Source organism: Peribacillus sp. SIMBA_075, assembly GCF_046534585.1.
Genome location: NZ_JAWRYN010000012.1, coordinates 1 through 57671 on the forward strand (window position 1 = coordinate 1; position 57671 = coordinate 57671).

The following is a 57671-nucleotide window of genomic DNA, read 5'->3' on the forward strand; positions in this document are numbered from 1 at the left end:
AGCATAAGGGGAAAACAACCATCACCAAGAGGGGACGGAAAAAGCTGCGAGCCCTGTTATTCAGGGTTTGTATGATTCTGGTCGCCAAAAATTCAGCATTTAAGGCATTACATGCCTACTATACTCAACGTCCAGATAATCCATTAAAGAAGATGCAGTCCCTTATTGCTTTATGTAATAAACTGATCCGTATTTTCTTTAGCATGGGTAAAAAGCAATTTGAATTTAATGAAGAAAAGATGTTAAAGGATATTCCTCATATGCGAGTATCAAAGAAGGTGGAACTAGCAGCTTGATTCAGTTTTAGATTAGATAAAATAGTAGAGGCGAGTTTTCTTGGTTATGTATATTTGGGTATCATTTGAAGCACGGATTAGTCGGCAAAGCAACTAAATTACGGGCAAGGACCCTGTGGGGCAGCATGGCTGACATCCACCTCAAGGAAAGGTTGGACGAAGGAATTTGAGAGCGAAGACTCTGGGAGGCATGGGAGGGTTGACCTCCTTGAGAAATGTGGACATCCACCAGTGTGATCATAATTTAACTCATTCACCAATTTTGTAAGTTGTTGGTTAGTGGGCTATAATTCTTTTTTTAAAAGGTCTAATTTTATCCATTCAAGTGATTTTCACCCAACATTAAGTAGTTACCGGCAGGTAAACTACTATGAAAATCTAAGAAAAACGGAGATATCGAGAGGTTTTGCTTTCTTTATTGAGGGAGTTTAGTTGAATAGTTAAAAGAGGACAAGATGATACCTGAAGGCGTCAAAATCAGTCAAATACGGTATATTAACATATAGTTGAACTTTGAACTAGATCATCGTTTCATTAAGAAGCGTGTGCGTTAATGTTAGGATTCAAGTCGTATGGAACACCCACTTCTATATTGAGTGGTATTAAAGCGATGCATACGATGAAAAAAGGACAACTTCACCAGCATGTGAAATCTGTCAAAAAAGATGTAAAATTCATACATAAGATGTTTGAAATTGCTTCATAATCAGTTTTTGCACCAGAATCCTTAATCGGATAGACGCTGTAGTGATGAAAATAAGCTTGGTTTAGAGATAATTAATCAGAAAAAATCTATCATAAGGGAGTACCTGTATGGTTAAATTGTTAATTGCTGATCGCGATCAAAATGAACGAACAGGGATTGGCTGGCTAGTTTCTTCGTTTTCGATTCCATTTGATCACATTCTATTAGCAGGCTCAGTATCTGAGGTATTTCATCTAATAGAGACCGAAGTACCAGATGTTGTTTGCATTGAACTCGATATGATTCCAAAGGATACGTGGGACAGCTTTAAGGAGCTGACAAAACGGTACATACAAAAAGTCATCGTCATGACGGCTGAAGCCACATTTGAACGTGCGCTTCAAGGCATCGAGCTTCATGCCTATGACCTATGGGTAAAACCTCAGTCGCCTGACCATATCAAACGAGTATTAACCCAGTGCTGCAAGGCCGTTTCAAAAACTGAGGAGAAACAAGAGCCATCGGCTCAAATTGAGGTTCCTTCCGTATCTTACAGTTCTCTATTCGTGCATCAAGAAACGTTAGGCGCCAATTTCCGATTAATGCTGATGCAGTTGGAAAATTCGAAGAAACAACCTATACTGCTATCTTTTTTACAAGAATATCCATTTAAAAATCGACCGGTTGTATTGCCGCTAAGCGACATGATCGTTTCTGTTTTTTCATTCGATAACCAGCAGCCGCAGCCACTCAAACAATTAAAGCACATAGGCAATCGGATTCTAACCGAATGGGAAGAGCAGTTTTCGGAGCCCATGTCACTAGTTTTATATGATACTAATGACCCGTTGCTTTCGTTAAATGAAAAATATCTTCATGCGAAGCAAGCGCTAGAAATTCGTTTTTTCAAAGGATATCGGCAGCTTTCGGTCATTGAGGATAAGGTGAACTGGGTTATGATCGATCCGTTTTTAACCCCGTCTGAACAGCGCGAATGGATTGACATGCTGAACGAAGGTGACAGGGACAAAATTAAGCAGTGGATGTATAAAGAATTTTTGAATAAGGCAGATCCCTATCCCGAGCCAGGTTTATTGCGAACCCGGTTAACAAGCTTATTAGCCCAAGTCCGACGCTTCATGAAGTCATTTTATCTTGACGAAGGGATGCTTGAGAGACGTTATCATCAAGTATTTGAATCCATCCTATACAATCCGATTCTATATCGGATCGTCCAGGAGTTATTGCTGTTCTTATATGAAGTTCTTGATCGGGCAAATAACAATCAAGAAAACGCTCGTACAAATGTGATTGAGCAGGCCATCCGGTACATTGAGGAGAATTTTACTAACCCTACGCTAAGGCTTGAGGACGTTGCGAACCAAGTAAACAGAAGCCCAGCGTATTTTAGCTCGCTCTTAACAAAAAAACAAGGAAGCTCGTTCCGACAGCTATTAACAAAGACACGGATAAACGAAGCGCAGCGTCTATTGATAGATACAAAACTCTCGATTCAAGATGTAGCAGATAAAACAGGATTTATAAATGCAAATTACTTTAGCAAAATTTTCAAGGAAAAAACCGGTACAACCCCTCGTTCATTTAGAAATCGTAAAAAAGTATAGAAATCTAAAATAATTATAGTTTTCAAATGTAAGCGTTTTACATTACACTTTAAATTCGAAAAAAATTAGAAAAATTCAAAAAATAGACGTCTGTTTTCAATCGCTTTCCTTCTCTAAACTAGAGAAGTAGGAAGTGTCCCAAAAATCAAATATTGAAAAGGGGAAAGACGCTTATGACCGAACAAAAATTTAAGATGGATGACGCTCCACTTAACAAGTTCCATATGAAAATTACAGCGCTTACTTTTGGCTCTAATTTCTCTGATGGGTATGCTCTTGGGATTATTGGAGTGGCTCTTACTCTCCTTAGCCCCCAAATGGAACTCAATTCGATGTGGGTAGGACTAATTGGAAGTTCTGCTTTGGTCGGGCTCTTTTTCGGTAGTCTAGTACTTGGAGGGTTATCTGACCGCATAGGCAGACAGAAAATATACCTGCTTAACTTCTTATTGGTCACTATAGCTTCGTTGCTGCAACTATTTGTGGATGGGCCCGTAGAGTTGTTAATTTTGCGTTTACTGATAGGTTTTGCTCTCGGAGGCGATTATGCAGTCGGATCGACTTTACTTGCCGAGTTCGCGCCTAGAAAGTATAGGGGATTCTTACTGGCTTCTCTAAATGTGCTCTGGACGGTAGGTTACGTCTCTGCAACCATTGTCGGATATTATTTAGGTCAAGCTGGTCCGGAATCATGGCGTTGGATGCTTGCTAGTGCTGCAATCCCTGCATTCATTGTGCTGATACTGCGAATAGGAACACCTGAATCCCCACAATGGCTCATCAGCATGGGACGTATTGATGAAGCACGCCATATCGTAAAGAAGTATATCGGGCCTAATGCGGAAATCGACGAAACTGTTATTGAGACTCAAAATAAAAATGGCTTTCGTGCTCTTTTTAACAAAAAATTCCGGAAGCGAACAGCTTTTGGAAGTCTATTTTATGTCTGTATTGTCATTCCGTACTTTGCCATCTACACATTCCTACCGTCTATCTTAAATAGTATGGGTTTAGCAGAAAACTTCACTGTAGACTTGTGGTTAAACATATTCCTAATCTTGGGTTCGATTGCTGGTCTTTGGCTTATGGAGAAATTTTCTCGCAGAGGTTTCACGATTAGTACGTTTGCAATCCTGACAGTCTGCTTGCTTATGCTTAGCATTTTTCACGAACCTAAACTTTTAGTAATCCCGATTTTTCTGGCTTTTACTTTTATATTATCAGCAAATTCAAACCTTACGCTAACATATCCGGCCGAACTTTTCCCAACCGAAATTCGCGCATCTGGGGTTGGTTTTGTGACAGCGTTCAGCCGAATTGGTTCTGCTATCGGGACATTCCTCCTGCCCCTTAGTATGAACACTATAGGGTTGGATGCCTCGATGATTGGAATGACGGCTATTCTGTTAATTGGTACTATCATTTCGATTGCCTGGGCACCGGAGACAAAGTCACTCTCTTTAAGCGAGGCAAGTAATCCTTTTAATGAAGCAAGTAATTCAAACTTAAACCCCTTGAACCATAAGAAGATTAATTGACATGAAAAAAGGAATACCTCTCCAATTCTCGAAAGAGAGGTCTCGTTGCGAAATTTTACTAATCCAAAGGCTTAAACATTATAAAAGCTAATGTTTTGTCAAGCTGCACAATATAGGAGATGAGCTTATTATGAAAACACAAGAAAAAGTAATGATAACTGAAGATGATTTTAGTATCGGGGATTTGATTTCAGTAGCAAGGCATCATGCACCTTTGGAGCTGTCTATGAGTGTAAAGAAAAGGATTAGCCAAGGAAGGGATATAGTCGAGCGTTTTGTCGAGGAAGAGCGAGTCATATACGGAATTACGACCGGAGTAGGAGAGAATTCAAAAATAAAAATTTCAGCCTCTGATTCGAGAGAATTGCAAAAAAATATAATTATGAGTCATGCTTGCGGTATGGGGGATCCGTTGGAGAAGGAAATAGTAAGGGCAATTATGGTGATGATGATCAAAAATTTATCCCTTGGTTATTCTGGAATAAGACTTGAAACGGTAGAGAGATTAGCAGAGATGGTGAATAAAGATGTCATACCATTCGTCCCTCGAGAAGGTTCCTTAGGATACTTAAATCATCAAGCACAAATCAGTTTGGTACTTTTGGGGATGGGTGAGGCCTATTATCAGGGCGTACTAACAGATGGCGAGACAGCTTTGAAGAAGGCAGGAATCACCCCAATCGAACTGCACGAAAAGGAAGGGCTTTCTTTGATTAATGGCACGGTAGATATGACTGCAATTGGCGCTCTGGCCGTTTATGATGCCATTAATGTTCTTAAGGCTGCAGACATTGTTTCGATAATCAGTTTTGAGGCGCTGAAAGGAACATACTATGCCTTTGATCCCAAAATTAGTAAAGTAAAACGTCATCCTGGACAAAAAAAGACAACTGATAATATTCATAAGCTGATAAAAAACAGTGAGATCACGGAAAAATTTAAAGATTACCGCACACAAGATGCTCTTAGTATTAGGTCCATTCCACAAGTGCATGGAGCTTGTAAAGACGCTGTTGATTACGTTCGGACGATTGTGGAGAGAGAAATGAATTCAGCCTCAGATAATCCGTTGGTGTTTGATGATCCAGAGGGTGCAAGAGCGATATCCTCTTCCAATTGTCATGGAGAAGCGATAGCCTTAGCCATGGACTTTCTGGCAATCTCTCTATCTGAATTGGCCAATATTTCTGAACGAAGGATTTTTAGACTCGTGTCGCCTCAGTATAGCGAGCTGCCCCCGTATTTGATCGAGCAAAGTGGGCTTAACTCTGGCTATATGATTCCGCAATATGTCGCGGCGTCATTGGTTTCTAACAATAAGGTTTATTCACATCCGTCGTCTGTGGATTCCATTCCGACAACAGGGGGACAGGAAGATCATGTAAGCATGGGGACATCTGCAGCTTTAAAGGCACTGAAAGTAATCGCCAATACTGAAAAAGTGATTGGGATCGAATGGATGTGCAGCTGCCAGGGGATCGAATTCCTTCAGCCGTTACAGCCTGGAACAGGAACGACTGCAGCCTGCGATTTGTTTAGAAAATATGTGCCTCGCCTTGAGCAGGACAGAATTTTATACAAAGACATGCGTACAGCTGCGGAACTGGTTCATACGGCAGAAATTGTAAAGCATGTAGAAGCAAAAATCGGTCCTTTGCAATTTTAAAGATATGATTCATAGCTAAAGTTGCAGTTTGAATCAATAAAAGAATATGAAGGACAGATATTCGTTTGGAAATAAAAAAATTTAACAATATATGATGACCACGAGACTCGTAAAGTAAAAAAAATATGGCCACTCGGTTTAGCTTGATCAAACGGCAATCCTAGAAAGAGAAACAGTAAAAATAAATAAGGAATTCAATTTAGAAAATAAAACATACTAGATTAAAAGGGTAGAGTTTTCACCATTAGAAACAAGAATTGTTGTTACTGGATCTGACACGAAACTCCTAACAAATGAGAGTGGGATGAAATACAAAGTATTAAGCAAACTGGAACATAAACTCCTTAATGCAAGGAAACATGATAAAGAGCATGGTTATAGTGTTGAGTATGAAAAATCTGGTGTATTTTTAAAATCAGCTGGTGAAAAAGTTGAACCCATTTTTAGTAAGGCTGAAGGAGCAGGTGAAGATGACGAATATGTAATGATTTTTGCTCTGGTTAAAGACCGTCAAGACTGCTTGCTTGAAGTTGGTAATGATATAAAGATTAATTTAACAAAGTAAGTTATATTTACTTAATACTTATATATATATATTAATCTTTAGTAATAGGGCGCGATTCTTTAATAAGAATCGCTTTTCGAACTAACGGGGCTTTACTTCAATTAGAAAGGTTGCTGAGGCAGCCTTTTTCTTATGGCACTAACGGGGCAGGATAGTTGAATAAGGAAATACAAAATGAAATATAATGAATGATTAATTAATGTTGAAAATTGTAAATTAAGATTCTGAAGAAAAATTCTTTCTTATAAAATGTAGTAATGAATATAGCCGTATATTGTTATTTGTATTGAAATAATTAAAGGATTTTTTATACAACGGAAGTTAGGGAGACAATTAGCGCCAGGCGAACAATATTTTTTGAGGAGAATTTAGATTGAAAAAATACAGTATAGCAATTCTTTATCTAGCAGGAAGAGACTATTTTTAGCAATTGGTTATATCTTTCTGATTGTTGGCATTATTCATTTCTTAATTAACAGCTTTAAAAGGAAATAGCTAGTTAACTTTCTGATATTACAAGCACATAATTAATCGAAAAGGGTGCATTACTTCTATTTGGGGCTGGAAACAGCTCCTTTTCTTATAGAACTAAAGGGGAAGGTTCGTTCAACAAGATTAGTGTATTCGTATTGTGCGATAATGGTCTGGAGATGACTCAGCAGTCTTTTTCACATGAAAACTGACTGTTTTATATGCCCATTTATATGGTTTAGTGCCATACTAAGTACAAAAGGGGAACTTTTAACAAATGGTTGGAGTTAAGGAATTGTTTTACAATTCTTATAGTTTTGATTAATATTCAAGTATACAATAAAACACTTGAATAGATAGATGGTGATTTTACATGTTTGATGATCGATATTTAAAAGATTTATTGTATCAAGAGTTCGCAAGAATAGGTAAAAGTCTTTCTAGTCCAAAACGGTTGGAAATTCTTGATATTTTATCTCATGGTCCAAAGTCGGTGGAGGCATTATCTAAAGCTACTAATATGTCTGTGGCGAATGTAGCTCAACATTTACAAACACTTGCTAATTCTAGATTGGTTAAGTTTCAGAAGAAAGGGAACTACGTCATTTACGAACTAGCAGATGCAGCCATATCGGATTTTTTAACTTCCTTGCATACATTAGGAGAAAAATAGTTTGTACAGGTTCAACAAATTAAGCAAGAGTTCTTAAATGTCAATCCTGGCACGGATGGGGTTTCACTTTCAGAACTTAAAGATCGGATGGATAAAGGTGAAGCTATTTTGTTGGATGTAAGACCTTTGGAGGAGTATGAAGAAGCTCATATTCCTGGTGCAGTTTCTATGCCAAATGAAGAGTTAAGCGAGAAACTCTCAACTTTACCAACCAATTGTGATGTGATTGCTTATTGCCGTGGTTGTTACTGTTTAATGTCAGTGGAAGCTGTTGAACTTTTAAGATCCAAATGTTTTAATGCATTTCGTCTAGAGGAAGGTGTACATGATTGGAAATTACAGAATGATAAATGAGGTATTAACAAATGTCTAATAAAGCATATCAATTGAACCAGAGTTATGTAGATTCTCAAGAAAAACAAAAAATGTTATACAAACGCACATTAATTATTATAAGTATTTCACAAATTTTTGGTGGTGCTGGGTTAGCAGCTGGAATTACGGTGGGGGCACTTCTTGCACAACAAATGCTTGGCACTGATGCATTTGCTGGACTTCCTTCGGGTTTATTTACTCTAGGGTCTGCAGGGGCTGCTTTAATCGTAGGGAGACTTTCTCAACGTTACGGTCGTCGTACAGGTCTAACAGCAGGTTTTATGATAGGTGGACTTGGAGCAATAGGAGTCATAACTGCAGCTATAATAAATAGTATTTTCCTTTTATTTGCTTCCCTGCTTATTTATGGTGCAGGAACAGCGACAAATTTACAAGCTCGTTACGCTGGTACGGACTTAGCGAGCAATAAACAACGAGCTACTGCTATTAGTATTACAATGGTGTTTACAACATTTGGTGCAGTTGCAGGTCCGAATTTAGTGAATGTAATGGGGGATTTTGCTACATCTATTGGCATTCCATCACTTGCTGGTCCTTTCATTTTATCAGCAGCAGCATTTATCCTGGCAGGTCTTGTACTTTTCGTCATGCTTCGCCCAGACCCATTAGTTATCGCAAGAACGATAGAAGCTTCCAACCAAGATAGTGATCGAATAGAACATTCGGCTGATACTGAACAAAGAGCAAACAAAAGAGGTATTATTGTTGGTGCGACAATTATGGTTCTTACTCAAATCGTAATGGTGGCTATTATGACAATGACACCAGTTCATATGAGACATCATGGACATAACTTGGGTGAAATAGGTCTTGTTATTGGTTTTCATATAGGGGCAATGTATCTCCCTTCACTGGTTACAGGTGTCCTTGTTGATAAGTTTGGTCGTACTGCTATGGCTATTGCCTCTGGAGCTACGTTGCTTCTGGCAGGTTTAATATCAGCGATTGCACCAGGTGATTCTATGATTCTCCTAGTAATTGCTCTTTCTTTACTTGGATTAGGATGGAATTTTGGTTTAATAAGTGGGACTGCTCTTATTGTTGATTCAACTGAAACTTCAACTCGGGCTAAAACTCAAGGTACAGTGGATGTTTTAATTGCATTATCAGGAGCTTCTGGTGGAGCCTTATCTGGAATGATTGTGGCGGGTTCAAGTTATACAACATTATCATTTATTGGAGGGTTATTATCTATATTATTGATTCCAGTGGTTATCTGGTCTCGAGGAAGTAAAAAATAAAAAAAACCAATTTCACTACGAAATCAGTTTTTTTTCTTGAAACTAACAGGTGCGCTAGCTTAAAATCGGAGCTGTCTTTATGGCAGCTTTTTGTGCGACAGGCAGTCGTATGGGGGTGCTGACACAGTCAGTGTCCCTCATTTAATTTATTCGACAGAGACGTCATTTCGATGAAACGACTGGCAAAAGAATGAAGCAATTGAATCCCAGATGGTGAAATTCCATTCCCAAGGTTAAGCTGCTTTCTTTTGTTTTTGGTCTAAGCGATAACTTAGGAAAGTGAGAAGACTTGCACAGATAGCAATTAGCCCACCGACCAATGACACACTCATCAAATTTCCCTGATGGTAAACAATTCCGCCTAATGCGGAACCAAAGGCGATACCGACATTGCTTGCTACCGGCATCAGTGAAGCAGCTAGTCCTGTAGCTTTTGGTTGATAAATACCGGCAAGGTCTATCAAATAAAGCTGGGTAGATGTTGTTAAAAGGATGGCCATTAATGACATCAAGCCAATGTTAAACAATCCAAAGATAAAATTATTTGTCGTCCAATATAAACTGATCAGAACAATTGCTTGCACGAGGAAAACAAACCGGAGGCGCCCGATAGCATTGTAGCTGGCAATTTTACCAGCGAGTATGTTGCTGAAAATGGAAATGAATCCATAGCAAAACAAAATCAAACTGATTGAACTACTTGGTGCTTCCATTACTTTCAGGATCGGAACAAGATACGTATAAACGGCATACGTAGCCCCAAATCCAAGAGATGGAATGAAAAAAGCCATTAAGATTCGTGGGTGTGTTAACAAAGAAAATTGCTCGCGCATCGAACTGCGAAATGGGCTGTGCATAGTAGGCAAAATGAAGAAAGATGCCAAAAATGCAATTCCACCGAGAAAAGTCGTTAACAGGAAGGTTGCATTCCAGTCGTACATTTCGGCGATGACCGTGCCTATTGGTACTCCAATCACGTTTGCAAGAGTAAAACCACCGAAAACGAATGATATAGCAAGTCCACGTTTTGCGATCGGCATGGCTTCACTTGCAACAATCATGGCAAGAGAAATTAAAACTCCTGTTACAATCGCAGTCATCATCCGAAGTGCAAGGAGCATGATGTAGCTTGTCGAAATCACGCACAAAGCATTCAGGATGATGAACGAACCTATCAAAAACAACATCCATTTACGCTTTGGAAAATGGCTTGTTGCCGACATTACGAGTGGTGTGGCAATGGCAAACGTAATCGCAAACGCAGAAACGAGTGTGCCTGCTTTTGCATTTGTAATATGGAGACTCGAGGAAATATCGGTTAAGATCCCGATGATAACAAATTCGCTTGTCCCGAGAACAAATGTTAATAAAGTAAGTGTTAAGATGAGTAACCAATGTCGCTTGGATAATTTTGTAGCGTGCATAAATACCTCTTTTCTTAGATGAATGTAAATGTGTCACAGGGTAGATAAACAATCTAATTATCATACCATAAAACATTTTCACGAGGAAAACCCTTGCTTAGTTATCGTTGATTACTTCTATAAAAATTAAATAACGTTATGAGATAAATTACGGAGAGCCGTACCAAAAGTAAATGAGGTTTTGGATATTTTAGGGATTCAGTTTATAAGTACGCATATGTACAGTATAATACAGGGGGAATTGGGGTTTTTAGGAAGGTTAGGTTTTTGAAAGAACGGAAAGCCTTTATCTTAAGTGGTGTATCTGAACGGTCATTGTGTGGAGAATTAAGAAGCATTTTACAATAGAAATAAGTAAAAAAACTAGTTTTCTGCCTATCATGTTAAAGATATTCAGGCTTCTTGGGAGCACCTTTTTCTATCTGAGGGAGTTCAACAAGGATATCGATGCTTAGACGTATAATAAGAAGGAAGAGTTATTTTTGGATTTTAAAACGAATGGAGTTAAAAAAGCATCGGAATTATGTGATGCCTTTTCGAAGAGATTCTTTCATTATTAGTTTGCGTGATAAGTAAAAAAAATTGGATATGTAAATTTATATTACTTAATACCCTAATCAATGGAGTTGATGATCATCACCTTCGAGTGTCACAAGCAAGAAATTGCCTTAAAAATTTCGTAAATATTAGTACTCATTGGGTAAAATATCGCGTAAGTAAATTTTAACTTGGAGAGAATACAATGAAAAAAGGTTATTTAGTTTTCTTTATACCGCTATTAGTAATTTTGTTAGGTATTTATTGGTATAACTCCACTGGATCTATTTCTGGGAAATCGGATAACGATATGTGGAAAGTGAGTTATAAAGAAAATAGAGATCCAAGTGAACCAACTGGCTGGGATGCCTCGATTAAACAACTTAATGATGACAAAGTTGTTGTCAAAGAAATCGCGCTATTAGAGAATGATAAAACTCTAACAACTCTTACAAGTTTTAAAGAAGGAAGAGCGGAAGATGGAACAGAAACTAAATTACATCCTTTTTATTATGAGTCATTTTATTTAGGGGATGCACCAAAAAAAGAAAATACCTATAAAGCTTCTGTTACTTGGGAAAAAGATAAAAAAGTACACACAGATAGATTTGTTATAGAATAATAGCTTAAGAAGAGAGCAAGAAGAATTTGAGCTTGCTCTATTTCTTATTAATATAATTGGTAGAGTTTCATCTTCTTTATTAACCGTGTTCCTAAATCGCTTCCCTTATTTCGCTAACAGGTGCATTACAACAGGGGGGGCAGCGCCAGTCTTTTTCTAATTGAACTATCAGCTAATTCAATGAATCGAAAATTAAGTTCATTTGAAAACCTTATCTAAACAATGGCTACAAGGCAATTGACGATGCGTTAGGGAATGCGAATTAGTAAATGTAAGTCATCACAACAAGATAACTAAAGGAGCGATTTTTATTTTCTTTATTGATCAAGCCATAACATGAGAACCACTTAATAAGGTTTCCCGATGGATACTTAATGTTCAAAGGTAGCGGTCTTTGGAAGTAATGCCTCATGCTCCATTCTCAAAAGTCTAATTTGTTACAACCTAGGAAGGACTTTTCTCGCGCCTAGGAAAAGCCAGGTACTAAGAACGAAAGGCATTGTCAGGGCTGGGAGTCCATAGGGTAAAAGCCAGGTAGCAACACTTGCCGATAAGGGTACTGTCACACAAGCTGCGATAATCCCTGATATAGGCGCAAATCGATTATGGTTCTCTTTAAAAACTATAGATACGGCAATGCTGGTTAAAATCGCATTGTAGCCATAAAGACCCATGATAATTAACGAGTGTTCCCCTCCAAGTACGAATGATATGAGTAATGCAAAAGCATTACCTAAAATGGAAAAAAGGCCATATTTCCATCCGGCCCAAAATACGCCAATAAATAACAGAATGCCAGCTAAGGTACTATCTAGAAAAAAAATTTGCCCTATCCCATTAAAACTCCCTTCCAGCCAATTAACCTTTCCAGAGATGTTTAAGGTCCAGTGTGATAGGTCTTGAGGAACTAGTCCCGGACTTAACTGGAAAGCCTTTAACTTGTAAGATACAAGCAACATAAACCAGGTCAGAATGATAAAAGGGAATGTAAGGATGGGAATCCCTGTGTTTCTCATGAAATGCATCATTGCTGCGGAAAGGATTGCGGCTAAAGCAGCTCCAACTAAAGCGATAAACCACTGAGACGGTCCAGTTAAAAACAATGTTAGTGCAATGCCTGTTAACACGGAGTTATATCCGTATAAACCTGAATTCACACTGTTTTCATTAGCACCTCCCAGTTTTCCGATTAGCGTTCCTATGATAGCGGAAGATAGAGTAATAATCCCTAAATGATAAGAGTAAATCGTGATCGCCATTAGAATTATGAAACCAGTAACAGCATTCTCAATCAATATGACTTGAGAGATTCCTTTCAGTGATGACTTCATTAAAGAAAGAAACATTCCATCGGTCAATGAAGTACGTTTGTCTTTTTGCATAATACTAACCCCTCAATTAAGATATTAAAAAAATAGGTTCAGATACAATCATTTCATTTTCTACAGTTTTAAAAAATATCCTCTGACACATAACTTGTTAATCATGCATCAAGAGTTTAAGTTCAGCAGAAGTGCAATGTAATAACCTAAACGAAAAATGTAAGATAATCATTTTTTCGAGTTTACTTTTTTTATTGGGGATTTTTGCAAGTCCTTTTGTTCCTGAAAGAGTTCTCCCTCCTTTGAATATAATCCTTTAGTATTTCTTGAATTCCTCCTTACAAAGTCCATTCACTTAACTATTAAATACATAAAATCATATATAATTTGATATATATGTATATTATGATATATTAATATTTCAGGGGAATCAATCCTTCATTTTATTGTAAAACCTGAATTTTTTTGTCAATAAAATAAAAAATAAGGTTAATTCCAACATCGTTATGGGGGTTAATGGTATTTCTCATCATTTGATTTCAGATAATTCAGGTAACGCGATTGATGAATATTTGATTCTCCATTAGTAAAAAAGCAGGCCATATAAACAGGGATTTTCCGTTTATCTCAGATAACAGGGTGTAATGTCTACGTTATATCTTTGAGGAGCCAGGCGAGATTTGGAGGGGGATAAACAGTTCATACGTCCCAATTGGTTCAACTAATCCCCCAATGGGTTTGGGAGAAAGGTCTCGGGAATTGATGGAATCTTCGCTATACTTAGTCATTTTAAAAATGGGGAGGCTTTAAGATGCAATTATTACCGCGTGAAATAGATAAGCTCATGATTGTAGTGGCAGCTGATCTTGCTAAGCGACGAAAAGAAAGAGGATTAAAATTAAATCATCCAGAAGCCGTAGCACTTATCACTTATGAAGTGTTAGAAGGGGCAAGGGATGGAAGAACAGTTGCACAATTGATGGAATATGGTGCAATGATTTTATCGCGCGAAGATGTTATGGAGGGTATTCCAGAGATGATCCACGATATTCAAGTAGAAGCTACTTTTCCTGATGGAACGAAACTAGTAACGGTTCATAATCCAATCAGATAAGAATCGACAAGGAGGCATGCTAAATGATACCAGGGCAACTATTTTTAAAGGAAGAAGAAATTATTTGTAATGCCGGGAAAATAGTCACAAAGCTGTCTGTAATTAATACAGGAGATCGGCCTGTTCAAGTTGGCTCTCATTTCCACTTCTATGAAATCAATGAAGCTCTTCAATTCAATCGCGAAGAAGCGTTTGGGAAACGGTTAAACGTTCCTGCGGGTGCTGCCGTTCGTTTTGAGCCTGGAGATGAAAAAGAAATAGAATTGATTGATTTTGGTGGAGAACGTCGTGTGTATGGATTTAATAATAAAACAGATGGATCCGTGGAAAGAGGGGGAAATCAATGAGTTACAAAATGTCAAGAAAGCAATATGCCGGGATGTATGGTCCAACGACAGGAGATTCCATTCGTTTAGCGGATACAGATTTAGTGATCCAAATTGAGAAAGATTATACTACATATGGTGAAGAAGTCGTTTTTGGCGGCGGAAAAGTAATCCGTGACGGGATGGGGCAACATCCTCTTGCAACTCGCGAAGATGGAGTTCCGGATGTAGTCATTACAAATGCTGTTATTCTAGACTATACCGGAATTTATAAAGCGGATATTGCAATCCGTGACGGAAAAATTGCTGGAATCGGAAAAGCCGGAAATCCTTTAGTAATGGATAATGTGGATATTGTAATTGGGGCTTCTACAGAAATTATTGCTGGGGAAGGGATGATCGTCACAGCTGGTGGAATCGACTCCCATGTACATTTTATTAATCCTGCACAGGTTGAGACTGCATTAGCTTCCGGTCTTACAACTTTAATTGGAGGAGGCACGGGTCCTGCTGCAGGATCAAAAGCCACAACTGTTACGCCAGGTGAATGGAATATTCATAGAATGCTGCAAGCAGCGGAAGGATTTCCAATTAACGTAGGCTTCACTGGAAAAGGACAAGCTGCGAACGATGAGGCGTTAGCTGAGCAAGTCCGTGCAGGCGCAATTGGATTAAAAGTGCATGAAGACTGGGGAGCTACAGCCTCTGCTATCGACCACGCTCTCCGAGTAGCGGACCAATATGACGTACAAGTTGCCCTTCATGCAGACACGTTGAATGAAGGCGGATTTTTGGAAAACACGCTAGCGGCGATTAAAGACCGAGTTATTCATATGTACCATACGGAAGGGGCAGGGGGCGGACATGCTCCTGATTTAATTAAATCAGCGAGCTTTATGAATGTTCTTCCATCATCTACAAACCCGACATTGCCATATACAATTAATACGATTGACGAGCATTTGGATATGTTAATGGTGTGTCACCATTTAAACCCATCTATTCCTGAAGATCTTGCCTTTGCTGATTCAAGGATTAGACGCGAAACGATTGCGGCTGAAGATATTCTTCAAGACATGGGTGTATTCAGTATGGTTAGCTCAGATGCACAAGCAATGGGACGAATTGGCGAGGTTATTTTACGTACATGGCAAACAGCAGATAAAATGAAAAAACAGCGAGGAGCGTTGGAAGGTGACAGCGAGCTTTCTGATAATAATCGCGCAAAGCGTTATGTAGCTAAATATACGATTAACCCTGCTATCACTCATGGTATTTCTGAATATGTCGGTTCGATTGAAGTGGGAAAAATGGCGGACCTTGTCATTTGGTCACCGGCATTTTTCGGCGTGAAGCCTGAAATGATTCTTAAAAATGGCTTTATCGTAGAAAGCTTAATGGGTGATGCCAATGCGTCCATTCCGACACCACAGCCAGTTATTTATCGGCCAATGTATGGATCTTATGGAAAAGCCTTGTCTAAGAGCTCAATTACCTTTGTTTCTCAAGTCGCTTTTGATGATAAAGTGCATGAAAAATTAGGCTTGGAAAAAACGGTTCTTCCAGTTCATGGTATTCGAAACTTAACGAAAAAGGATATGAAGCTTAATTCCGAAACGCCTGAGATTACGGTTGATCCACAAACGTATGAGGTAAAAGTAAACGGGGAACTCATTACTTGTGAACCTGTGGATATAGTACCGATGGGACAACGCTATTTCTTATTTTAAGTCTTATTTTGAGGTGAAAATATTGATCATTGAAAAAATTGTTACAAATATCGACGCAATGGACAGAGAAGAAATTGCGAAACGCCATATGGAAAAGGTGTACCTGGAAAGTGCTAATTTAGTGAAACGGATTCAAAGAGTGACCACCGACCACGGCCACGAAATTGGCATTCGCTTAAAAGAACTGCGTGACCTTAAGGCGGGCGATGTTTTATATATGGATGATAAAAATATGATTGTCGTAGATGTCCTTTCCGATGATCTATTAGTCATTAGCCCGCGAAGTTTAAATGAAATGGGAACGATTGCCCACCAATTGGGGAATCGTCACCTTCCAGCTCAATTTGAAGAGAATAATATGCTCGTTCAGTATGATTATCTTGTTGAAGAATTGCTTCAAGAGCTTCAAATTCCTTTTACACGTGAAGATCGGAAAGTAAAACAGGCTTTTCGCCATATTGGACATAGCCATGAATCCTAATATTCTTTCTTTATTCCAACTATGTGATTCGAATTTTCCAACTGGTGCTTTTAGTCATTCATATGGTCTAGAGACGTATATTCAAGAAGATCAAGTGTATGATCAAGCATCGTTTTCCAAGTGGCTTCACGTATATTTAAATGAACAGCTTGTCTATTCAGATGGGCTGGCAACCCGTCTTGTCTATGATGCCTTGGAAAATGAGGATGTACAAACGGTGTGGAAGGTCGATCGAATGCTGACGGTTCAAAATTTGCCGCGTGAAACGAGAGAAGGCACCAAAAGAATGGGAGAACGCATGGTAAACCTTGTGGGATCTTTATATGAGTTTCCTGTTCACTCGCAATATCAAAAACGGATTAAGGAGAAGCACTCCTTTGGACATCCAGCTATTGCTTTTACGATGATAGGGCACCATCTTGGTGTTCCGAAATCAACTACCACCCTCTATTATTTGTATTCTACTATTTCAAGTCTTGTTCAAAATGCCGTTCGTGCGATTCCGTTAGGACAAACCGCGGGACAGAAGACGATTCATGAGTTTCAAAGTGCTTTAATAGAGGCGACAGAAAAAATTCAAACTTTGGATAAAGAGGATTTTGGAATCATTTCACCAGGTTTAGAGTTATCTCAAATGAAACATGAGCGTGTGAACATTCGTATTTTCATGTCTTAATATAGAAGGAGTGTTTTTATATGGAACCGATTAAAATTGGAGTAGGCGGACCTGTTGGAGCCGGAAAAACGATGTTGGTTGAAAGGCTAACCCGTCATTTAGAAGGTGAAATCAGCATGGCCGTTGTGACGAATGATATTTATACAAAAGAAGATGCCAAATTTTTAATGCAAAATGGAGTCCTACCGGCAGACCGTATTATTGGGGTTGAAACAGGCGGATGTCCACATACAGCTATTCGTGAAGACGCCTCCATGAATTTTGCGGCTATAGATGAATTAAAAGAGAAGCATCCGGACGTAGAGCTCATTTTTGTGGAAAGTGGAGGCGATAATCTTGCGGCGACATTCAGCCCAGAACTTGTGGATTTCTCCATCTATATTATTGATGTAGCTCAAGGCGAAAAAATTCCGCGTAAAGGTGGCCAAGGGATGATTAAATCAGATTTATTCATCATTAATAAAACGGATTTAGCTCCTTTCGTTGGCGCAAGCCTCGAAGTGATGGAGTCTGATACGAAGGTTTTTCGCGGAAATAAACCGTTTGTTTTCACCAATTTAAAAGATAACACGGGGCTTGATCAGGTCATTAACTGGCTTATGAAGAATGCATTATTAAAAGGATTGGAATAATGGAAGACTGGACTGGAGTTTTGTGTCTAGATGTCGAAGATAGGAATGGAAAGACTGTAGCGAAAAATGTATATTTTCAGGGCGCATTGAAAGTGATGCGTCCGGTTTATCATGACGACTCTGGACAGGCTTGTTATTATATATTGAACCCCGGTGGAGGCTATTTAGACGGAGATCGCTATAAAATACAAATTACGCTCGAGAAGCAAGCGAGACTAACCTTAACGACACAATCCGCAACAAAGGTTTATAAGACACCTAACACTCATGCCTACCAGGAAACAGAGATCATTCTACAGTCTGGATGTTATCTCGAATATATTCCGGATCCGCTTATTATGTATCAGGACGCGCGCTATAAACAAAAAAATGTCATTCGGATGGAGAAAGGGGCGACTTTCCTTTATTCCGACATTTTAACCCCAGGGTGGTCTCCGGATGGAGATCGTTTCAGTTATAATCGGCTTCAATTCATCAATGAAATTTATATGGACGATGAGCTTGTGGCCTATGATCATATTCAATTGAATCCTGCTGCCCAAAATATAGAGAAGATTGGATTCATGGAAGGGTTTTCGCATTTAGGTTCCATGATTGTGGTTGGCGAACAAACAAGCCCTGACCTCCTTGATCGGCTATATCAGGCTATTAATGGGAATACAGATCGATATAAAGTTGGACTATCTTTATTATCTGTACCAGGATTTACGGTTCGTGTATTAGCTAACTCGACACAAGAAATAGAGAAAATCTTTACTGAGTGTCACCGAATTATTAGTCAAGAGTGGTTTAATGCAAAACCGTGTTTTCTAAGAAAGTATTAATACTTAGAACCCGGCAATCAAAAGGTTGCCGGGCTTTTATCCGGGTTAATCAGGCTGTAAAAAACCGCCACTTATGGAAGTTTCACTTTATAAGGGACAAAAAGTTTGAAGGAGAAATATTTATGGATGTTACATTGTTTTCAGTTTTAACGATAGGTTTTGTTTTGGGGATCAGGCATGCAATTGAGCCTGATCATGTGATTGCAGTATCAACAATTGCAAGTCAAAGTAAAAAGTTATGGCACGCTTCTCTAGCAGGGGTATTTTGGGGGATAGGTCATACGATAACATTATTTATAGTTGGTATTATTCTAATTCTTATGAAGGGTGAAATACCAGGGAAATGGTCTATGTCCCTAGAATTTTTAGTAGGAATCATGCTTGTTTATCTTGGTGTTACAACGATTCTTTCTTTCAAAAGTATCCATGTACATACGCATGGACATGATGGAGATGAACATAAACATGTCCATACCCATGAACATGGTGGTAAACATGAGCATAAACACAAACATAAACATGTTTCATATTTGAAATCGATGTCTATTGGTCTAGTCCATGGTCTTGCAGGAAGTGGCACTATGGTTATATTGACGATGAGTACAGTAAAGAGTGTTTGGGAAGCGGCTATTTATATCCTTTTATTTGGAGTAGGAACGGTCATTGGTATGCTTTTTTTCACTACGATTATTGGTATCCCTTTTGTGTTAAGTATGAAACGTGTTAAAATTAGTAGAACACTTGTATTCACAATGGGCACAATTAGCATGATTTTTGGAATATATTATATGTATAATTTAGGGGTTAATGAAGGATTATTTAACCTTTGGTTTTAAGTCAGTAAGGAATGTTGAATCGAAGCATGCTAACATACACACTATTATTGAATGCTATATATGGATGAAGGGGGATTAGATGAATACTCTTGGATATGCGATACTTAGTTCGCTTGGTAGAAATCCATGTTCCGGCTATCAATTAGTTGGATATTTAGAGGTATTATGGCCTGCGAAGCATAGTCAAATATATCCTCTGTTAACTAAAATGGAGAAGAATGGGCTTTTGGAATTTGAACATATTGAACAAACGGGTAAACCTGATAAGAAAATATATTCACTCACAGAAAAGGGAAGAGAAACTCTGGAAAAATGGGTCACTGAATCGCCTTCTGATCCGATCATTCGAGATGAATTTCTTATTAAGATGTATTCGATTTGGTTATCGAATGAAGAAAATGCAAAAAAATTAATTCAGGACCGAATTGCTAAATTAGAACAAACCGTGGCTTTGCGAGATGAAAATATAGCCAGAATTGAACAAACACATGGGAAGAATGGGTTAGAAATGACATCTAAACATTTTGGTGGTTATATTCTTTTTAATAGAAGGAGTATGTTAGATGAAGAAGAAATTTCATGGTGTAAGTGGGTTCTGAATTTGATTGAGAAAGCTAGATTAAACAATTTAATGTTAGGAATCATTGTAGGAAAACTTAATATAATCATTCAAGACAAGATATTGATTTAATGACTATAATCAAAAATTCCAGCTTTGTTTCGGTGCCTGTGCATCCCAATCATCCCAAAAGCTTAATTATTGAATCTGATACCAAAAAAAGGAGGGCTGTTTAAAAGCACAGCCCTCCTTTTGATGTTGTTGGGGAATTTTCCTACAATCAAAGCGAAAGGTTCCCTCTAATGAATATTTAAGAGGAGAGTTATTCGTTGAAGATATTAAGTATATATTTGAAGATGCACCTCAAAATTTGGAGTCTTTAATCACCGCTGACAAAACAGCCTCTTTTAATCGTAGGCAGGTAAATCGGAAATCTAGTAAAGCTTCAATTGGGCAAACATCAGAAAAAAGAAACCTATGCAGTCAAAACTTGCATAGGTTTCTTCCCTATTTACTGGGCACCATAACTAATCAGGTTCGTCATGATTCGATAACCGCCTGGAACCTGACCTTGAATTTGCCTGTATAGGACAAGGTTCGTGTAAAGGTAGGTGCCTTTACCATATTTCGCCATAAGGATTCCGCCATCAAATGGTGCTTCATTCGGATCAGCCATGGAAATGAACGTTTCAAATCGATCATCCCATTTCATTGGGAAGTACAATCCTCTTTCTTGAACCCAATTATTCCAGTCGTCCGATGTTATTTTATTTGGATAGTTAAAAAGCGCTGATTCTGGTTTCAACACGTTTACCGCGGCATTTTCATCTGTTACCCTCCAGCGAATGGAAGGATTCCCGAGGGTAAGTGAATATGGGGCAGTCTTCAGGGCATCCCATCCATCACCGGGTTTATGGTATTGAACGACGAGATGACCGCCATTTTCCACATATTCAAGTAAACGAGCGTTATTTGCCTTCAAATCTTCCCTGGATAGATAGGCACGTATGCCTGTAACGATCGTGTCGTATTGGCTCAAATCACCTTCTGCTAAATCAGCTGCTGTTAACTTTGTAATGTTAAGGCCTGCATTGCTTAAGTAATCTGCTACTTTATCAAATCCACTTTCAATGTAACCCACTTTTAATGAAGGCGGCATTAAAAGCTCAAATGCAACGGTGTTGATGGCTGCTGGGTATTGGTAATAGAATGTTCCGATATGGTCATAGGAAATTTCCTGGATGGTTGAATCAAAGGTTTTTCCATTGACAGTGGCAACTGCCTTAACCTGATATTCCCCATTTTGAATTGCCTTCGGTGGTGTGAGGGTGAACTTCACTTGTTTTTCTTCTGATTTTTCATTAAATGATACGGTGGCTTTTTCAGGGCTAATTCCCCAATTTTCAGGGATTTTCAAAGCGACCTTTGCTGATATCTTTCCCTCTGTATAATTTTTCAAGGTTACGGTCACTGGTATTTCTTCTTTTACATCTACTGTATTTACCACGATATCTTCAGGAGATAGGGTAAGGCCAACGTCAGGAAGGACAGCTATCGTTCCATCTAATTCTTCCTTTATGGCAGTTTTGGTGCTGCCGTATTTATAAGAAATATTGGTTGTAATTGTTGATTCATCATAAGCATGGTAATAAGCTGCATCTTCTGGGACTTTAACCTGGTAGGTTATTTTTGCTGATTCATTTGGTTTTAGATTGATTTCATTGGATTTTGTTTTAGCCGTCCATCCTTTAGGCACGTTCAATACAGCCGCGACTTTTTTCAATGCTTGTTTCCCGTTATTCTTCAAGGTTACGGTTACGTTCGTATTTTGGCCTTTCGTAAGAATCCTTGAAGCAGCTTTAGCTTGAACATCCAGTCCTGAGGAGACATAACTGACGTTTTGCAATTGCTCATCTTTTAATGAGAGCTTATGAATCAAGTCGTTCTTCGTGGCAGGGCTTAGCTTAGCCTTTTTGATTTGCGCAATAATTGAACGAACATTGGAGAGCGCTGTTTGGGATGTTGAAAAAACACGTTTATCATTTGGATAAGCCGTAATAACGGCATCCAAATTTCGTTGTAAGTATTTAAATTCACCCTTTAATTTTGAAGCTGAATGTGGGAGTTTTTCAGCCCATTCTGTAAAATTATAAGGTACACCTGCAAAAAGGTCCGACTGTTTTTTTGTATCAACGGCACTTTGTTTCAAATCCAGATGGATCTGTCGAGGTGCTGCAGGAATATCAGAACCCATGCCTTGGCTTTTATGAAGATAGCGGGATTGTTCCCCAAGCTGCGGGTAAGTCATACCATATATTGGATCATATTTTCCGATTTCAATCGAAGTGGTTGCTTGATCTGTGGAGGAAACAGGTAAATATAACTTTTTCACTTGCCATACAGATAGACCCTGTTTCAATTGTTGTGGAAAAACAGTTGGATCAGCGGCATCCTTAAAGGCACGTTCACTTAAGATTGTCATTGTTCGATGATGTCCATGCTGGGTATCATCATTTTGGAAGGAAGGCATCAATATATCAGGCTGATATGTTCGAATAAAGCGGATAAGCCGTTCATACGTGAGTTCCTCACCCCACTTTTCTAATGTTTCTCCTGGTGTTTTAGAGAAGCCGAAATCATAAATGGGATCAGAGGTTGTTTCACTTAGATGATACGCCTTCACCCCAGTGATTTTTGCAGCTTCTATCATTTCTCTTGAACGGATGATTCCAAGAGCATTGTCCAGTTCATCCCCAATTTCATTTTGTCCCCCTTCACCCCGATTTGCAATCAGGCTGGATGTCTTCACACCTAATCCTCTCGATAGATAAGCGAGAAAGTCACTTCGCTCATCATCTGGATGGGCTCCGCTGTTTAAGAATGTCACGGTCGTCTCGAGTGGCTTGACTGCATTCCATAACTCAACGTTGGCTTTCTCCGTTTTTGCAGCGCTGCCCCCGAGCGGCAATGATGCAAGAACGAACCAAAGAGAAAGCAAAGATACCAGAGCTTTTTTCATTTTTCTTTTAACCTCCTTCAACTAAAATACCTAAACTTTTGTGAAGAAATTAATGTAGGTTAGTAATATTTTCTAACCAACCAGGCGGAAAAAACATATCTAATAAATATCATTGTTGGTTATAAATGTAAATAATGCGAAGTAACTATTAAAATAAGAATATTTAAAAAAAACAAAAAATAACTTGTGTGCTAAATTCCTTTGAGTTATATTTTTACTTAATTAGGAAGAATTACTAACTAAATGATGTAAGGCCGTGATGTGATGAGTTTTAAAAAAACACCCAGTCATCAAAAATATGCAAATAAAAAAAGGATCATTCAATGCATACAACAATGTTCACCCATTTCAAGAGCGGAAATCGCCGTTAAGCTTCAGTTGAGTAAACCGACTGTTTCTCTGGCTGTGGATGAACTTATACAGGAGAAATGGGTATTTGAGAAAGGGATTGGAGAGTCCTCTTCTCAAGGTGGGAGAAGGCCTATCCAGCTCTTTTTCAATGAGAAGGCTGCCTATATCATTGGGACTGATATTGGCGGGACGAAAGTGAAAATCGTTTTATGTGATTTAAGTGGAAAAATCCTTGCTGAAACTAGTTTTTCAACAAAAAATTATTTGCAATCAGGTCTTCTTAAACAAATGGCGATTGAAACGGAACGGTTAATTGCAAAGAATCAGATTGTGAAAAACAGGATATTAGGGATGGGGGTTGGGATTCCTGGTATAACGCAAACGGCAAGCGGATTAGTCATAGAGGCACCGAGTTTAGGATGGATTCAATATCCGTTTATAGCGGAAGCGAAACGGTATTTTGATTTCCCTATTTTTCTCGACAATGATGTAAACGCGGCGGCACTCGGTGAACAGTGGCTGGGTAATGCACAAAATAAGCGGAATTTGTTGTTCATTGCGGTTGGAACCGGTATAGGAAGCGGCATTATCTTGAATAACCAGTTATACAGAGGGGCTTCCAGTGCAGCTGGGGAGATGGGTTATATGGTGACGGACAAAGAGGATATGAAGCGTGAATTCAAGCCGATTTTCCATAGGTACGGTTATTTGGAAAGTGTCGCAGGAGGAAAATCGATTGGCGGTCATTTTACCAGAGCTGTTCTCAAAGATCCTCAGCATTCTTTATTTGAACGGGCCAAGTCTTCCGAACTGACAGGGGAAGATGCCTTTTTGTCCGCGAAAAAAGGGGACACGACAGCCATGGCCGTCATTAATGAAGCAATCGAACATTTAGCCTGCGGAATTGTCAATGCGGCTAGTTTGCTAAATCCAGATGTGATCATATTAGGAGGTGGTGTATTAAATTCATCTGAATACATTTTACCTAGAATTCGTGAGATCGTTGATCGATATCTTCCAAGTTTAGTAGAAATGAAAATTTCACAACTGGGAGAAAACGCAGGAGTATTAGGAGCGGTTTCCCTATTCTTAAGGGAACATGATAGCATTTTGAATTTTCATGATGAGGGGGATTAATAATGAAAAAGAGGAAAAAGTCGCTTGTTTCAGTACTGACTTTATCGGCAGCAATATTGATTTCAGGATGTAACGGTACTGATACGAAAACGAATTCGGATGCTGGCGGTGCCAAGGGAGAAAAAGGTGAGTTGGAAGATAAAATCGTCGTTTATTCACCGCATGGCAAAGATATTTTATCAACATTCGAAAAGCAGTTCGAAGGTAAATATGGCATTGATGTTGAGTGGCTTGACATGGGGTCTCAGGAAGTCCTTGACCGTGTTCGCTCAGAAAAAAATAATCCGCAGGCAGACGTTTGGTGGGGAGCACCTTCCACTAACTTCAATCAAGCAAAAGATGAGGGGCTGCTAGCTGCTTATAAGCCTACCTATTCCGATAGTCTTGATGCAGGATTCCGCGATCCGGAATGGTATTGGACGGGAACGAGCCAGACACCGGAAGTCATCATGTACAACAGCAAAGAACTATCCAAAGCCGAAGTGCCGAAAGATTGGGATGAGCTGCTTGATCCGAAGTGGAAAGATGAAATCATCCTCCGCTATCCGCTAGCCTCCGGGACGATGAGGACAATTTTTTCTGCGATGATCTATCGTACGTATAAGAAAACAAATGATCCACAAGAAGGATATGACTGGTTAAAGAAGCTCGACCAAAATACAAAGGAATATTCAGCCAACCCGGAAATGATGTATAACAAGGTGGCAAAAGGAGAGGGCTCGCTTTCCGTTTGGGCAATGCCGGATGTTGTCATGCTGAAAGAAAATAAAAATTATCCGTTTGAGTTCGTCATTCCTGAAAGCGGAACGCCAGTATTGACAGAAGGAATTGCCATCGTTGAAGGTGCCAAACATCCCAAAGCGGCTGAAGCGTTTTATGAGTTTGTGAATTCACCAGAAGCCGCGAAGATTTTGGCGGAAGACTTTTACAGGATTCCGACCAGAAGTGATGTGAAGGATTTACCTGAATGGATCACGGATACAGAAATTAAAGCGATGGATATTGATTGGAATGCATTCCAAGAAAAAGGTGACGAGTGGATGAAATATTGGGACGAAAATATAAAAAGTGGGGATAAAGAAATTAAAGAATAAGGAAGTGTCGTTGGATGGCGTCAATAAAAATAGAGAATGTCCAAAAAGCCTTCGGGAAAACGATAGCTGTTGATCATTTAAATCTGGAAATCAAAGAAGGCGAGTTTTTTACCTTTCTTGGCCCAAGTGGCTGCGGTAAAACGACAACGCTTCGGATGATTGCCGGTTTTTATTATCCTACAAAAGGCGTCGTCCGATTCGGCAACAAAGATATGACGCGTGTGCCTCCGGAGAAAAGGAATACAGGCATGGTATTTCAAAACTATGCCCTCTTTCCCCACATGACTGTATTTGAAAATGTTGCATTTGGTTTGCGCGTGAGAAAAGTTTCTTCAAGCGATTTAAAGGGGAAAGTGCTGGATGCACTTCGCAAAGTCAGACTGGAGAGCTACTCGAGTCGTCAAGTGAGCCAGTTAAGCGGAGGACAGCAGCAGCGTGTTGCCCTTGCCAGGGCCCTGGTTATTGAACCAGAAATATTGCTGCTGGATGAACCATTAAGTAATCTGGATGCCAAGCTTCGTGATGAAATGAGGGTAGAAATCTTAAGGCTGCAGCGTGATTATAAGATTACCACCATTTATGTCACACATGATCAAGCTGAGGCATTGTCCATGAGTGATCGGATTGCTGTGTTCAATTTTGGTGTATGCCACCAGGTCGGGACGCCGGCAGAAATTTATAATCGGCCGGCCAATGATTTCGTGGCGAGTTTCATAGGTGAGATTAATCTATTGCCCGTTCAAGTCGAAAAAGTTCAACAAGATAATATAGTGGTAACCCTAAAAAACAGTGAACAACCGATTAAATTCAATGTACAAAATCAAGTTAGTGAAGGAATTTCTATTCTGCAGACTGATTATGACCTTGCTGTTTCGATTCGTCCTGAAGCAATCAGGATTCTGGATGTGGCCGAAGAGGGAATGAATATCTTTAAAGGCAAAATCAATTCCGTCCAATTCTTTGGATCTGTAGTAAATGTCATGGTGGATGTTCAAAACGTGTTATTAAGGGTGGATGTATTTAATACTCATGAATTTGGATACTTTTATCAAGGGAAGGAAGTATATGTCCAACTTCCTGGGAAACAGCTCCGCCTTATCCCTGTCATAAGCGGTGAAGTTCCATGATTAAAAATCGTGATACTAGACTAACGATTTGGCTCCTAATACCAGTTGTATTAGTGCTCGTGGCTTATGTTCTCTACCCATCGTCGAGAACATTTATAGAAAGTTTGCAAAAAGACGGATCGATATCCCTGGGGAATTATCAGGACTTCTTCGTACAGGAATCAAAAACGAACCTAGAGGCTCTATGGAATTCCGTTTATATATCCATATTGAGTGTATTGGTCAGTGCCTTGATTGGCATTCCACTCGCATTCATTTTTAACCGTTACGATTTTCCAGGCAGAAGCTTCTTTTCATCAGCAGCGATTTTGCCGATTGTTCTTCCATCATTGGTGGGGGTTATGGCCTTTATGTTTTTATATGGAGAATCGGGATTAATTCCAAATGCTATCAAGGATATGTTCGGTCTCGATAAAGTTCCATTTAAAATTGGCGGGGTATCAGGAATCCTGATCGTTCATGCCTATACGATGTATGTCTATTTTTATATGACCGTATCCGCTGCAATCAATAAAATTGATCCCTCCCTGGAAGAAGCTGCATATAACTTAGGCGCAAATAAATTCAAGGTTTTTTGGAAGGTGACATTTCCATTATTGACACCTGCCATCGTTGCCGCTTCTTTACTTGTTTTCATGATATCAATGGCTTCTTTCAGTGCCCCGTTTCTATTGGCTGGCGGGTACAGGGTGTTGAGCCTGCAAATTTATTTTTCGAAAATCAATGGTGATATGGAAATTGCTGCCACTCAATCAGTCATTCTATCCATTGTTTCAATTTCATTTCTATTATTCATGCGTTGGTATCAGAATAGGAAAGATTACCGCATGGCTTCGAAAGGGATTGGGGCACACAGGAGTGAAGTGAAAAATCCATTTATGAAGTGGGTGATGGTCGTAACGGGTATCATCGGCGTACTTATTCTGCTTTTACCGCACTTTACGATTCTATTGCTTTCGCTTGTGCCGGATGGAACCTGGACGTTTCAAACGTACCCGACAGTATTTAATGCGGAAAATTACCGACTTTTGTTTGAAGACCCCAATATCTTTAAACCGTTACGAAATAGTTTACTGATGGCTGTTATTGCCACACTGGCAAATTTGGTGTTTGGGGTCATCGCGTCCTATGTTCTTGTTAAACGGAAATTCGTCGGGAAAAGCTTTATTGATATCCTAGTCATGATTCCGTGGGCCTTGCCTGCAACGGTTATTGGGATGAACTTGATATTCGCATTTAATGAACCTAGCGTTTTTTCTTTCGGTCAAATATTAGTAGGAACATTTTGGATTTTGCCCCTTGCCTATTTCATCAGACATATTCCCCTTGTAGTTCGCTCAACTAACGCCGTTCTGGAACAGCTTGATGACTCAATTGAGGAAGCGGCAAGAAACTTGGGGGCAAAGTGGTTTTATACCTTCAGAAAGGTCATTTTACCGATTATTTTGCCTGGTGTTTTATCAGGGACATTATTAGCCTTTATAGAGTCTGTAGGAGAATTCCCAACCTCAGTCCTGTTGTACACGATTTCAAACAGACCCATATCCATTGAAATCATGAATCAGCTTCGGATGTTCAATATGGGGCAGGCAGCTGCCTATGGGATGATTCAAATCACGCTGATAGTTATCGTTCTTTTTATTTCGAACAAGTTTTTTGGAATAAAAGCGGAAAAAGCTTTATAAATCGGAGGTTCAAAGATGAGTAAGCTTGAAGAATTTATCAAAAATGAAGGCAGTGTTTTTCCCGGAAAAACATATGCGGAAGAGCTTCTAATGCCTGTTTTTAATGATCAAAGAGATTACTTATTTCATGTTATGTTCGATATTCATCGGGCACATGTCATCATGCTTTCGGAACAAAAGATCATTAAAGAAGAAGAAGCGAAAACCATGCTGGAGGGGATTCGGAAAGTGGCTCAAACAGATCTCACTCTCCTGACCTATCAACCTCAATTCGAAGACTTATTTTTCATGATGGAGGCAAAGATTGGCGAGGAAATCGGTCACGAGCTCGCAGGAAAGATTCATATCGGCCGTAGCCGTAATGATATGGGAGTTGCGATGTATCGGCTTGTTATAAGAGGTCATCTTCTGCAATTGATCGGCTATGCAAACCAATTGAGCGAGGCATTCTTGGTGCAGGCAGAAAAACATATAGAAACCTATATTACTGGTTACACGCATACCCAACCGGCTCAGCCGACTACATTAGGCCATTACTTTTTAGCCATTTATGACGTTCTTCAAAGGGATATTGGACGGTTATGGGCAGCCTATGAAACGGTGAACCAATCCCCGCTGGGCGCGGCTGCGTTAACAACTACTGGTTTTCCAATCAGCCGTAACCGTACCGCTGAATTGCTTGGGTTTGAGGCGGTTGTTGAAAATTCCTATGACTCGATAGGCGGGGCTGATTATTTATTGGAAACCGCAACTGCCATTATGACGTGCATGGTTAATACTGGGAGGTGGATTCAAGATTTCTTGCAGCATGTGACAAGGGAGTTTGGTACATTTCATGTGGCAGATCCTTATGTTCAAGTTAGCAGCATCATGCCGCAAAAAAGAAACCCAGTATCAATTGAACATTCCCGTTCGATTGCAAGCAGTTCGTATGGTGATGCACTTGCTGCAATGAATATGATCCACAACACACCATTTGGTGATATCGTCGATACGGAAGATGATTTACAGCCGCATTTATATCGGGCTTTTTCGAATGCAGGCCGTGTCATGAAACTAATGTATGCAGTCATATCAACATTGAAAGTAAATGAAGAACATACAAAAAAAATGGCCGCAAAATCCAGTATAACGGTTACTGAATTAGCTGATACCCTATCAAGAGATTACGAGTTATCATTTAGAAAAGCCCATTCCATAGCAAGTACAATTGCAAAACGGTCGATAAGTGAAGGGAAAGAGCTATATGATTGGGACACACAAGAAATCAACAAGATCATCAATGAATTCGTTGCAGTGAATTTAACTGAAGACGAATGGAAAAAAATCATCTCTCCAGAATACTTTGTGGAAATTAGAAGCATTCAAGGCGGGCCCAGCCCGAAAGAGGTTTCGAGGATGATTGTAAATAGAAAACAAAAACTGGAACAAGCGTTGCAGGAGTATAAGGAAATGGTTAAAACATTGAATGATCGAAGGAAGGCTTTAGTGGATTACTAAGAAATGAGTTTTAACGGGCATGAAATTCACGAGTATTTGCTCTAAACTCACGAGTAAAAGCGTGGAATTCACGAGTATTTGCTCCAAACTCACGAGTAAAAGCGTGGAATTCACGAGTATTTGCACCAAACTCACGAGTAAAAGCGTGGAATTCACGAGTATTTGCTCCAAACTCACGAGTAAAAGCATGAAACTCACGAGTATTTGCACCAAAATCACGAGTAAAAGCGTGAAATTCACGAGTATTTGCTCCAATCGCGAGTAAAAGCAATGCGGGATGTATTTTAAAGTTCATATTTCATAATATATAGTCATTCTTTATTAGGGTGGCTATTTATTTTGATTTTTATTGCAACTGAGATTTCCCTAATGATAGTAAATGAAGATTATTTCCAAAACGATGCTATTATTTGTAAAATACATAATATAAGGCGGAACGTTAATGTCAAATAGATCTCAGTTCGGTTTATCCTGATTTTAATAGCTTTTGTATATCGATTACTTTTTGCTTTAATCCGGAAGCCTTATTAAAAGGTGGATATGATTTAGCTATGGATGGTCTGGTAGTAGCCAGAACCTTGATGAATTTATTAGTTAAAATAGGGGATTTGATGATAAACAAAAAAGATTGGTAGTTTATTATGAGACATTGTTTTTTGACGGCTATTTAACTTTCTATAATCACTCTTAAGAAAAAGGACATTATTACTGTATTATTCGAAGGAAGGCTCAGTCTTTTGACTGAGCCTTCCGATGTTCATTCACAGGATTTCCAAAATAATCAGCATCAATGAGTGCTTCAAATATCGTTAACGGATTTTGGTTCCAACTGAACCGCATGATTCCTGAGGGCAAGACTTACCGTTATCATCACAATGAAATTGAATGCCAAGGCGATGATTCCCACATTCAAATCTTTCGCTGCTTGTGGCAAGGATGGAAACAGGGTCCCTATTGTTGAATGACTGAGTGTAATGCAGATCACGATGGCCAATCCGGTGATGATGCCGGCGATTGCGCCATATTTATTGATTGGATTCTTTTTCTTCTTCAGACTAAATAGAAGGGACGGGAATAGCTGTGTGATGAGACTGTATCCCATGAGAATTAATGCTGACATCGTTTCGCCGCCGTTTAAGGTGAAGTAGACGGCTATAAGGGCAATGATTGGCACAAGGATCTTTGCCAATCTTACAACGTGGCGATCTGATACTGTAGGTGCAAATTCCTTATAAACGTTTTTAGCGAGCAGTGTAGCGACGCTCAACAAAAGCATGGATCCCGGCACCAATGCGGTCAGCAACCCAGCCCCGCCGATTATACCTATAAACCATGGGTCAAAGGTCTGGATCGAAAGGCGCAGCAATGAGAGGTCTGCATCTGCCCCTACGAGTCCAGGCACTTTCAATATAGCTGTAAACCCTACAAAAAATACGAATAACAGCATGAGCGTATATAAAGGGCTGATGATGGCATTTTTTCGAAATACCTTCCCGCTGCGAGCTGAATAAACCGCGCTGAAAACTTGGGGCCACATATAGAAACCAAATACGAGCAATATTACCGTGGAGATGAACCATGATATGCTAAGTCCCTGCTCGGGGAACTTTAGAAAACCAGGCTTGGCCGCATCAATTGCTTCGAACATCGGCTGAAATCCACCAAAGTAATGAATGGGCAGATAAATTCCTAAGAATCCTATAATGGCGATCATCATGATATCTTTAATGACTGCTGTCCAGACTGAGCCGTGTATACCGGAAATCATTACATAAATGGTAAGGCCGATTGCCCCCATCCATACCGCCGCAGACATTGAGATTGCACCATAAGATGCCTCTGAGACAATGATCCCCAATCCTTTCAGCTGCACGACGATCACTGGAATCATCGACACCACACCGACAAGCGCAGCCAAAATTCCTAAACTGGGACTCTTATATTTGCTTACAAAAAAATCGGATTGGGACATCAGCTTATTTTCTTTGGCATATTTCCATATTTCAGGAAGGAGCCAATAGGATAATACGTAAGACAAAGTAATGTAAATAAGAACATATAGAGCGGGTGCGCCCTTGCCATAGGCCCAGCCGCTGCCGCCAAGGAAGGAGAAGGTCGTATAGATTTCCCCAGCCATCAGCAGGAAGACGAATATTGCACCAAAACCGCGTCCGCCCACCGTCCATTGTTCCAAGTTCATATCTTTTCCTTTTGAAGAACGAATGCCTAAAAATATCGATAGTAGTAAAAAAGCTAAAATGATTATGAGGGCAATATTCATTCCTGGTCACCTTCCCGATTCCGGGGATCCAGCTTATACATGATGCCCAAGATGGCAGAGGTAAGGACCACCCACATAGCCATCCAGAACATATTGAAAGGCATCCCTAATACATAAGGTTCTATTCTATTAACAAAAGGCAGAAATCCTAGTATGCCTATAAAAGGAACTAGAGTAAGGATATATAGAATCTTCATTAAACAAACCCCTCCGTTTTAAATAAAGTGAAACGTCCAACAATGGGGGTTTTACTTCAGTGCCACTGATGGATGGGTGAACCAAACTGGATGGAAAATTCATACATGACGGATATTCCTTCTTTGATAAGGAACCGATGATAAATATAAGCTTACACTATTTTGATATGAAATTTAATGCAGTTGCTTGATATATTTTTAGCAACAGAGCCGCTGATAAAAGATAAAGCCTTGAATTCTTATAGAGTTCAAGGCTTTATCCTTTTACTATCTTTTTTTCTGATAGTTATATAGTATCACCAAGACCATGAACCAGATTGGCGTCATGAGCAGTGATAGCCGTGTGGCTTCAGCGAAAAGCATAACAATAAGGATGAACAGGAATAATCCTAAAATGGCGTAATTGATAAAGGGTGTAAAAGGAGCCCTGAAAGTTGATTCGGCTCTTAGGTCCGGCCGTGTTTTCGAATATTTGATATGTGAGATCAAGATGATGCTCCATACCCATATGAAACAGATGGCACTGATGGTTGTCACAACGGTAAATGCCTGTTCCGGTATCAGTTTGCTTAACAATGCTCCTAGTGATACAACGATTGTTGATGTTAATAAGGCATTGCTAGGAACAGCCTGTTGATTTAATTTTTCCAGTTTAGCAGGGGCTTCTCCATTCCTGCTTAACGTATAGAGTATTCGGCTTGTTGAAAATAAACCGCTATTGCATGCAGAAGCAGCTGATGTCAAAACGACGAAATTGATGATCCCCGCAGCGACAGGAATGCCGATTAGCGCAAAGACTTCTACAAATGGGCTGCTCGTGGCATTCAGTTGTGTCCAAGGGTTGACACAGAGAATGACGAATATGGCACCTACATAGAAAAGTAAAATCCGGACTGGGATTTTATTGATGGCAGACGGAATGTTCTTTCTCGGGTTCGCCGTTTCTGCTGCTGAAACCCCGACCAATTCGACACCTACAAAGGAGAAGACGACCAGCTGTAAAGATAACAGGAATCCGGAAATTCCATTTGGGAACATGCCTCCATGAGTCCATAGGTTCGTTAGGGAAACCGTTCCCGTATTGGTATTGAAGCCGATGGCCAAGAGAATGATTCCTACGAATATCAAGGTGATGATCGTGATTACTTTTATGATGGCAAACCAGAATTCCAATTCGCCAAATAACTTAACGGTCAATAGGTTCAATCCTAACAGAATGACAAGGCATATTAGAGCTGGTATCCATTGAGGGATATCGAACCAGTATTGTATATAGACACCGACAGCTATGATATCGGCCATTGCGGTCATGATCCAACAGAACCAATATGTCCAACCGGTCACGAAGCCAGCCCATGGGCCGACATATTCGGTTGCGAATTCAGTGAATGACGTATATCCTGCATTGGATAAGAGCAATTCGCCTAGGGCTCTCATCACAAAAAACAAGGCAATTCCAATTATTAGATAGGAGAAGATGATGGATGGACCTGCCATTTGTATGGCTTTTCCGGATCCCAAAAATAAACCGGTACCAATGGTTCCTCCTATTGCAATAAGTTGTACATGACGATTTTTTAAATCTCTTTTTAATTCCTGTTTAGCCAATTCGTACGCCCCCGTCTTTTATAGTCTTGGTAGTGAATGATTTCAAACCTGCATGGTCTTGGAGAAGGACGTGATTTTTTCACCCAGCTTGCCAATGGTTTTCACGATTGTTGTTTTAAGTCCAATCACAAAGTGGACAATAAAAAAAGAGATTGGATATACCAATCTCTTAAAGGGTTCAGAATAACAATTTATCATTCGTTACTCTTCTGTCCTTTTGCCTGAGATTGTGAATCCTTCGGCGCTGCATCTTGTACAGTCTCTCCAGAAGCTGCTCCTGCTATAGTGTCATCCATAGCATTCATCGCTTGCTTGTATGCGGTTGTGTAAAAATGTCTGTCTGCGGTGATCTTCCACTGCTGAAGCATTCATTATACTTATAAAATAATATTGGAATTCTATCATCTATTTTTCTGAAGGTCAACAATTTTTTTTGGGAGTTAGCCAGTCTTATAAGAGGTTTATAACACATTGAAATGGTTTTAATTTTTTTAAACGTTCACTTGAAAAGACTTTGAATGGTTCAAAGCAGAAGTGATTGTTTTCTACTCTTTTTTTTGTGTAATCACTATTATAAAATACTGATTCACTTTTTAAAAAAAAGTATTTTAAGATAGGAAAAATCGCCAAGATATATTTGACAACTGTTTTTTTGAAAAATACATTTGTGTTTTTACAGAGTATTTACTATTATAAGATAAGAAAACAAAATTAAAGTGTTATTTATATGATTACGATAAGGCATTTCTAACCACAATAATAAATAGAGTCGATTGGCGGTAAGGATGGAAGAGCATTGCTGCTAATTTTGCATCTGGGGGAGTTAATCATGTCAAACAAGGAATTAAAGAGAGGGCTGGAGGCACGTCACATTCAAATGATAGCTTTGGGCGGAACCATTGGGGTCGGGTTATTCATGGGATCGGCGAGCACGATCAAATGGACAGGGCCTTCTGTAATGCTTGCATATGCCATCGCAGGTATATTTATATTTTTCATCATGCGTTCTATGGGGGAGATGCTATATTTAGAACCGACTACGGGTTCTTTTGCATCCTTTGCAAGCAGCTATATACATCCTTTGGCAGGTTATATGACTGCTTGGAGCAATTGGTTTCAATGGGTAATCGTAGGAATGTCCGAAATCATCGCCGTTGGAATGTATATGCAGTATTGGTTCCCGGAGTTACCAGCTTGGATACCAGGTGTGGTCGCCATGATCATCTTGGGGGCAGCCAACCTCATTTCCGTAAAATCTTTCGGGGAATTTGAATTTTGGTTTGCGCTTATAAAAATAATAACGATTGTATTGATGATCGTTGCCGGCCTTGGCCTTATTTTCTTTGGAATAGGGAATGGCGGAGATGCAATTGGATTATCGAATCTTTGGGCAAATGGCGGCTTCTTTACGGGAGGCTGGACAGGATTCTTCTTTGCGCTTTCCCTTGTTGTGGCTTCCTATCAAGGCGTTGAGCTCATCGGCATCGCGGCCGGAGAAGCGAAGAATCCAACGAAGACCGTAACAAAAGCGATCCAATCAATCATATGGCGCATTTTAATTTTCTATATTGGCGCTATATTCGTCATCGTGACGGTTTATCCATGGGATAAACTAGATGACATCGGAAGTCCATTCGTTTCAACCTTTGCTAAAATCGGTATCACAGCAGCTGCAGGAATCATTAACTTTGTCGTAATCACTGCGGCAATGTCCGGATGCAACAGTGGGATCTTCAGTGCAGGGCGTATGCTTTACACGCTGGCATTGAATGGCCAAGCTCCTAAAATCTTTGCAAAAGTATCTAAAAGTGGAGTGCCGGCATATTGTACGATCGCTGTACTATTAGGATTGGGTATCGGGGTTGTCCTGAATTACCTTGCACCGCCGGAATTATTCCTTTATGTGTACAGTGCGAGTGTTTTACCCGGAATGATTCCATGGTTTGTCATACTTATCAGTGAGCTTAAATTCAGAAAGGTAAATGCTGCTGAAATGGAGAAACATCCGTTCAAAATGCCGTTTGCCCCTTACAGTAATTATGCGACAATTGCCTTTTTACTGATGGTGCTGGTGGGTATGTGGATCAATCCCAGTACAAGGATTTCCTTGGTTGTCGGGATCGTTTTCCTAGCATTGGTCGTAGTAAGTTATTACATGCTGAAAATGGATAAACGAATACCATTGGATGCTAAATCCGATGATGAGATTTCCAGTTAAGAAGTCTCGTGCCATTTCGATAAAAAGATGAGTGATACGAGTTTTTCTATAATAAGGATTTTGGGAGATCATCTTGGTTAATCTACGTTCATGACTCGAGCTTTGCCGAGTGTGTTTCCCCTTAGTATAAATATAATAGACACTAATTAAAGTTGTGCATAAATTGTGGACAAAACAAAGAGAGATAAAGAGAAATCTTCATCCCTCAGGCTTTTTCCCAACTTGTGCATGACTTTTTTTGAGGAAAGAACAGTTATTGTAGAAAAAATTCTCAATAAAGCTATGGAGTATTCAAGTATTTTCTTTGGCAGAAAATGAGATTTTCCTAACTAGGCATGAATTCTATGTAAATGGTTTTGGGATATAATTTGTAAAAAATGAACGGTTCATTTTTGCACATATAGGCTATTTAAGGTTTTTAAGTATAATGTTTAAGGGAAATGATTATAGGTTTTAACATATGTTCTAAAAATCGAATGTTTGTTTTTTGAGCCTTCATTCGCCTAATTTTTTCAAATTCAAAAGAATATTGATAGGTAATTCCGAAAAATCAATGGTAATATTTAAAAAATATAAATATTTTTTTAGTGTTGTGGAATTTAAAATAATCTTATATACTTAAAAAAACTATTTTCCTATATGTAACTGGCGCAACATGGAGTACCATGGGGGAGCATATAGAGTATAAGCCGCGCGCCTGGGCAAACACTTGATTTATAGATCAAGTGTTTTTTAATTTCCTAGGAAGAGGTGTAGGTAGAGATGAGTAATATGCATAGAAAGATGGGGACCTTTGCTTTAACTATGACAGGTATTGGTTCTATTATCGGCTCAGGTTGGTTGTTCGGAGCGTGGAAGGCTGCCCAGATTGCTGGACCAGCAGCTATTTTTTCTTGGATTATCGGTATGGTGGTAATTTTATTTATTGCATTATCTTACGCAGAGCTTGGGGCAATGTTTCCTGAAGCTGGAGGCATGGTTAAGTATCCTCAATATTCGCATGGCTCTTTTATTGGATTTTTAGCTGCGTGGGCGAACTGGATATCTATCGCTTCGACTATTACCGTTGAGGCCATTGCTTCGGTACAATATATGAGTACGTGGCCTTGGGAATGGGCCAGATGGTCTCATTCTTTAGTTGATAACAATATCTTAACGACCAAAGGATTATTCATAGCTTCTTTACTACTATTGTTCTATTTCTTCGTCAACTATTGGACAGTCAACCTTTTTGCTAAGGCAAATTCATTTATTACCATTTTTAAATTAATTGTTCCAGGTGTAATGGCAGGATCGTTATTTTTTGCTGGATTTCATGGTGAAAACTTTACAAGTTCTCAGGGTATCGCACCATATGGTTGGGCAAGCGTTTTAACAGCAGTAGCTACTTCTGGTATAGTATTTGCGTTTAACGGATTTCAAAGTCCCGTTAATATGGCAGGTGAAGCGAAGTCACCGAATAAGTCTATACCTATTGCTGTTATTGGCTCTATTCTAATTGCAGGTTTTATATACGTTATGTTACAAGTTGTGTTTATCGGTGTAGTCGATCCGTCAATGATCGTGAACGGATGGAGTCATCTGAATTTTAATTCACCTTTTGCAGATTTGGCAATTGCTCTAAGCCTTAACTGGTTAGCGATTGTATTGTTTGTAGATGCGTTTGTTTCACCGTCTGGTTCAGGTGCCACTTATACAGCTACAACTTCGCGAATGCTTTATGGAATGCAGAAAAATGGGTACTTACCGAGGATCTTTGGTACATTACATCCACTTTATGGTGTTCCGCGTGCAGCGATGTTATTAAACTTAGGTGTATGTTTTATCTTTTTGTTTTTGTTCCGCGGATGGGGCGTACTTGCAGAAGTGATTTCAGTTGCCACACTTATTTCGTATATCATGGGGCCAGTTGCATTGGCAACATTAAGACGTACCGCTTCACATTTTAACCGTCCATTTCACTTAAAAGGTGCCTCTATTATTGCACCTTGCGGATTTGTTTTTGCATCGCTTACTTTATACTGGGCGCGTTGGCCATTAACAGGAGAAGTCGCTTTCATCATTGCCATTGGACTGCCTATTTACTTTTATTATCAAGCTAAAAATAAATGGAATGGATTCAAAAAACAATTTTTATCAGGTGTTTGGATGCTTCTTTACTTAGGTTGTATGATTTTGATTTCTTATATTGGAAGTGAGAAGTTCGGCGGAAAAAATATTCTTACATTTGGCTGGGATATGGTGGTCATTACATGTCTGGCACTTGGCTTCTTTTGGTGGGGAGTTAAGAGCGGCATTAAAACGGAATACATGGATGAAGCTGAAAAAATCAACAAAGAATTTATCAATAAATAACTTTTTGTGCAGGCACAGAAATATGAGTATAAAGAAAACATGGTTATTTTATGACCATGTTTTTTTATTTATTTTAAAATAAGTGCTGGCGATTGTAACGGTATTTTGGGTTTAAGGGTTTTTTAGTCTTTGCGATTAATTCACAAGTAAATAGTGAAATCTTGCGAGTTAAGTATGCTCTATCAGATAGAAAACAAAATATCCTACTTTTTAGTGAGGTAAAAGTATGAATTGGATTGATTTTAAATCACTTTCACCTATAGAATGTGTCTTTTCCTAAAGGTTTTCATAGTATATATAACTCTCCACATCATTTGAGAAAGGGGTTAATATTTTGGAAAGAACAAAGCTTACCGGGCGTATTGTTACACCTAATGATGCCGAATACGAGCATGCCAGGATAAATAATAACTTAAGTTTCCCTAAATTTCCAAAGGTCATTGTGTTTTGCCAAAATACCAATGATGTGTTGAATTCACTGAAGTGGGCCCAGGAAAATCATACACCTTTCCGGGTTAGGAGCGGCAGGCATAGTTATGAAAACTTTTCATTAGTGAACGGCGGTCTAATCATTGATATTAGTGAAATGTACAAGATCAAGGTCAATCGTGAAAAAATGATCGCAAAAATTGAAGCCGGAGCTGATTTAGGGCAAGTATATAATAAGCTATGGAAGTATGGAACGACGATTCCGGCTGGGACCGAAAGCGGTGTAGGTCTTGTAGGTCTTACGCTTGGCGGTGGTATAGGGATGTTAACGAGGCGCTTTGGACTTACTTGTGACAATATGGTTGAAATAGAAATGGTAAGGGCGTGTGGAAAGATGGGCGCCAAACTCATTAAAGCAAATAGGAAAATTAATAGTGATTTATTTTGGGCATGCTGCGGGGGTGGAGGAGGAAACTTTGGCATAGTCACTTCTCTTACTTTCAGGGTACACCCTGTATCAAGGGTATCGGTTTTCTCCGTCACATGGGGGTGGAAAGATTTCGAAGCGGTGTTTAATGCCTGGCAGGATTGGGCCCCTCAAGCTGATGAATGTCTAACTTCTGAAATTGAATTCAAGGCAAAGGAAGTAAACCAAATTATCGCTCAAGGTGAATTTGTTGGAACGTCACATAGGTTAAAGCAGCTTCTAAAACCTTTGACGAAAACTGGTTCACCAACGAATGTCATGATAAAGGAAGTCCCTTACATTGAAGCCGTAGGATTCTTTAATGATCCGAGTGGAAATCGACCGGCCCATCGTAAGAGGTCAGGTTCTTTCATTGAAAAAACTTTTCCTCAGCGAGCAATCTTGACGATGAAGCATTTTCTGGAAAACGCTCCAAATGAAAATGCAGCCATTTGGCATCAATCCCTTGGAGGAGCGGCTGGCCGTGTGGAACCAAAGGAAACGGCATTTTATTATCGGGATGCTTTAATCGCCCAGGAGTATTTGGCTACATGGACTAATCCAGAAGAAGAGCGGCAAAACATTCACTGGATCAAGGAACTTAAGTACGCCTTGTCTCCGTACACTACAGGTGACTATGTGAATTGGCCCGATACCCTCATCAAAGATTGGCCAACTGCGTACTATGGAGAAAATTTCAAACGGCTTCGAGAAGTGAAAACGACCTATGATCCATACAATACGTTTAAATTCCCTCAAAGCATACCGCCATTAAAAAGGTGGGGTTGAATGGAAGCATCAAAATCATTCGATATTAAAAGGCCTATTCCTCAATATGGGTATAGGGCTCTGTTATTTAGGTTTTGTATATATTAATTGAGGTAATCCCAAAAATCATGCTTATGAAATTAAGGTTTGCGTAAGGAAACGTTTGCTTTTACCTGATTTAATTGATTGTTATCAATTTATTGTTGAGGCATGTAGTTTCTTTCCTTATGTCATTATTGGAATTCCCTACATTAGGTTGACCCTTCTTTTCTTTTAAAAGGAGAAAAAATATAACATATACATGATGGTCCATCAATTTCCTAAAAAGTGGACCGCTTGGAAAAGTCCCGAAACGTCCAAAAAAGATTGACGAACAAAGAATAGATAAGGATTCTGTGCATAACTTGTGGACAACAAATAATCAAGTGACCATCCAAATCCATGAAACTTTAGTTTTTAAAATCGGGCAAAAAGAGAATGGAACTATTAGTTTTATTTATTTAGAATCCTCTATCTGCATAAATAGTATTAGGTTCCTTGAATATCATGTTGTATGAATCACAATAAATATATCGTGACTTGTTGATTGTTCAGTTAATTAAATTACACCTTTACTTATTGGTTTTATAGGATTAAAATCGGAGAAAGAATTATTATAATAGGATGAGCTGATTGGACAACCAAAAGCTCCTGAACGCGATAAGCGAACAGGAGCTTTTTGCGTTCATTTTGGAAAAAGGAGTTGGGAAGATGAATATTGACCATATTGAAGCTTTTATGTATGTTGTTCACCTTAATAGTTTCATAAAGCCGCAGAGGCAATGTTTTTATCACAGCCAACGGTTTCGGCAAGAATTAAGACACTTGAGAGTGAACTCGATTCAGTACTATTTGAGAGGCAAGGGAGAGGGATTATTTTAACCGAAAAAGGGAAAGCCTTCATTCCATTTGCGGATCAAATTATTCGCACCTTTCAACAGGGGAAAAAACAGTTGAAAACAGGAAGCGAACTGGAGGAAATAAAGATAGGGGCTAATATCATTACATCGCAATACTTTATTCCATTTGCTCTTCCTCTATGGAAAATGGAAAACCCCAATTTACGCTTTAAATTTATTTCAGCAACAAATGATGCATTAATGGATAAATTGCTTCAGAAACAAAGAAGAGAGACCTAGTCCCTCAAATTCTTTTCTACTATCCATATACATGACTTTTTCTTGTTATAAAAGGGAAATTTCAACAGCTACCTAAAACAGAAAAACTTCAGCCTTTTCCTGCTTGGAATCCTGGATATTTGGTCATACCGCCATCAGCATATAAGGTCATGCCCGTTACGTAGCTTGATTCAGCTGAGGCTAGCCAGGCAGCACAAGCGGCAATCTGTTCCGGTTTACCGATATATCCCATCGGTATCAGGTCGATGACTTCTTGTTTAGATTTTGGGTCATTGAACTTCTCTGCATTGATGGGTGTGTCGATTGCGCCGGGGGAAATGTTATTTATCCGTATCCCTTTAGGAGCATATTCAAGTGCAAGGGTTTCTGTCATCATCTTCACACCGCCCTTACTTGCTGCATAATGGGCAAAATGAGGCCATGGAATCCGGTCATGAACGGAAGACATATTAATGATATTGCCCTTGATACCATGATCGAGCATATAACTGATAGCTTCCCTGCTTGCGAGGAACATACCCGTAAGATTTACATCGATGACTTTCTGCCAATCCTCAAGCGTCAGCTTTTCGCTCGGGACTTCATTTTCAATGCCTGCATTGTTGATCATGATGTCGATGGTACCGAAAGTGTCGATAGCAAATGAAAGTAATTTCTTTACATCTGCTTCCTTTGAAACGTCGCCTTGAATGGCTGCGGCTTTCCCGCCTGCTGCTTCAATCGTTTTAATGATTTCCTTATGGTCGCCATTTTCAGTGTGATAATTTAATACGACATGTGCTTTTTCTTTACCGAACCTTTCGGCCATGGCTTTTCCTAACCCTTTTGCCGCCCCAGTGATCACGACTACTTTTTTCTCTAAATCTTCATACATCATTTATCGCTCCTTTTACTATTCTTTTGTAAAGCCAATCATGATTCCACCAGCAATTACGAGTACACATCCGATGATGACGAAGGCCATCTGCTTTTTGGATTTTCTCTCTCCTAAAAGAAAGATGCCTCCTAAAGTGGAAATGACGATTCCCATTTGGGAAAATGAGAATGCAATGGCAACGCCAACCTTTGGATTAGCGAGCAGGAGACCGATATTACCCACTGCCCACATCATTCCGGTTAGAATATTTCTTCCGGCATACTTATTAAACGGTTTATGTTTGATGGAAAGGAGCAGGGCAGCTAGGAACATGCCAATTGCTTGTGGCAGGATGGCCGACCATCCGTCAACTTCATTCCATCTGACAACAATGACATATGTAACATAACCCAACGTTGAAATGACAAGATAAAAAATCCCTTTTTTCATGCTTCCTTCTTTTTTGTTTTCACCGTCGCCATAGCTTGTCAGCAAGACACCCGTAATCAAGCAGATGATTGCAGCTATGCCGATGATGATTGTAATTTTGTCATTCCATTCCCTGAAAAGGATAACGGCAAAAAATGTATTTCCCAGGATTTGCAGTCCGGTTGAGATTGGAACGGTTTTAGATACTCCGATTTCCTTGACGCTATTAAACTGAAATAATTGCCCGAATGCCCACCCTATTCCGGATATGATGCCGACAATCCAGACTAGACTGCTCCATTCGGGTGGATTGATGATAGACATCACGATGGCAAACAGTAATGAACCGATTGTAATGCCAAGTGTTTGATTATAAGAGTTACCTCCAAGTTTTTCGGAAACAAGCACTAAGCTGCCCCATGTCAATGCAGGGAGTAGCGCAAAGAGAAAACCTTCCACAAATTTCATCTCCTAAACTAGAAAACAATGTTCTAATGAATATAAAATAGTTAGTTAGTAAGCTATTGAATGTATTTAGAGTTTTCCCTTTACACGGGAATGAAAACATGGATTTAATTTACCATTTGTAATTTTAGGGCTGAAACAATGAAATAATAAGTGGTTTATGCTACTTTTAACTTATAAATAGATAGGAGAAATAGTATGACGACACTGAATGAATGGTTTGAAAAGGGGATTCCGGCTAAAGAATTTATATCTTCGATGAAAGTCCATAAAGAAAACTTACAATCGATTCAGGAGCGTTTTTCCATTACTGAAGCGGATCAAGTTTTTTTAAATGAATTAGAATCGAAGGAACTTCGAGCAATTGTCATTACTGAAGACTGGTGCGGAGATGCAATGATGAATATACCTATTCTGCTGAATATATCTGAAGCGGCAAATATTGAAACTCGCATGGTTTTACGAGATCAAAATCTTGAGCTGATCGATCAATACTTAACGAATGGAACAGCGCGTTCTATTCCAATCTTTATATTCATTGATAGGAATGGTGAAGAAAAAGCGGTTTGGGGACCTCGTGCACCAAAAGTGCAAGAGTACGTAATGGAGTTGAGATCTGACCTGCCTGTTAAGGATGATGAAAGTTTTGAGGCAGAGCAAAAAGAAGTTTTTAAAAAGATAACAGTGGCTTTTTCTGAAGATAAGCACCTTTGGGACGAAGTATACGGCAGTATCAAGGAAGCTTTGGGGAAAATTTGATAGTTGATGAGTGACCCTCTTGCGGCTGACATCGGGTATACTCATTTTGATGTCCTCAAAGCAAATAATAAAAACTTGGTGGTAAACTTTTTTTATTGGAGTTTCTTCCATTATGAAGGGGCTGTTCCAAAAGAGATTGGGACCTATTGCTTGTGAATATATAGATATGTTTTTAACGTTTTTTTCTATATTATTTATGGTACCATGGTTTTGGAACAGCCTTTTTCATTTGTTTATGATTCTGGAATAATTGTAACGCCGATGGTTCGTATTGGAGAGTCCTGTTTAGCACTTTGATCCGTAGCTTTGTAGTATTTCAACATTAAATCGTTCAATTCATTTTGAAAGTTAATAAAACTTTCATCATCAAGCTTTAGTTCTAAAAGTGAAAAGGTTGACCCATCTTCTGAGCAGTCTCTTTCTTCTAATTTAGTAAGATAGTTCTGATATTGAGTCATAAGGGATAATTGATAATAAGAAAAAAAGTTCAGCTTTTTCTCATTTGAAGATTTTTTCCATTCTTCCCCGCTAAGTCGCGCTTCTTCTTCATTTAAAACATAGTATTTTTCGGAAACGGATCTCACTTTTTTCTCTTTTACAATGCGAATGACCCCTGAATCCAACAAAACCTGTATATGTCTATATAATGTTGCTTGTGGTACATCTTTAATGATTTTTAACATTTCTAAAGGTGTTAAACCATTTTCCCTGTTTCTCATTAAAGCTTGAGAAATCTTTATTCTTACAGGGTGCATTAAAATTTCAGCTTTATTAATCATCGTATTCTCCTTACATTAGAAATTAATAACTGGATAATGTTAATCAATTTTGATGTTTCAGCAGTTCTCTTTCCTTATAGGTCATGAATAATAAGTTTATTTAATCATATATTGTAATGTTGGAATCATTTTCATTTACGAAAATGACACATTTGGAAAAATAATATTACCGAAATATTTTTTCGAAGTAAATAAAAAGCCATTTTAAATATTTTCAATTGTTAAAAGCTAATCTCTCCATGCAATAAAGCATAGAGGATATACACGAATAAGCGTTAAAAATATCATTATATTTTTATTGTTATTTATAATGATAATATTATCATTATAAATAACAATAAAAACTAAAACAATATTTTATAAAGAAAAAAATAGGTGCAATATTCCAATTTACATGTTATCATTATTGATAATGATAACATTATTTCGTTATTAAAGGAGTGATTATATATGGAATTGCATTATGGATGGAACGAATTGAAAGATATTGATTTCATGTCTATTCTGCCGATTATTTTACCGGTAATTGTTATTGGATTGATTTTAGTCCTTATAGCATTGATTGATTTATACAGACATCGAAAGACGAGAAAAAATGTTTTATTGTGGACACTCATCATTATTTTTGCAAATACTATTGGTCCAATTCTGTACTTCGTTATTGGTAGAAAGGACAGTGACAGAATATGAAATTAGAAATTAGAAATGTTACAAAAAAATTCAAAGAAAAAACAGCGGTCAATAATTTTTCAATGGAACTGCAATCAGGGGAATGTGTTGGATTGATCGGGCCAAATGGGGCTGGTAAATCGACACTAATAAAAGTGATTGCAGATATTATAGATCCAAGTATGGGAGAGATATTGCTTGATGGTAAGAAAATTTCAAAAATGAAAAAGGAAATAGGCTACTTACCGCAATACCCAAACTTCTTTCAATGGATGACTGCCAAAGAAACACTAACTTTCATGGGGCAGCTCTCAGGCATCAAGAAGGAAGAATTACTAAGGGGCATTCCAGAGATAATGTCGAAAGTAGGTTTGAGCGGGGAAGAGAATTCGAAGGTGAGGACTTTTTCAGGCGGAATGAAACAGAGGCTTGGAATTGCACAAGCGTTGTTACATAAACCAGCATTGATTGTCATGGATGAACCAGTTTCAGCATTAGATCCAATCGGCCGGAGAGAAGTGTTAAATATAATAAAAGAAATAAAGAAAGATACGACAATTTTAATATCGACACATATATTAAGCGATGCAGAAGAAATATGTGAGAGATTTGTCATAATAAAGAGTGGTAAAAAAATCGAAGATACAACAATGTCAGAATTATTAAACAGGAATAGCGGAAATAAAATAAATGTCGATATAACCTCTAAAAGTCAAAAATGGATTGAAAACGTTAAAAGCTTGAACTTTGTAAAAGGTGTAGAGGTAACGGGAAATAAATTGAAGATAGAAGTGGAAAATATTGAGTCGAACAAGAACATGTTACTCGCGAGTGCTCTTGAGCATAATGTTGATCTTGTAAGGTTTGAAATAGATAACGATACATTGGAAGAGATATTCTTAAAATTGGTGGTGGAAAAATGAATAATTTTACCGTTTTAGCGAAAAAGGAATTTGTTCAGATGGTACGTGAATTTAAAGTGATTTGGCTGCCACTTGTATTTATATTTTTAGGAATAACTCAACCAGTTGTAAGCTATTACTTACCTTCAATATTAGAGGCACTGGGTGGGGGCCAAGGAATCACGATTGATCCAAGCATGGCTGCACAAAAAGGCGGCGAAGTTCTTGCAAGTACATTAGGGTCCCAATTTGATCAGCTGGGGGTCATGATCATCATCGTTTCCATGATGGGGGTCGTACAATCTGATAAAGCAAATGGTATGCTGGCTTTCATTCTTACAAGGCCCGTGACGGTTGTATCTTATATAAGCGGGAAAATCATTTCCAACTATCTATTTGTTGCCTGCAGTGTAGCATTAGGATACTTGGTTTCATATCTGTATGTAGTTTTTTTGTTTACGAGTGTTGATTTTGTGGATTTAATAATAGCTTTGCTGTTCTATCTGCTGTGGATTCTATTTATCGTTTCATTCACGACGATGATCAGTACCATTTTTAATAGTCAGGGTATTATTGCAATAATTTCGATAGTATTTCTCCTCGGCTGCAGAATCATTGTTGGTTTAAATCCGGTTATGGACAATTTGAATCCAGCGAGCATGAGTAAACATGCCATGGAAGTACTGATTTTAGGTACAGTCAATACACAGGCGATTTGGGGTGCATTAGCGGCACTTGCGTTGACGGCGCTAACGATATTAGTAACGAACATATGGATTTCAAAAAAGAAATTCAATAACGAATAGTTTGGGAGGAAATGTGTTATTCATGAAGTGATTGGAGGATGATAACATTGTTAAGCATCACAGATTTAGAGAAAAGCTACTCAACAAAGAAGATATTGAATGGTGTAAATCTAAAAATCAAAAAAGGGGAAATTTTAGGTTTTATAGGTGCGAATGGTGCAGGAAAAACAACTACGCTGAATATTATTACAGGCATATTGGATTATGAAAATGGAAAGGTTGAAATAAATGGCCTGACCAAGGAAGACGGCATAGAATTTAAAAAACAATTTTTCTTCATTCCTGATACTATCAATGTATTTAAAAATGTTTCGGGGTTTGATTGGATTCGGTTCTTGATGAACCTATATGGGAATGATGACAAAGAACGTTTGGGGAAATATATCAATCGGTTTGGGATGCAGGATTTCATTAAAAAGCCAATGGGAAGCTATTCTTATGGGATGATGCATAAGGTATCCCTGATAGCGGCTTTTACCATTAATCCCCCGATCATCATTATGGATGAACCGTTAAATGGATTAGATCCAAACGCCGTTTTAGTTTTTAAGGGGTTAATCAAACAATATGTTGAAATGGGCGGTACAGTGTTTTTCTCGACACATCTATTAGATGTGGCAGAAAAAATTTGTAATACAGTGGCTATTTTAAAAGAGGGTAAAATCATCCTGCATGATGAAATAAAAAATATAATAGGTGAAAGTTCTTTAGAATCTACCTTTATGGAGGCTCAGGTATATGAAGGAAAAACTTCAATTAACTAGATTTTTCGTTTCTTCCTTCTATAAAATGCCCAAGCAGACAATGCTGCAGGCTGTTTTGATAATAGCCGTTTTTTATATGTTTTTGCAGCTAACTGTCGTAAATGCCTTTGTTTATTTTCTTGGGGATACCCAGGTCTTCCTGTTTTACAATTTAACCATTTCGAGCATTCTCGTCTTTGCATTGGTTTGCTATTTATCCACATCGCAAATATTTGCTTATTATGAATTTAAAGTATTGGCTCCGCTGCCACTGACCTATAAGGAGATATCAAAGGCTAAGGTACTAAGTAGCTTATGGGTGCCTATCATCTTATCGATGGTAATCCAAGTGCCGACCATGGGATTCTTGATAGTCGATCAAAAGTTTATGGAAGCGATTAAATTATTAATATTTTTACCCATTGTAAATGGATTAACGGCATTGATTCTCCTATTCATTCTGTCGTGCATTAATAGGTATTATTATAAATTCAAAAATAAAATAACATATTTAATGGTGAACATTGCCGTCATCCTAATGCTTTTGATTAGTTCCATTGTTTATTTTGCTGGAAAATCATCAATTGCTATATCAAAGGTCATTTCGGATATTGATTTGAATTCTATTGAAGGGTTAAAAAACTCATTGGAATTCATAATGAAACATATGTTTGAAACCGCAAATATGATTCCAGTGATTAATTGGATACTAGATGCATTTGTATCAGATGAAATAACTGCTCATTTTCTTGTTATCTATATTTCGACAATATTAATCAGTTTCCTATTATATACATTCATTATAGAAAACATTTCTGTTAATTATTTTAAAAACGGGTTATTGGAAAATAATAAAACGAATATGAAAAACTCAAAGGTCAATATCTCCAAAAATCAATGGAGTAACTATTTACAAAGAGAGATATGGATCATTAAGTCTGAAGCATATTTTAAGATGCAAATAGTTTTAGGTCTTTTATTACCGCCAATCTTTTCACTTGTAATGCTATTGTTGATACAGAAGGAAGTGTTTCCAAATTATTTGGATATAACGAAAGAAGGAGTCTTTGATAAATACTTTTCATATTCTGTCCTCTTTTTGAGTTGTATAAATAATATAAGCGGAACCCCATATTCAAGAGAAGGGAAATATCATTATTTACTGAAAAGTGCCCCTTTTAATGAAAGATATGTTTATTTTTCTAAAGTGATATTTTCATCAATTATCAGTATTATAGCCGTAGTGATCAGCTTTTTAATATTTGCTCTATTTGGCCATTGGGAATTGGAAAGTGCAGTCATGTTATTAATTATTTCTTGTTTAGTGGTTTGCTATAATCTTCTAACACCCATATATGATATGAAAAACCCAAGTATAGAATGGGAGAACCCATCAGCTGCAATTAAATCAAACCCCAATGTATTAATAAGCCTACTTTATGGATTTCCATTTTTAATCATGGTTGCACTCATTCATTTTGGCTTGGTCTGGTTCAGTGTCCAGCCAATTATGGGAGCTCTCATAATTTTAATGATCGTAATAGTAATCAATTCCGTTTTGGTTAATAGGTTGAAACTATATTTATGAAAGTCTTTATATTGGAAAAATTTTTTTTCGTTGATAAAGGATGTACAGAAAATCGGCACTAAATAAATTTAAAAAAGGAGTGTCTTATTATGGGGAAGCACCATGATAAAGATTTTAAAATTTATGCTGCTCGATTAGTATTGGAAGAAGGCAGAAAACCTAGAGAATTGGCCGAAGAGCTCAATATCTCGATACCTACATTAAGAAATTGGATCAATAATTATAAAGAAACAAATGAAGAGGGCTTGGAGGATTCCCGTAATGGTTTTACAGGGCTAAGCCTGAAAGAGGAAAAGGATAAAATAATCAAAGACTTACAGGAAGAGAATGAGATATTAAAAAAGGCAATGCATATTTTCACGAAACAACCATAAATGAATGAACAGTATATAAAGCCATATTTTATTTTTCACAATTATAGTGAAAAATAAAATACGGCTTTTTTTATTGAGAAATAAAGGTGGCCAATTAAATATTTTTATATTTTTATAAAAATATTTAAATAAATTAACATTAGGTAAATTGGTAAAGTTATTATTTAATGTCGATAATTTACAAATTTTTAATGGACTCGACAAAATTGTTGTGATAAAGTGTTATCGATAATGATAATAGGTAATAATTAACCTGGAAAATGAAATATTTGTTTTAAAAAAGAAATTTTACAGGATAAAAATGGATGTAATTTGGAGGAGATTCATTATAATTGATTGAATATTTTATGAATAAAAAAATTTTCAAAACTTAGAGATAAAGTTTTATGAAAAGGATTCAGTCAATTTGGACTATATTGATGATATTTTCAACGAAAAGAATGGAATTATTTAATTTGCAAGCTGGCCCCAAAAAATAATTGAAGCAAAGAAAAGTTTGTTTGTGGAAAAAAGCAATTATGAATTTTTAGATATAGGTTTGGATGAAATAAAGAATATATTCCCGTTGAAAGGAGAATTTGGACAGCCGGTCATTGTTAATAACTTGTCTTTTACCAATGAACATCGGTATTTCCATCACTCATACAGATAAAACTTTTGGAATCTTGATTTTTGATCAACTGCATCCAATGGGAATCGATATTGAAGCTAAAACGAAAACTGACTCTGACTTTTTGGAGGCATATTTAACGGAATCCGACAAATAAAGATTAAGGAAAGTGAAGGGGTTTATTTTCTAATAAATTCCAGAAAATAAATTGAGGGGGAATACCAATGGAATTAAAAGTGGAAGCAAATGCTGAATTTAAAAACAATAACAAACTAGTACAATATCTATTTAAAAAAGAGGAAAGAGTACATAAGTTAATCATTTCGTTATTGATCCTCAGTTTAATTGCAGGTATCGAAACGACGCTTTTGTTATATTCTGCAGATCAAAAAGGGATGAATGTATTAAATGGCATGTCCATTTCAGAGATAGGGGTCATGAGTTTTGCCATAAACACAATTGTAATGGGAGCTCTTGGATTATTGGTTACATTTATTATTCAAATAATAATTGTATGCCTATTATTTTTATTCTCAAAAGAAAGATTGGTAAATATAAAAGGGATTTGTCAAGCTGTCATTAATGCAGGGATATGCATTGTAGTTGGATCTGGTGTTAATGCAATAATCGCATTATTGGTTAAGAGCAAGGAAACGACATTTACTAGTTTATCCTTACTCGTGCATGATAAAACTTCAATTCTTCACACATTCTTGGCTGAGTTTGAATTGTTTTATATTGTCAGTTTAATTTTATTCAGCTATAGCTTAGAAAAATTAGCACTCATTAAGAGGAAAAAAGCATTAATCATAACGATTTTCATAGCTTTAATTTCTTTAGTTTTTCATATGTTGACGGTCGCATCAGGCACATATTTAAAATGATGGGGGAAAATGATGAATATGGATTCTTTAGTGAATTTATTTGAGGCAAGTGTTAGGAAATATGAGAACAATATTGCAGTAAGAAATAAAGATATGCACTTTTCATATAAAGAAACGAATATTTTGGCAAATAAAATGGCGATGTATATAAAGGATCAAGGGATAAATATAGGAGACAATGTCGGAATCTATATTGAAAAGTCCGAGTATGTTTTATTTTTAATCATAGCACTCCTTAAATTGGGTGTTACCTATGTACCTATCGACCCTAAAAGTCCGGATGAAAGAGTAAAGCATATAATAAGGAATTCGGAATTGAAGTTATTAATAGGGGATAAAGGTCAGCTTGACGATTTTGATTGTGGGCATTTAACCATTGATGAGGTGGTAGAGAATTCTAAAGATAGAACAGGTGATAATTTACATACCTTAATTGACCCAAAGGATCCAGCTTATATCATTTTTACATCGGGCTCAACCGGCAAGCCTAAAGGAGTTTGTGTTTCACATGAAAATGTCATGAACTTGTTTTTAGGTTGCGAGGGTTTGTTCGAGTTTAGTAATAAAGATAAATGGACATTTTTCCATTCCTACGCATTTGATTTTTCCGTTTGGGAGATGTGGGGAGCTTGGATTTATGGCGGAGAAGTCGTAATGGTTTCATTTGAAGAAAGCAGAAATCCAATATCTTTTGTTGATTTAATGGTAAGTACTCAAACAACCGTTTTTAATTGTACGCCAAGTGCTTTCTTCGAGGTGAGTGGAGAGCTCATAAATCGTCAAAATGAATTGAGTTTAAAATACATTATATTTGGAGGGGAAGCATTAAACTTCAAAAAATTGGCGCAGTGGTTTTCGCCAGAAAACGGCAGGCTGCCAAAGCTAATAAATATGTATGGAATAACTGAAACCACCGTTCATGTAACATACAAAGAAATCGCTAAAAGTGATGTTGAAAAAGGAATCACTAATATCGGAAAAGTCCTGCCTCATCTTGGATTTAAAGTAATGAATCAAAATGGAGAAGAAGTAACCGGAGATGAAGAGGGCGAGTTATACGTTTCAGGAAAAGGTGTTTCGCTAGGTTACTATAAAAATGCCATGATGAATAAGATGAAATTTACTTATATCGATAATGTTCGCTACTATAAGTCAGGAGATGTAGTGAAAGTTTTAGATGATGGGGATCTGCAATATATCTCCAGGAATGATGAGCAAGTGCAGCTAAGGGGTTTCAGGATTGAATTAGGGGAAATTGAGAGCTCGTACAATGAATTGAAAAACATCAAGAATGCTGTCGTTACAATGGATACAGCGTTTAATGATGATAAGCATTTATTTTTATACTATGTTGCTGATGAGGAATTAGCTGCTGATTATTTGAGGGAAAGTGTAGGAAGCTCATTACCGTCCTATATGATACCAAGCTTTTTTATCAAGGTAGACAACATCCCCTTAACTGTAAACGGAAAACTGGACAAATCATTATTACCCAAAGTCATTATAAAAGACAGTGAAACTGCATCGAGTATTAAGAGTCCAGCAGATGAAAAAATAAGTGAAAAAGTAAGAGAAGTGGTTGTTAGCATCATAGGTAATGAGGTTATAAAAAATAATCAGTCACTACTTGAAAGTGGAATGAACTCATTATCGATAATGAGATTAATTGTCAAGATAAAAGATCAATTCAATACCGAAATCGCTCCTTCAGTTTTTTTGGATAACGATACGATTACGAAATTATCCCAAGTTTTAGAAACCCGTAAAAAAGAAGAGGTAAAGCAAGATTATATACCTATAAATGACATGAATACATACCCTTTAACATATGAACAAGAAAATTTGTGGTTCATTCACCAAACCAATGTAGATAAATCGTTATATAACATAGTTTTTTCTTATGAAATATCAGGTGAAGTGAATAAAGGAAAACTGGAGATATCTTTAGATAAGCTGAGCAATAAACATCAAATTTTAAAAAGTATCATAAGAGAACAATCTGGAAAAGGCATCTTGGTTTTTGATGAGTCGATTAACCATTGTATTAACTATATTGATGTTTCGGACATTCCTTTAGACATACAGGAAGAAAAAATAAATCACTTGGTGAATGAAGAAACGGAACGACAATTCGATATAAGTAATGGTCCTCTCTTATGGATTGCGTTAGTGAAGAAAAATGAATGTGAATATCAATTAATATGTAATATCCATCATATTATTTTTGATGGTTGGTCGATTCCATTAATGATCAATGAATGGTTTTCCATTTATGAGGAAATCGAGAATGGGGAACAAAATGATATAAATAACAAATCCATTCAATATGGAGATTATGCTTTATGGCAAAAAAACTCACCAAATTATATAAATGGCAAGGATAATGAGTTCTGGAGTAATGAAATAACTGCATTACGGCAAAAGTCCTTATTACAATATGATCATCAAAAAACAGGAGAAGGTAAAAGCACCTCCGATATTATCAGCTTCTTGTTACCAAAAGATATTCAGCACAATCTGGAAAGTCTTCATAAAAAAACGAAGTCGACTTTGTTCATGAGTTTACTTACAGCCTATCAAACCTTTTTGTCTGTTTATTTTGATGAAGAGGAAGTTGTCGTCGGAAGTCCATTGGCGAAGAGAAACCATGTGGATACAGAACAATTGATAGGTTATTTCGTCAACACCTTGCCCTTTAAAATAAAGGTATCTCAGGATGATTCATTTAAAGGTATTTTAAGAAAAAATATAAAAAATATTGCAGGTGTTTTTGACCATCAAAATTTACCTACTAAAGAAATTTTAAAATATTCATCGGAAGAAAGAACCATGGAAAATACGCCTTTGTTCGATACAGTATTTGTTCTGCAGAATAACCAAAAAGAAAAGCTGGCTTATAAAGATTTCAAATTAAAACCAAAAAAAATCAATACCTTTAAAGCTAAATTTGATTTGGTTGTTCAGGTAGAGGAAATTGATGAGGATGAATTAGTCATTTCGTTTGAATTCAACAAATCATTATTCAATAAAACGACGATTCAAAGAATGGCTAAAAATTTCAAATATTGGCTGCAAGAGATTACAACCCAGGAAAGCAGGAAATTAAAGGACATTACCTATTTAGAGCCTGCACAGTTACAATCACTAATCGAAATGGGGACAAGTAACGTAAAACAAGAAATGGAAGATCAACATTTTGAAGATGTAATAACTAGGTTTGAGAATAAAGTACGTACAAATTTCAATGATATTGCCATTGTTCATGGAGATGATCAAGTATCGTATAGCGAGTTAAATGCCCGGGCAAATCAGGTGGCACATAAATTATTCCGAAACGATGTAGGTGCAGAAGATAGAATAGGTATTTTTATGGATCGATCGATCAATATGGTAACGGCTATTTTAGCCATTATGAAAGTTGGGGCAGGGTACGTGCCTTTGGACCCATCACAGCCAGAGTCGCGGCTGAAACATATGATTGAGGATTCTCAAATCATATATTGTTTAAGTAATGAAGAAGGACTTTCAAAGTATCCCGGTGATAAAGGAAAACTAATATTGATTGAAGACATACTAAAAGTAAGAGAAAGTGAATGTGAAGAATTCGATTCAAGAAAGCTATCGGATAATGATTTGGCCTATATCATCTACACTTCAGGAACAACGGGAAAACCTAAAGGAGTCATGATTGAACATGGCGGATTGGCAAACCTCTGTGATTGGCATATCGATTATTATTCTGTTGATGAAAAAGATGCAGCATTACTGGTTTCGAATACATCTTTTGACGCTTCTGTTTGGGAGGCATTCCCTTACCTAACGAATGGGAATAAACTCCTGATTCTGGATTACTATGATTTACTGGATGTGGAGATCCTTTCGGAGAAGTTAGAAAAGGAGAGTGTCACACTCGCATTTTTTTCAACGGGACTGCTAGAGCAATTATTTATCAACGAAATGAAATTCCCGCAATCAATCAGAGCTATATTGACAGGTGGGGATCGTTTAAAAACGAAACCTGATCGTTTGAGTTTTGACTTATATAATAATTATGGGCCAACGGAGGGTACTGTCGTAGCGACTGTATATAAGGTACTTCCAAGTGATGATACAGTGATCCCCATTGGTAAGCCAATTCTAAATGCAGAAGCGTTCGTGTTGAATTCCAGGATGAAGCCTACACCTAAAGGGCAAATAGGCGAGCTGTATATCGGCGGAAAAGGAATTGCAAGAGGATATATAAATAATCCGGAGAAGAACGATGAAAGCTTTATTCCGAGTCCGTTCAATCCCTCAAAAAGGCTTTATAAAACTGGAGATTTGGTTAAGTATACCGAGGATGGAAATTTACTATTTGCAGGAAGAGCGGATGACCAAGTGAAAATCCGGGGATATCGTATCGAACTTGGTGAGATCAGTGCTGTTCTAAACAAATGTACAGGTATAAAGGATTGCTTTATCGCGATAAAAGATGAATCTAAATCGAAGAAATTCATCATTGCTTATTATATCTCAGACAATGATCTGGAAGAAAATCATATCAGGGATTATATGAAGAATCATCTTCCTCATTATATGATTCCTTCTTACTTCATTAAAATGGAATCTTTTCCGCTGACCGTTAACGGCAAAGTGGATACGAAGAGCTTACCGGATACAAAAACGAACTCGGAAGAGACTAAAAGTAAAAGTGTCATTAATGAAACGGAACAAAAATTGCTAAAGATATGGAAAGAGGTCCTGAATAATCAGGAAATAGCCATCCGCGATAACTTTTTCGAATGTGGGGGAGACTCCATCCTAAGCATTCAAATTTGTTCACTTGCCAAGAAAGAAAATCTTTTCATTACTTCAAAAGATATCTTTGAAAAACAAAGTATCGAAGAGCTGGCAAAGGTTGTGGAATCGACGGGGGATTTAACGATAAATCAGTCTGACGTTTTTGGAAAGGCATCATTTACACCTATTCAAAGTTGGTTTTTCTCTCAACAAATAAATAATTATAATCATTGGAATCAATCCGTAACATTAAAGGGCTACCCGCAACTGAGTGAGAAAAGGCTTATGAGGATCATGGCGCATATCGTTAAACATCATGATGGGCTGAGATCAAGGTTCACTATCAAAGAAGCATTTTCACAAATAGAAAAAAATACGGACCCGAATGAAAATTGGACTTTGAATTACGTAAATCTATCAAACATGAATAAGGACATACAAGAACAGGAAATTGTTAAACTCGGAATCGATGCACAAGAGGGCATAAACATTTCAAACGGACCGCTGATGAAAATTGTATGCATCAATACAGGCAAAAATGAGCATAGAATCATTTGGATCATTCATCATTTACTTGTTGATGGGGTTTCCTGGAGAATCTTACTCGAAGACTTTGACCGGCTATATATTCAAGATATTAACGAACAAGAACTAAAACTGGATAATAAAACGACATCATATAAGGAATGGGCAAATAACCTTAATGATTACAAAAATAGTATTCCTTTAGTCATTAAAGAGTACTGGCTGAATGAAAATAACGCACTGTATGAAAACGCCTTGGTCAAAACAGGGAATGCATACGATGGAAGATCATTTGATATGAAGCTGAATAAAGAGATGACAAACAAAATCTATAATGAAATGACAAAAGCTCATAAAGCATCCATCGATGAACTATACTTATCTATTTTTGCAATGCTAATCGGGAATTATTTTAATAAAAAAGATATTCATTTTACTTTGGAGGGACATGGTCGCGAGGAATTATTCGCAGATGTCGATTTATCCAGAACAGTGGGATGGTTTACGACCATGTGCCCGGTTTATTTAGAAAATAAACAATCCATTACAAACACGATTAAAGGTACAAAGAAAAAGTTAAGGGCCTTGCCTAATAAAGGGATTGAGTATGGGATCATGACCGAATTATGTGGCGAGACACAAATGAAACAAAATAAGCCGCTTATCAGTTTTAATAATTTAGGTAGATTTCATCAAAACAATGAATTGGCTGCGAAGGAGGTCATCTTTTTTAGTGAACATGATATTCAACATAATTCCTATACCGAGCATGAAGTCGATATCGAATTACTTGTAGTGAATGAAGAGCAAACTATAAAAATAAACTACAACAAACATTTCGTAAGAGAAGA

44 protein-coding genes, 3 pseudogenes and 2 riboswitches (1 of these 49 running past the window's edge) are annotated in these 57671 nt (G+C 37.9%); of the genes and pseudogenes, 37 read left to right on the forward strand and 10 right to left on the reverse strand.

The window, feature by feature from the left end; all coding sequences use genetic code 11:
- From SB775_RS11375 to SB775_RS11410, 8 genes and pseudogenes are all read left to right on the forward strand, one after another.
- Positions 1 to 296, forward strand: a pseudogene (locus SB775_RS11375) (IS110 family transposase); the annotation flags it as partial.
- A 440-nt stretch (positions 297 to 736) separates the two neighbouring features.
- Positions 737 to 1002 (forward strand): annotated as a pseudogene (locus SB775_RS11380) (IS6 family transposase); the annotation flags it as partial.
- A 107-nt stretch (positions 1003 to 1109) separates the two neighbouring features.
- Positions 1110 to 2606, forward strand: coding sequence for a helix-turn-helix domain-containing protein (locus tag SB775_RS11385; protein WP_410861659.1), 1497 nt, complete (start codon positions 1110 to 1112; stop codon positions 2604 to 2606).
- A 173-nt stretch (positions 2607 to 2779) separates the two neighbouring features.
- Entirely contained in the window at positions 2780 to 4144 is a 1365-nt protein-coding gene (locus SB775_RS11390; RefSeq protein WP_252434178.1) for an MFS transporter, read from the forward strand.
- A gap of 130 nt (positions 4145 to 4274) precedes the next feature.
- Positions 4275 to 5810, forward strand: coding sequence for a histidine ammonia-lyase (hutH, locus tag SB775_RS11395; RefSeq protein ID WP_410861660.1), 1536 nt, complete (start codon positions 4275 to 4277; stop codon positions 5808 to 5810).
- Between the two features lie 304 nt (positions 5811 to 6114).
- Positions 6115 to 6375, forward strand: a complete 261-nt coding sequence (locus tag SB775_RS11400; protein ID WP_061461634.1) for a hypothetical protein — start codon at positions 6115 to 6117, stop codon at positions 6373 to 6375.
- 844 nt (positions 6376 to 7219) lie between these two features.
- Positions 7220 to 7873: pseudogene (locus SB775_RS11405) on the forward strand (ArsR/SmtB family transcription factor).
- An 11-nt stretch (positions 7874 to 7884) separates the two neighbouring features.
- Positions 7885 to 9156, forward strand: a complete 1272-nt coding sequence (locus tag SB775_RS11410; RefSeq protein WP_410861661.1) for an MFS transporter — start codon at positions 7885 to 7887, stop codon at positions 9154 to 9156.
- Positions 9157 to 9389: 233 nt separating this feature from the next.
- Here the strand turns inward: SB775_RS11410 and SB775_RS11415 are convergent, their stop codons facing one another.
- On the reverse strand, positions 9390 to 10580 hold the full coding sequence (locus SB775_RS11415) for an MFS transporter (RefSeq protein ID WP_410861662.1): 1191 nt from the start codon (positions 10578 to 10580) through the stop codon (positions 9390 to 9392).
- 742 nt (positions 10581 to 11322) lie between these two features.
- Here SB775_RS11415 and SB775_RS11420 point away from each other — a divergent pair.
- Positions 11323 to 11739, forward strand: a complete 417-nt coding sequence (locus tag SB775_RS11420; protein ID WP_410861663.1) for a hypothetical protein — start codon at positions 11323 to 11325, stop codon at positions 11737 to 11739.
- A gap of 437 nt (positions 11740 to 12176) precedes the next feature.
- Here SB775_RS11420 and SB775_RS11425 read toward each other — a convergent pair whose 3' ends face one another.
- Positions 12177 to 13121, reverse strand: coding sequence for an urea transporter (locus SB775_RS11425; protein WP_410861664.1), 945 nt, complete (start codon positions 13119 to 13121; stop codon positions 12177 to 12179).
- Between the two features lie 751 nt (positions 13122 to 13872).
- Here SB775_RS11425 and SB775_RS11430 point away from each other — a divergent pair.
- The 9 genes from SB775_RS11430 to SB775_RS11470 all read left to right on the forward strand — a co-directional run bounded on the left by SB775_RS11430 (position 13873) and on the right by SB775_RS11470 (position 20371).
- The gene (locus tag SB775_RS11430; protein WP_061465959.1) at positions 13873 to 14175 is read left to right on the forward strand and encodes an urease subunit gamma; all 303 of its coding nucleotides are present in this window, start codon (positions 13873 to 13875) and stop codon (positions 14173 to 14175) included.
- A 23-nt stretch (positions 14176 to 14198) separates the two neighbouring features.
- Positions 14199 to 14522, forward strand: coding sequence for an urease subunit beta (locus SB775_RS11435; protein ID WP_125161899.1), 324 nt, complete (start codon positions 14199 to 14201; stop codon positions 14520 to 14522).
- Positions 14519 to 16231, forward strand: coding sequence for an urease subunit alpha (ureC, locus tag SB775_RS11440; RefSeq protein ID WP_410861665.1), 1713 nt, complete (start codon positions 14519 to 14521; stop codon positions 16229 to 16231). Before SB775_RS11435 ends, ureC begins: the two co-directional genes overlap by 4 nt.
- 22 nt (positions 16232 to 16253) lie before the next feature.
- A complete protein-coding gene (ureE, locus tag SB775_RS11445) occupies positions 16254 to 16712 on the forward strand; it encodes an urease accessory protein UreE (protein ID WP_089362804.1) in 459 nt (152 codons plus the stop codon).
- On the forward strand, positions 16702 to 17388 hold the full coding sequence (locus SB775_RS11450) for an urease accessory protein UreF (protein WP_144529933.1): 687 nt from the start codon (positions 16702 to 16704) through the stop codon (positions 17386 to 17388). The genes ureE and SB775_RS11450 overlap by 11 nt, the downstream gene beginning before the upstream one ends.
- Positions 17389 to 17408: 20 nt before the next feature.
- Entirely contained in the window at positions 17409 to 18020 is a 612-nt protein-coding gene (gene ureG, locus SB775_RS11455; protein WP_061461647.1) for an urease accessory protein UreG, read from the forward strand.
- Entirely contained in the window at positions 18020 to 18844 is an 825-nt protein-coding gene (locus SB775_RS11460) for an urease accessory protein UreD (RefSeq protein ID WP_410861666.1), read from the forward strand. Before ureG ends, SB775_RS11460 begins: the two co-directional genes overlap by 1 nt.
- 122 nt (positions 18845 to 18966) lie before the next feature.
- A complete protein-coding gene (locus tag SB775_RS11465; RefSeq protein WP_410861667.1) occupies positions 18967 to 19680 on the forward strand; it encodes a HoxN/HupN/NixA family nickel/cobalt transporter in 714 nt (237 codons plus the stop codon).
- A 79-nt stretch (positions 19681 to 19759) separates the two neighbouring features.
- The gene (locus SB775_RS11470) at positions 19760 to 20371 is read left to right on the forward strand and encodes a PadR family transcriptional regulator (RefSeq protein WP_089362807.1); all 612 of its coding nucleotides are present in this window, start codon (positions 19760 to 19762) and stop codon (positions 20369 to 20371) included.
- A gap of 379 nt (positions 20372 to 20750) precedes the next feature.
- On the opposite strand, the gene SB775_RS11475 is transcribed toward SB775_RS11470, so the two are convergent.
- On the reverse strand, positions 20751 to 23258 hold the full coding sequence (locus SB775_RS11475) for an NEW3 domain-containing protein (RefSeq protein WP_410861668.1): 2508 nt from the start codon (positions 23256 to 23258) through the stop codon (positions 20751 to 20753).
- Positions 23259 to 23522: 264 nt separating this feature from the next.
- On the opposite strand from SB775_RS11475, the gene SB775_RS11480 reads away from it, so the two are divergent.
- The 5 genes from SB775_RS11480 to argH are packed head-to-tail and all read left to right on the forward strand — an operon-like array spanning position 23523 to position 30152.
- Entirely contained in the window at positions 23523 to 24746 is a 1224-nt protein-coding gene (locus SB775_RS11480; RefSeq protein WP_317777755.1) for an ROK family transcriptional regulator, read from the forward strand.
- 2 nt (positions 24747 to 24748) lie between these two features.
- The gene (locus SB775_RS11485; RefSeq protein ID WP_410861669.1) at positions 24749 to 25840 is read left to right on the forward strand and encodes an extracellular solute-binding protein; all 1092 of its coding nucleotides are present in this window, start codon (positions 24749 to 24751) and stop codon (positions 25838 to 25840) included.
- 14 nt (positions 25841 to 25854) lie between these two features.
- Positions 25855 to 26967 (forward strand): ABC transporter ATP-binding protein, encoded by a 1113-nt coding sequence (locus SB775_RS11490; RefSeq protein ID WP_317777757.1) that lies wholly within the window; start codon positions 25855 to 25857, stop codon positions 26965 to 26967.
- A complete protein-coding gene (locus SB775_RS11495; protein WP_061461655.1) occupies positions 26964 to 28652 on the forward strand; it encodes an ABC transporter permease in 1689 nt (562 codons plus the stop codon). The genes SB775_RS11490 and SB775_RS11495 overlap by 4 nt, the downstream gene beginning before the upstream one ends.
- A gap of 15 nt (positions 28653 to 28667) precedes the next feature.
- The gene (gene argH, locus SB775_RS11500) at positions 28668 to 30152 is read left to right on the forward strand and encodes an argininosuccinate lyase (RefSeq protein WP_410861670.1); all 1485 of its coding nucleotides are present in this window, start codon (positions 28668 to 28670) and stop codon (positions 30150 to 30152) included.
- 10 nt (positions 30153 to 30162) lie between these two features.
- Here the strand turns inward: argH and SB775_RS11505 are convergent, their stop codons facing one another.
- The 4 genes from SB775_RS11505 to SB775_RS11520 all read right to left on the reverse strand — a co-directional run bounded on the left by SB775_RS11505 (position 30163) and on the right by SB775_RS11520 (position 34238).
- The gene (locus SB775_RS11505) at positions 30163 to 30447 is read right to left on the reverse strand and encodes a hypothetical protein (protein ID WP_410861671.1); all 285 of its coding nucleotides are present in this window, start codon (positions 30445 to 30447) and stop codon (positions 30163 to 30165) included.
- Positions 30448 to 30951: 504 nt separating this feature from the next.
- Positions 30952 to 32433, reverse strand: a complete 1482-nt coding sequence (locus tag SB775_RS11510) for a sodium:solute symporter family protein (protein WP_410861672.1) — start codon at positions 32431 to 32433, stop codon at positions 30952 to 30954.
- Positions 32430 to 32630, reverse strand: a complete 201-nt coding sequence (locus SB775_RS11515) for a DUF3311 domain-containing protein (protein ID WP_061461660.1) — start codon at positions 32628 to 32630, stop codon at positions 32430 to 32432. The genes SB775_RS11510 and SB775_RS11515 overlap by 4 nt, the downstream gene beginning before the upstream one ends.
- A gap of 267 nt (positions 32631 to 32897) precedes the next feature.
- Entirely contained in the window at positions 32898 to 34238 is a 1341-nt protein-coding gene (locus tag SB775_RS11520; RefSeq protein WP_089362816.1) for an amino acid permease, read from the reverse strand.
- A 199-nt stretch (positions 34239 to 34437) separates the two neighbouring features.
- A riboswitch (glycine riboswitch) is annotated at positions 34438 to 34516 on the reverse strand.
- Positions 34517 to 35067: 551 nt separating this feature from the next.
- On the opposite strand from SB775_RS11520, the gene SB775_RS11525 reads away from it, so the two are divergent.
- The 4 genes from SB775_RS11525 (at position 35068) to SB775_RS11540 (ending at position 41652) form a co-directional block, all read left to right on the forward strand.
- A complete protein-coding gene (locus SB775_RS11525) occupies positions 35068 to 36456 on the forward strand; it encodes an amino acid permease (protein WP_061461662.1) in 1389 nt (462 codons plus the stop codon).
- Between the two features lie 631 nt (positions 36457 to 37087).
- A riboswitch (ZMP/ZTP riboswitch) is annotated at positions 37088 to 37166 on the forward strand.
- Between the two features lie 52 nt (positions 37167 to 37218).
- Positions 37219 to 38811 (forward strand): glutamate/serine transporter AimA, encoded by a 1593-nt coding sequence (gene aimA / locus SB775_RS11530; protein WP_089362817.1) that lies wholly within the window; start codon positions 37219 to 37221, stop codon positions 38809 to 38811.
- 334 nt (positions 38812 to 39145) lie between these two features.
- Positions 39146 to 40495, forward strand: coding sequence for an FAD-binding oxidoreductase (locus SB775_RS11535; protein WP_410861673.1), 1350 nt, complete (start codon positions 39146 to 39148; stop codon positions 40493 to 40495).
- Positions 40496 to 41295: 800 nt separating this feature from the next.
- Positions 41296 to 41652 (forward strand): LysR family transcriptional regulator, encoded by a 357-nt coding sequence (locus SB775_RS11540; RefSeq protein ID WP_410861674.1) that lies wholly within the window; start codon positions 41296 to 41298, stop codon positions 41650 to 41652.
- An 88-nt stretch (positions 41653 to 41740) separates the two neighbouring features.
- On the opposite strand, the gene SB775_RS11545 is transcribed toward SB775_RS11540, so the two are convergent.
- Both SB775_RS11545 and SB775_RS11550 read right to left on the reverse strand, forming a co-directional pair.
- A complete protein-coding gene (locus tag SB775_RS11545) occupies positions 41741 to 42526 on the reverse strand; it encodes a glucose-1-dehydrogenase (RefSeq protein WP_410861675.1) in 786 nt (261 codons plus the stop codon).
- Between the two features lie 18 nt (positions 42527 to 42544).
- Positions 42545 to 43396 (reverse strand): GRP family sugar transporter, encoded by an 852-nt coding sequence (locus SB775_RS11550; protein WP_410861676.1) that lies wholly within the window; start codon positions 43394 to 43396, stop codon positions 42545 to 42547.
- A 204-nt stretch (positions 43397 to 43600) separates the two neighbouring features.
- Here SB775_RS11550 and SB775_RS11555 point away from each other — a divergent pair, with 204 nt between their 5' ends.
- Positions 43601 to 44161, forward strand: coding sequence for a thioredoxin family protein (locus tag SB775_RS11555; protein ID WP_410861677.1), 561 nt, complete (start codon positions 43601 to 43603; stop codon positions 44159 to 44161).
- Positions 44162 to 44394: 233 nt separating this feature from the next.
- On the opposite strand, the gene SB775_RS11560 is transcribed toward SB775_RS11555, so the two are convergent.
- The gene (locus tag SB775_RS11560) at positions 44395 to 44940 is read right to left on the reverse strand and encodes a helix-turn-helix domain-containing protein (protein WP_089362838.1); all 546 of its coding nucleotides are present in this window, start codon (positions 44938 to 44940) and stop codon (positions 44395 to 44397) included.
- 450 nt (positions 44941 to 45390) lie between these two features.
- Between SB775_RS11560 and SB775_RS11565 the strand changes: the two genes are divergently transcribed.
- The 9 genes from SB775_RS11565 to SB775_RS11605 all read left to right on the forward strand — a co-directional run.
- Positions 45391 to 45630 carry a PLD nuclease N-terminal domain-containing protein gene (locus SB775_RS11565; RefSeq protein ID WP_061461669.1) on the forward strand — a complete coding sequence of 80 codons (240 nt, stop codon included), beginning with the start codon at positions 45391 to 45393 and terminating at the stop codon, positions 45628 to 45630.
- Positions 45627 to 46532, forward strand: a complete 906-nt coding sequence (locus SB775_RS11570; protein WP_410861678.1) for an ABC transporter ATP-binding protein — start codon at positions 45627 to 45629, stop codon at positions 46530 to 46532. The genes SB775_RS11565 and SB775_RS11570 overlap by 4 nt, the downstream gene beginning before the upstream one ends.
- Positions 46529 to 47317, forward strand: a complete 789-nt coding sequence (locus SB775_RS11575; RefSeq protein ID WP_089362839.1) for an ABC transporter permease — start codon at positions 46529 to 46531, stop codon at positions 47315 to 47317. Before SB775_RS11570 ends, SB775_RS11575 begins: the two co-directional genes overlap by 4 nt.
- 47 nt (positions 47318 to 47364) lie before the next feature.
- Positions 47365 to 48081 (forward strand): ABC transporter ATP-binding protein, encoded by a 717-nt coding sequence (locus SB775_RS11580; RefSeq protein WP_410861679.1) that lies wholly within the window; start codon positions 47365 to 47367, stop codon positions 48079 to 48081.
- Complete coding sequence (locus SB775_RS11585; RefSeq protein WP_410861680.1) at positions 48056 to 49648, forward strand: hypothetical protein; 1593 nt, start codon at positions 48056 to 48058, stop codon at positions 49646 to 49648. The genes SB775_RS11580 and SB775_RS11585 overlap by 26 nt, the downstream gene beginning before the upstream one ends.
- Before the next feature lie 89 nt (positions 49649 to 49737).
- Complete coding sequence (locus SB775_RS11590) at positions 49738 to 50022, forward strand: transposase (RefSeq protein ID WP_061461674.1); 285 nt, start codon at positions 49738 to 49740, stop codon at positions 50020 to 50022.
- 578 nt (positions 50023 to 50600) lie between these two features.
- Positions 50601 to 50789 carry a hypothetical protein gene (locus SB775_RS11595; RefSeq protein WP_410861681.1) on the forward strand — a complete coding sequence of 63 codons (189 nt, stop codon included), beginning with the start codon at positions 50601 to 50603 and terminating at the stop codon, positions 50787 to 50789.
- A 67-nt stretch (positions 50790 to 50856) separates the two neighbouring features.
- Positions 50857 to 51516 (forward strand): hypothetical protein, encoded by a 660-nt coding sequence (locus SB775_RS11600; protein ID WP_410861682.1) that lies wholly within the window; start codon positions 50857 to 50859, stop codon positions 51514 to 51516.
- Between the two features lie 12 nt (positions 51517 to 51528).
- On the forward strand, positions 51529 to 57671 hold the 5' portion of the coding sequence (locus SB775_RS11605; protein WP_410861683.1) for an amino acid adenylation domain-containing protein. It continues 1381 nt past the right edge of the window; 6143 of the gene's 7524 nt are visible here — the first part of the coding sequence; the start codon lies at positions 51529 to 51531; the stop codon falls past the right edge of the window.

Excerpts from the sequence above, each read along its gene's own strand:
- SB775_RS11575 (WP_089362839.1), top strand. The coding sequence starts at position 46,529 with ATGAATAATTTTACCGTTTTAGCGAAAAAGGAATTTGTTCAGATGGTA.
- ureC (WP_410861665.1), top strand. The coding sequence starts at position 14,519 with ATGAGTTACAAAATGTCAAGAAAGCAATATGCCGGGATGTATGGTCCA.
- SB775_RS11425 (WP_410861664.1), bottom strand. The coding sequence starts at position 13,121 with ATGCAAAAAGACAAACGTACTTCATTGACCGATGGAATGTTTCTTTCT.
- SB775_RS11430 (WP_061465959.1), top strand. The coding sequence starts at position 13,873 with ATGCAATTATTACCGCGTGAAATAGATAAGCTCATGATTGTAGTGGCA.
- SB775_RS11385 (WP_410861659.1), top strand. The coding sequence starts at position 1,110 with ATGGTTAAATTGTTAATTGCTGATCGCGATCAAAATGAACGAACAGGG.
- SB775_RS11600 (WP_410861682.1), top strand. The coding sequence starts at position 50,857 with ATGGAATTAAAAGTGGAAGCAAATGCTGAATTTAAAAACAATAACAAA.
- SB775_RS11585 (WP_410861680.1), top strand. The coding sequence starts at position 48,056 with ATGAAGGAAAAACTTCAATTAACTAGATTTTTCGTTTCTTCCTTCTAT.
- hutH (WP_410861660.1), top strand. The coding sequence starts at position 4,275 with ATGAAAACACAAGAAAAAGTAATGATAACTGAAGATGATTTTAGTATC.
- SB775_RS11435 (WP_125161899.1), top strand. The coding sequence starts at position 14,199 with ATGATACCAGGGCAACTATTTTTAAAGGAAGAAGAAATTATTTGTAAT.
- SB775_RS11470 (WP_089362807.1), top strand. The coding sequence starts at position 19,760 with ATGAATACTCTTGGATATGCGATACTTAGTTCGCTTGGTAGAAATCCA.
- SB775_RS11390 (WP_252434178.1), top strand. The coding sequence starts at position 2,780 with ATGACCGAACAAAAATTTAAGATGGATGACGCTCCACTTAACAAGTTC.
- SB775_RS11540 (WP_410861674.1), top strand. The coding sequence starts at position 41,296 with ATGTTTTTATCACAGCCAACGGTTTCGGCAAGAATTAAGACACTTGAG.
- SB775_RS11570 (WP_410861678.1), top strand. The coding sequence starts at position 45,627 with ATGAAATTAGAAATTAGAAATGTTACAAAAAAATTCAAAGAAAAAACA.
- SB775_RS11495 (WP_061461655.1), top strand. The coding sequence starts at position 26,964 with ATGATTAAAAATCGTGATACTAGACTAACGATTTGGCTCCTAATACCA.
- SB775_RS11400 (WP_061461634.1), top strand. The coding sequence starts at position 6,115 with ATGAAATACAAAGTATTAAGCAAACTGGAACATAAACTCCTTAATGCA.
- SB775_RS11590 (WP_061461674.1), top strand. The coding sequence starts at position 49,738 with ATGGGGAAGCACCATGATAAAGATTTTAAAATTTATGCTGCTCGATTA.
- SB775_RS11485 (WP_410861669.1), top strand. The coding sequence starts at position 24,749 with ATGAAAAAGAGGAAAAAGTCGCTTGTTTCAGTACTGACTTTATCGGCA.
- SB775_RS11480 (WP_317777755.1), top strand. The coding sequence starts at position 23,523 with ATGAGTTTTAAAAAAACACCCAGTCATCAAAAATATGCAAATAAAAAA.
- aimA (WP_089362817.1), top strand. The coding sequence starts at position 37,219 with ATGAGTAATATGCATAGAAAGATGGGGACCTTTGCTTTAACTATGACA.
- SB775_RS11490 (WP_317777757.1), top strand. The coding sequence starts at position 25,855 with ATGGCGTCAATAAAAATAGAGAATGTCCAAAAAGCCTTCGGGAAAACG.
- SB775_RS11565 (WP_061461669.1), top strand. The coding sequence starts at position 45,391 with ATGGAATTGCATTATGGATGGAACGAATTGAAAGATATTGATTTCATG.
- SB775_RS11410 (WP_410861661.1), top strand. The coding sequence starts at position 7,885 with ATGTCTAATAAAGCATATCAATTGAACCAGAGTTATGTAGATTCTCAA.
- SB775_RS11515 (WP_061461660.1), bottom strand. The coding sequence starts at position 32,630 with ATGAAGATTCTATATATCCTTACTCTAGTTCCTTTTATAGGCATACTA.
- ureG (WP_061461647.1), top strand. The coding sequence starts at position 17,409 with ATGGAACCGATTAAAATTGGAGTAGGCGGACCTGTTGGAGCCGGAAAA.
- SB775_RS11415 (WP_410861662.1), bottom strand. The coding sequence starts at position 10,580 with ATGCACGCTACAAAATTATCCAAGCGACATTGGTTACTCATCTTAACA.
- SB775_RS11460 (WP_410861666.1), top strand. The coding sequence starts at position 18,020 with ATGGAAGACTGGACTGGAGTTTTGTGTCTAGATGTCGAAGATAGGAAT.
- SB775_RS11450 (WP_144529933.1), top strand. The coding sequence starts at position 16,702 with ATGAATCCTAATATTCTTTCTTTATTCCAACTATGTGATTCGAATTTT.
- SB775_RS11545 (WP_410861675.1), bottom strand. The coding sequence starts at position 42,526 with ATGTATGAAGATTTAGAGAAAAAAGTAGTCGTGATCACTGGGGCGGCA.
- SB775_RS11555 (WP_410861677.1), top strand. The coding sequence starts at position 43,601 with ATGACGACACTGAATGAATGGTTTGAAAAGGGGATTCCGGCTAAAGAA.
- SB775_RS11420 (WP_410861663.1), top strand. The coding sequence starts at position 11,323 with ATGAAAAAAGGTTATTTAGTTTTCTTTATACCGCTATTAGTAATTTTG.
- SB775_RS11560 (WP_089362838.1), bottom strand. The coding sequence starts at position 44,940 with ATGATTAATAAAGCTGAAATTTTAATGCACCCTGTAAGAATAAAGATT.
- argH (WP_410861670.1), top strand. The coding sequence starts at position 28,668 with ATGAGTAAGCTTGAAGAATTTATCAAAAATGAAGGCAGTGTTTTTCCC.
- SB775_RS11505 (WP_410861671.1), bottom strand. The coding sequence starts at position 30,447 with ATGAACTTTAAAATACATCCCGCATTGCTTTTACTCGCGATTGGAGCA.
- SB775_RS11465 (WP_410861667.1), top strand. The coding sequence starts at position 18,967 with ATGGATGTTACATTGTTTTCAGTTTTAACGATAGGTTTTGTTTTGGGG.
- SB775_RS11525 (WP_061461662.1), top strand. The coding sequence starts at position 35,068 with ATGTCAAACAAGGAATTAAAGAGAGGGCTGGAGGCACGTCACATTCAA.
- SB775_RS11475 (WP_410861668.1), bottom strand. The coding sequence starts at position 23,258 with ATGAAAAAAGCTCTGGTATCTTTGCTTTCTCTTTGGTTCGTTCTTGCA.
- SB775_RS11510 (WP_410861672.1), bottom strand. The coding sequence starts at position 32,433 with ATGAATATTGCCCTCATAATCATTTTAGCTTTTTTACTACTATCGATA.